The organism is Brevibacillus sp. FSL K6-6036, assembly GCF_037964015.1.
Lineage (GTDB): Bacteria > Bacillota > Bacilli > Brevibacillales > Brevibacillaceae > Brevibacillus > Brevibacillus borstelensis.
This window is the reverse complement of sequence record NZ_CP150173.1, coordinates 4540001-4597671: the sequence shown is the minus strand read 5'-3', so window position 1 is coordinate 4597671 and position 57671 is coordinate 4540001. Positions and strand designations below refer to the sequence as shown.

Here is a 57671-nt window from a genome sequence, read left to right as displayed (position 1 = left end):
GAACGCCTTGAAGGGTCTGGTCGAGACCATGGGCAAGCTGGATGCCCAATACGAGGATTTGCAGGTCATGCTGGAACTGATCATCGAAGAAGGCGACGATTCGATGATTCAGGATGTGTACGACAGCACCCAGGCGCTGAAAAAGGAATTTGAAAGCTTCGAGCTGGAGCTGCTGCTCAGCGACCAGTACGATAAAAACAACGCCATTCTCGAGCTTCATCCGGGTGCAGGCGGTACGGAATCCCAGGACTGGGCGTCCATGCTGCTGCGCATGTACACACGCTGGGGGGAATCCAAGGGCTTCAAGGTGGAGACGCTGGATTACCTGCCAGGGGATGAAGCGGGGGTTAAAAGCGTTACGCTCTTGATCAAGGGGCATAATGCATACGGCTACCTCAAATCGGAAAAAGGCGTCCATCGTCTGGTCCGAATCTCCCCGTTCGATTCGTCGGGGCGCCGTCACACCTCCTTTGTTTCCTGCAATGTCCTGCCTGAGATCGAGGATGACACAGAGGTGAACATCCGTACGGAAGATTTGAAGATCGACACCTACCGTTCCAGCGGTGCGGGAGGTCAGCACATCAACACGACCGACTCCGCTGTCCGGATCACGCACCTTCCGACCGGCATTGTCGTGACCTGCCAGACGGAGCGCTCCCAGATCAAAAACCGCGAGCGGGCGATGAAAATGCTGGCAGCCCGTCTGTTTGAAAAGAAGCGGGAAGAGCAGGAGAAAACACTGCAGGCGATTCAGGGGGAGCAAAAGGATATCGCCTGGGGCAGCCAGATTCGCTCCTACGTGTTTCACCCATACAGCCTGGTCAAGGATCACCGCACCAATGTGGAGGTTGGAAACGTGCAGGCTGTCATGGACGGGGACATCGATTCGTTTATCGATGCATATCTCCGTTCGCAAATCAACCGTCCGGAACAGGCATGACTCTTTTCGGACAGCAAGAAGCGGGGGAGGCTTCCATGAAGGGAAAGCCGTTGATTCTCGGTCATCGCGGGGCATCACATGATGCCCCGGAAAACACCTGTGCTGCCTTTTCCATGGCCATGGAGCAACAAGCAGACGGGGTAGAACTAGACGTCCAACTGACAACAGACGGGCGTCTTTGTGTTATTCACGATCACACTCTGGAGCGGACCACCAGCGGCTTTGGCCCCGTTGGCGAAAAGACAATGGCCGAGCTTTCCGCACTGTCGGCAGGAGCCTGGTTCAGTCCCGAGTTCTCGGAACAAAAGGTTCCGGAGCTGGCAGACGTGTTGGCGCTTCTGCCCGAGGGAGCCACTGTGAATGTAGAGATAAAAAACGGTCCTGCATGGTACGAAGGAATCGGCACCGCAGTGGCCGAACAATTATGCATGTGGAAAAACAAGCTCTCGTTGATCGTATCCTCCTTTGACCATCAGGTTCTGGAAGAGGTGCATCGGCGGGAGCCTGCCTTGTATCTGGGGCTGCTGTACGAAGCGAGGCTGTACGACCCGGTTGCCTACGTGCGGTCGCTGCCGTACCCGGTATATTCGCTGCATCTCTGGCATGGTCTGATTACAGCGGAAATCGCCCGGCAGGCACACGCGGCTGGCCTTCGCGTTTTTGCCTACACCGTCGACGAGCCGGAGGAAGTGGCCAGGCTGACGGCGTTCGGCATCGATGCGATCATGACCAACAAGCCTCGCGAGGTGCGGCAAATGAGCGGGCATCGGGTTTCACCTCGGATCTAATGCGCTTCCGCATGGAAAGAGACAAGCAAAAGGAAGAAGGAGAAAAAAATGCTCTACGTCGCTATGCTGTCCATCATCGATCAGGATTTGAACGCAAAAGTGCGTCCGGCCCACTTGGACTACATCAACGATTTGTACAAGCAGGGAAAAGTAGTGATGGCCGGCCCATTTACGGACAAGCAGGGAGGTCTGGTCATCTATAAAGCGGATACGCAGGAAGAAGCGCTTCGATTGGCTCAGGCTGATCCGGTGGTGAAGGAAGGAGCTCGTACGCTGGAATTGCGCGAATGGAGTCCTTTAAATTTTCCTCTGGGATAAGTTGACCAAATGGAGAATGAATAGAGCGCAGCAGAGGCATACTTAGCGAAGAAATATTCTTCAATAAGGAGGGAACAGCCATGAAGCGCTTCCCAATATCTGTCCTTACTGTTGCGCTTGTTCTATTTTTGAGTGCTTGTGGCGGAGGAGGCAACCAAGCCCAGCCGCCTGCCAATCAGCCAGCCGGAGAGACGACCCCAACCGCTCCTACTGGCGGGTACGATGCGGCGACGGCTGAAACGCTGTTTAAAAACAATTGCGCCAGCTGCCATGGACAGGATTTGTCCGGCTCAGTCGGTCCGAATTTGACCCAGGTTGGCGGCAAGTACACCAAGGAGCAGATTCTGGAGATCCTGAAAAACGGAAAAGGCGGCATGCCCGGCGGCCTAGTCAAGGATCAAGACGCCGAGACGGTGGCTGCTTGGCTCGCCGACAAGAAATAGCTGTCATATCAATCAGAACGTGCGCTTCACTCGGCACACGTTGTAGCGCTGCATGGCGGTAGTCGAACATATGCATCGCTCGGGACCTGCAAAAACATGCATGGAACAAAGCGTCCGATAAATTGTCGGGCGCTTTTTCTATGGCAAGGGTTGTTTTTTGGATGAATGTTTATTATTATTTTTGTATAAAAATACAGATAGGGAGAGGGACTATGATCCGGGTCGGAATTGTCGGGGCAACTGGTTACAGCGGTGTCGAGCTGATACGTCTTTTGGCCGGCCATCCTCACGTGAAGGTGGCCAATTTATATTCCAGCACGTCAGAAGGAGAATCGCTTGCAAGCGTGTTCCCCCACGTGCAGGCGCTTGAGCTTCCCGTCCTGGCAAAAATAGATGCCGGGCAAATGGGAGCGGACAACGATGTCATTTTTCTCGCTACCCCTGCGGGTGTCAGTGCTGAGCTTTCGCCAGAGCTGGTCAAGAACGGCGCGAAAGTGATTGACCTGTCCGGTGATTTCCGTTTGAAGGACGGTGCTGCCTATACGCAATGGTATAAGCGGCAGCCGGCGGCGGACGAATGGCTGCAGAAAGCAGTCTACGGCTTGTCCGAATGGAAAAAGGAAGAGATTGCGGGAGCAGAGCTGATCGCCAATCCGGGCTGCTATCCGACTGCTGCATTGCTGGGAATGATTCCGCTGGCAAAATCGGGCTGGGTCAACCCGAAAAGCTGGATCATCGACGCCAAATCAGGTGTTTCCGGGGCAGGACGGGGTGTTTCGCTCGGGGTTCACTACAGTGAAATCAATGAAAGCATCCATGCATACAAGGTCTCGTCCCACCAGCATACGCCCGAGATTGAGCAGGAGTTGACGGGGCAGGCAGAGCTGGAGCAGCTCATCCAGTTCACACCCCATCTCGTGCCGATGACGCGGGGAATCCTGGTGACGGCCTATGGACAACTGGAGAAGGCAGCCGCTCTTTCCGAGCTTCAGGAGCTTTACCAGTCCGCCTATGCGGGAAAGCCGTTTGTCCGCCTTCGTCAGCCGGGCAGTCATCCGCGCACCAAAGAGGTGTATGGTTCCAACTATTGCGACATCGCGCTGCATATAGATGATAGAACCGGCCGGGTCATTGTGCTTTCCGTAATCGATAACGTCGTCAAAGGAGCGGCAGGTCAGGCGGTGCAAAACATGAACATCATGCTTGGGCTGCCGGAGACAGCCGGTTTGCCGCTCGTACCGCTTTTCCCGTAGAGGAGGTATAAAATGCAGGGCATTGTCGTCATAAAATGCGGGGGCAGCACGATGGAGCAGCTACCCGGGAGCTTTTTTCAAACAATTGCACGGCTTCAGAAAATGGGGAAGCAGCTCGTGATCGTCCATGGAGGGGGACCCGCCATCAACAGCATGCTGGAGCGGCTGGCGATATCTTCCGTATTCGTGGACGGCCTCCGCGTGACCTGCGAGGATACACTGGAGGTTGTGGAAATGGTGCTCTGCGGCCAGATCAACAAATGGCTGGTCAGACGCCTGACAGAACACGGAGCGAGAGCGTGGGGCGTGAGCGGGATGGATGGAAGCATGCTCACGGCGGTACGGACGGAAAAGCCGCTGGGCTGGGTAGGCGAAGTGAAGGCGGTAGATGCCGCGATCCCGCGGACCATTCTCGGTCAGGGGTACGTGCCGGTGATAGCTCCGCTTGCCGCAGGAATTGACGGGGCAGAGAGGTACAATGTAAACGCCGATGTGTCGGCAGGAGCGATTGCCGCTGCATTGAGAGCCGAAAGCCTGATCATGGTGACGGACGTTCCGGGCATTTTAAAGCCGGAGGCGGATGGCACCAAAGCGCTTGTTTCCAAAACGGATGAGGCTGAAATCGGACGCATGATCAGCGAGGGAATGATCACAGGCGGAATGATCCCCAAGGTGCAGGCTGCGCTCGATGCGCTTTCCGCCGGGGTAGCGCAGGTCGTCATATGCCGCGGCACAGCGGAAGATTTGCTTAAGGTTTGTCAGGGTGAACCGGCCGGCACGGCAATCGTGGCTGCCGCAGCCGAAAAAAATCAAGCAGCACGTTGAGGAGGAGAAACCATGAGTACGACGACTGCTCCACTCCATTTGATGAATAACTATGCAAGATGGCCGATACACCTCGTAAAAGGGAAGGGAAACCGGGTCTGGGACGAGGCGGGCAAGGAATATTTGGACTTCATCTCGGGGATTGCCGTTACGTCCTTGGGACATGTGCCGACAAAAGTAGCCGGCAAGCTGCATGAACAGCTGGATATGCTCTGGCATTGCTCCAATCTGTTCCACGTTCCCGGCCAGGAGAAGCTGGCGGCAAAGCTGAGCGAGCTGTCGGGTCTTTCACGGACACTATTTTGCAACAGCGGCGCCGAGGCGAACGAAGGCCTGATCAAGCTGGCACGCCGCTATGCACAGAAGGTGAAAGGGACAGACCGCTACGAAATCATTACGTTTGGCCAGTCGTTTCACGGGAGGACGCTGGCGACCCTGACCGCCACAGGCCAGGAGAAGGTAAAAGACGGCTTCCTGCCGCTTCCCGAGGGATTCGTAACTATTCCCTACAATGATTTGGCGGCGGTGCATGAGGCCGTAAATGAAAAGACATGCGCGATCATGCTTGAGCTGGTGCAAGGGGAAGGCGGCGTGCATCCTGCATATGAGAAATTTGTCAAAGGGCTCCGCCAGATTTGCGACGAACACGGCCTGCTGCTTTTGATCGATGAGGTGCAGACCGGCATCGGACGGACCGGCACCTGGTTTGCTTTTCAGCAATACGGCATTTTGCCCGATGCGATTTCGCTTGCAAAGGGACTTGGCAGCGGATTCCCGATCGGCGCCGTTCTGGCTACCGAGGAAGCGGCTCAGGCATTTGCCCCCGGCACCCACGGGACGACCTTCGGCGGCAATCCGCTCGCTATGGCTGCAGGTTTGGCCACGCTGGAAACCATCGAGGAAGACGCAATGCTGGAGCGGGTGAACGAGCTGCATCAGCTGCTGGTAAGCAGCTTGCAGCAAATCAAGGCAGCCTTTCCGGACAAAGTGGTCGAAATCAGAGGCAAGGGCCTGCTTTTGGGGATGGAGCTTTCGATCCCGGCAGCTCCTGTACTGGATTACGCGCGGGAAAAAGGGCTGCTGCTGTTGCTCGCGGGACCTCAGGTCATACGGATGCTGCCGTCGTTTATTACAACGGAAAATGAAGTGGCACAGGCAGCAGCGGTGCTAAAGGAAGCGATCGCCCAAGCGTAGCTTTCAAATAGAGGGGACGGTGGGTAAGACGTGTACGCGTGCCAGTGAAGAGAAGCTTTATGGCCACGCAAAAGACAGCAGGAAAATAGTTGCAACGAGTAGGAAAAGATAAAAAACTCGTTGCATTTTTATAATCATAAATGTATATTAATACAGTAAGTTGCATAAATTTTCGCAAGTGAGTGCCCTTTGGAGAGGAGTGGCTTTCATAGATGGATAAAGAGAAACAGGGATTGGGACCAGGTTATTTGACGCTGGAGACAGGTGAAGTATTCGCCGGAACGCTGTATGGAGCGCCGCTGGAAGGAATCGGGGAAGTGGTTTTTCATACAGGAATGACAGGGTATCAGGAAGTGATGAGCGACCCGTCCTTCGCCGGTCAGATCGTCACGTTTACGTATCCGCTGATCGGCAATTACGGAGTCAACGACAACGATTACGAGGCAGCCAAGCCCGCTTTGGCCGGGATGGTCGTCAGTGAGCTGTGCATGGAGCCCAGCCACTATCAATCGGTTCGCACACTGGCGGAAACGGCAGAGGATTTCGGCTTTCCGATCCTGGCGGGTATCGATACGCGGACGATTACGAAGCGAGTGCGCCAGGACGGGCCGCTGTGGGGAGCCATTTCCGATCAACCCCTGGCAGCGGAAGAAGTAGCCGCACTCAAGACCAAACACATCAAAAAGTCGCTGGTCGCAGAAGTATCCTGCCAAGAGATAAAACGCTACCCGGGCTCGCAGGAGCATGTGGTGCTGGTCGATTTGGGGATGAAGCAATCGATTCTGGACGCGCTGCTGGAGCTTGGCTGCCGGGTGACGGTGGTGCCGTTCGACACGCCGTACGCCCAGATTCAAGCGCTGCAGCCGGACGGACTGCTCTTTTCCAATGGACCCGGCGATCCGGAAGATCTGCATGCCTATTGCAGTGAATGGAGAAAAGCGGCTGAGCAGTATCCGACGCTCGGTATCTGCCTTGGTCATCAGGTTCTCGCGCTGGCGTTCGGAGGAAAGACGGAGAAACTGAAATACGGCCACCGCGGAGGAAACCATCCGGTCAAGGAGCTTGCGACCGGCAAAGTATACATGACCTCGCAAAATCACGGCTATGTCGTAAAGGAAGAGTCGCTGGACAAACGGCTGCTCACGGTTACCTACCGCAATGTAAACGACGGATCGGTAGAGGGCATTCGCCATCAATTGCTGCCGGTCATGAGCGTCCAGTTCCATCCGGAAGCCCATCCGGGGCCAAGCGACACCTCACATATTTTTCAGCAATTCTTGCAGTCGATGCGTGTAGTGGGAGCGAAGAGATATGCCTAAATTGCCGCACATTCAAAAAGTGTTAGTCATCGGGTCGGGACCGATCGTGATCGGTCAGGCGGCGGAGTTTGATTATGCCGGAGCACAGGCCTGCCTTTCCCTGAAGGAAGCGGGGGTCAAGGTCGTGCTTGTGAACAACAACCCGGCCACGATCATGACAGATGAACAAGTTGCCGACAAAGTCTATTTGGAGCCGCTGACGGTAGAGTCCGTGACAGCAATTATCGCCAAGGAGCGTCCGGACGGCCTTTTGCCAACGCTGGGCGGTCAGACGGGATTGAACCTAGCCGTGTCCCTGGCGGAAGCGGGCGTATTGGAAAAGTACGATGTAGAGCTGCTGGGAACTCCTTTGGAAGCGATCCAAAATGGTGAAGACCGCGAGCTGTTCAAGAAGCTGATGCAAAAAATCGGCGAGCCTGTGCCGGAGAGCGCCACTGTCGAATCTGTCGAGGCTGCGGTCGCCTTTGCCGACTCCATCGGCTATCCCGTTATCGTCCGTCCTGCCTATACGCTGGGTGGAGCGGGCGGCGGCATCGCGGACAGCGAGCAATCCCTCCGGACAGTAGCGGCAAACGGAATCGCCGCAAGCCCGATCGGTCAGGTGCTGATCGAACGCAGCGTCAAAGGCTGGAAAGAAATCGAATACGAAGTGATGCGGGATGCGAGCGATACGTGCATCATCGTCTGCAACATGGAAAATCTGGACCCGGTGGGTATCCACACGGGAGACAGCATCGTTGTCGCGCCTTCCCAGACGCTGACCGACAGGCAGTACCAGATGCTCCGCAGTGTATCCACCAAGGTGATCCGCTCGCTGGGCGTGGTAGGCGGCTGCAATATCCAGTTCGCCCTCGACCCGAACTCGGACAGCTACTACCTGATCGAGGTCAACCCGAGAGTGAGCCGCTCCAGTGCGCTCGCATCCAAAGCGACCGGCTATCCGATCGCCCGGATCGCGGCCAAACTGGCGCTTGGCTACAATCTCGACGAAGTGTTGAATCCGATTACCGGCTATACGTATGCCAGCTTTGAGCCGACGCTGGACTATATTGTAGTGAAAATCCCGCGCTGGCCGTTTGACAAATTTCCGCTGGCGGACCGGCAGCTGGGGACCCAGATGAAAGCGACCGGTGAAGTGATGTCGATCGCCCGCAATCTGGAAGCGGGACTGCTCAAGGCTGTGCGCTCCCTGGAGCAGGGCTGCACGCATCTGAGCCGTCCCGATCTGGCAGCGTGTGATCGGGAGACATTGGTCCAGCTCGTTCAGGAAGCGACCGATGTGCGGCTGTTTGCACTAGCCGAAGCGATCCGAAAAGGCTTTACGGAAAGCGAGCTGCATGGATTGACAGGGATTGATCCGTTTTTCCTGCGAAGCCTCGCAAAGATCGTGTCGTTGGAAAAAGAGCTGGCTGCATGCGAAACGCTGACCCCCGAACTGCTGACGGAAGCGAAGCGACGCGGATTTGCCGACGAGACGATCGCCGGGCTGATCGGCTGCACGGCAGCGGAAGTAAAGCAGCTCAGAGTGCAGTACAACATCAAGCCGACGTATAAAATCGTCGATACCTGCGCCGCAGAGTTCGATGCGCAAACGCCGTACTACTATTCTGATTGGCAGGGTGCCGATGAGGTCGAGGAGCTGACCGGCAAAAAAGTGCTGGTGCTCGGCTCAGGGCCGATCCGGATCGGACAGGGGATTGAATTTGACTACTGCTCGGTACACGCCGCAAAAGCACTGCAGGCAAAGGGGATCGCGGCCATCGTCGTCAACAACAACCCGGAGACGGTGAGTACCGATTACGAGACAGCGAACCATCTCTACTTCGAGCCGCTTCACGCGGAAGACGTGCTGCACGTAGCGGAGCGGGAGCAGGTGGACGGAGTCATGGTGCAGTTCGGCGGACAAACGGCGATCAATCTGGCCGCCAAGCTGGAAGCAGCAGGTTTGACTGTGATGGGAACGAAGCTCGAAGCGATTGAGCGGGCAGAGGATCGCGAGCTCTTTTACGCCATGCTCAGAGGGCTGGATATTCCGCATATCCCGGGGCAGGGTGTATCCACGCTGGAGGAAGCGGCTGCAGCAGCGTCTACCGTAGGGTACCCGGTCCTGCTGCGTCCTTCCTACGTCATCGGCGGGCAGGGCATGGTCGTGGCACATGACATCGATGAGCTATCCGCCACGATTGAGGGATGGTTGAGCCAGCCAAACAGCCAGGACTTTTTCCCGCTTCTCGTCGACAAATACGTACCGGGCATGGAAGCGGAAGTAGATGCCGTCTGTGACGGCCAATCGGTATTGATCCCGGGCGTCTACCAGCACGTGGAGAAGGCCGGGATTCACTCAGGCGACAGCGTTGCCCTTTTCCCGGCACCGTACCTGACTGACGAAGTCAAAGCCACGATTGCACGCTACACCGAAGCCATTGCCCGCGAGATGGGAGCGGTAGGCCTGATCAACATTCAATTTGTCATCAGCGGCGATACGGTATACGTGCTGGAGGTAAACCCTCGCGCTTCCCGTACCGTGCCGATTACGAGCAAGGTGACGGGCGTTCCGATGGTCGAGCTGGCCGTCCGCGCCCAGTTGGGAGAGAAGCTGGCGGAGATGGGGTACAAAGCAGGTCTTTTGCCTGACATTCCGTTTGCCGTAGTGAAAGCGCCTGTTTTCTCGACCGTAAAGCTGACCGGTGTGGACCCTGCGCTCGGCCCGGAAATGAAGTCGACGGGAGAGGTGCTCGGTCTGGGCCATAGTTTCGCTGAAGCGGCAGGAAAGGCGTTTGCTTATAAAGACAGCATTTTTTCAAGCTGGCAAGCAGGACAGATTTGCCTGGTATCTTTGGCGGACGGAGACAAAACGGCAGAGGTGCTGCCTGCGCTGAAGCGATTGCAGGAGCAAGGCGGCGTATTGGCAGGAACGCCAGGAACGGCCGCATGGCTCAAGGAAAACGGCTTGAGCGTCGCTCACGTGATCGGGGATGAGCAGGAGCTTGTGGAGCTGGTTCAGACCGAGGGTGTGGCCTTTGCCCTGATTACGGCGACCAAAGGAAACAGTCGCGGGCGCAGCGGTTTTGCCCTCCGCAGCCGGGCCGTCCAACAAGGATTACCGTTGTTTACTTCCAGTGAGACATTCGCTTTGTATGTGCAAGCCATTTCGGAGAAAAGAGGTGACGGGCATGCAGCCTGTGAAGATATTGGATCGCTTTCCAAACGCACAGTGGGCCAAATATAAGGGGAAAGACCTTTTGCGGGTCGATGAATTCAGTGGAGAAGAGCTGATGCAGCTTTTGGAGCTGGCGGCTCACATCAAAAAGCTGCAGAAGAACGGTCAGCCATACCAGCCCCTGCAAGGGAAAACGCTGGGAATGATTTTTGACAAGTCATCCACCCGCACCCGCGTTTCCTTTGAAGTCGGCATGTACCAGCTCGGCGGCATGGCGATGTTTTTAAGCGGCAAAGAACTGCAGCTCGGACGGGGGGAGCCGATCAGCGATACGGCGAAAGTCATGTCGCGCTATGTTGACGCGATCATGATTCGGACGTTTTCCCATGCCGGTGTGGAGGAATTGGCGGAGCACGCCTCGATCCCGATCATCAACGGACTCACGGATGACTTCCACCCGTGTCAGGCATTGGCCGACATGCTCACGATCTGGGAGCACAAGGGCAAGCTGAAGGGGATCAAGCTGGCTTACGTAGGAGACGGAAACAACGTGGCCAATTCGCTCGTGCTGGCGGCTGTGCTGCTGGGTATGGACGTTCGCGTCGCCACGCCGCCGGGATATGAAATGAATGCGGCCATCGTCGAGCAGGCAAAAGGATATGCGCAGGCAAACGGTGGAAAGCTGCTCGTGACCCACGATCCCGTCGAGGCAGTCAAAGACGCTGATGCCGTGTACACCGATGTCTGGACCAGCATGGGCTTCGAGGCGGAAAACGAGCAGCGGCTGCAAGCGTTCGCTGCTTATCAGGTGAACGAAAACCTGGTCAGCCACGCCAGCCCGGAATACCTCTTCCTGCACTGCCTGCCTGCTCACAGAGGGGAAGAAGTATCTGCCGGCGTGATCGACGGTGCAAACTCCGTCGTCTTTGATCAGGCGGAAAACAGGCTGCATGCGCAGAAAGCAGTGTTGGCTGCTGTTGTGTGAATATAGTTCTAGGTACAAATTCCTATTTATAATTGAAGCTTATAGACTATGAATCTATTATTGCCGAATTTTGTCACTTATGTGTAAAATATAGGCATGAAAGCGCGAAGAAGTACAGACTGTATCTGGTCGCTTGGTCTGTATGGAGCCAGTAGCGAATCCGCCTTTTCCCTCGGGAAAAGGGAAGCTGTACAGGCTGTATTTGGTCGCTTGGCCTGTACGTTAGAGCTAAGTAGCGAAACTAGCTTTCTCCACTATTTATTTAAGGAGGGGAATGGCATGAAAAAATGGTTTGGAGCACTTCTGTTGGTAGCAGGTATCGTTGCTGCAACTTCTGCTAACTGGTACGTTGGCTAAAGGTAGGAAAACTAGAGAAACACCGCTTGTTCAAAGTGGTGTTTTTCATTGCTTTTTCGGAGGTAACGAAACATGCTGCTTGACGTGATAGCCTTCTCGTTTTTAATCGCTTTCCTCAGGGGCGGACGGGTAAAGAGCATTCCTACCTTTAACGGATTGGCCTTTCTGGTGATTTGTATTTTGCTCCAGATTACATCAGGCTTTTTCCCGTCGATTGGTGGAATATTTGTATCCGTTGCCTATCTGGCACTGCTGCTCTTTTTTTACTTTAACAGAGAGCATGAAGACATCAGGATTTTTATGATCGGGTGGTTTTTGAACGCGCTGGTCATCTGGCTGAATGGAGGGCGCATGCCTGTCGATATCGAGCAGGCAAAACAGCTTCCTTACCCGATAGAGCCTTTGTTGAATGGCACGGATTTCAAGCACTCGCTTTTGACGGATCAAACGGTGTTCCCTTTCCTTGCAGATATTATGCATATGCCGTTCCCTATTCCGAGGCTGATCAGTATTGGCGACCTGTTTATTATGTTGGGGACGTTCCTTCTTGTTCAGCGCATTACAAACAAGCCTATCTCTTTAATACGATTGCGCGAAGGTAAAAATTATGCAGAAAAATATTGACCTCACCCGTTTTTTCAAACATCTGTTTATTCAGTTTTTTCTCCCTCTTGCAGCGATCGCCGTATTTGTTTCGGTGCTGCCGGATTGGGAGCCACGCAATCACTGGAGCGTCTTGTTCATCTTTACGCTTTTGACCATCGTAGGGGCTTTTGCCCCTATTAGCACATTTAACGCGAGACTGACTGTCAATAATGCATTGTTTTTTTCGGGAATTCTCTTGTATGGCACATGGGTTGCGGTCTGGGCCGCAGTCGTTGAATTATTGATTGTGACCGTACTGAGCCGTTCTTCCTTGAAGAAGGCCATGTTTAACTGCGGGCAAATCCTGCTGACTCTCTGGCTGGTAGGATTTTTACATCATGCCGCCGACTCGGCCGGTATCCCGTGGATGTTTTCGGACCTGTTGCTGATTCTTGTTTATTGGTTTGTCAACACGTCACTGGTGGCTTCGGGAATCTCCTATTTCTTTCATGTAAAGTGGCTGGACACCTTTGCGAGCATGGTCAAAGGTGGGTCAAACACGTACATTATGCTCATGATTATCGGCGGTATTGGAGCCAGGCTGGTAGCACAATACGGATGGCTTTCGCTCATTCCGTTGCTGGCTGCGTTTATCTCCTTGAATATTGTATTCCGCCAATATTTTCGCAACATTAACAAGCTCCAACAAAAAATGGACGAAATCCAAACCTTTAACCACAGCTTTCTGACGACAATGGCAGCTTCGATCGATGCCCGTGACCACTACACGAGCGGCCATTCGCAGCGTGTGGCCCACTGGGGACGGGAAATTGCGCGTGCTATCGGGATGCCACCGGATAAAGTGGATGAAGTCTATTTTGGCGGCATCTTGCATGACATCGGAAAAATCGGTATCGAGGATCACATTCTCAATAAAAAAGGAAAATTAACACCGGAAGAGTACGACAAGATCAAGCAGCATACGGTGATTGGATATGAAATTATCTTGCAGGCAGGGATGTTTCACGAACTGCTGCCCGCCATTCGCTCCCACCACGAACGGATCGACGGGAAGGGCTACCCGGATGGCTTGAAGGGGGACGAGATCCCGCTGATGGCCCGTATTTTGGCCATCTCCGACGCATTTGACGCCATGGTTGCGGATCGTCCCTACCGGAAAGGACTCCCGGTCGAAGACGCACTTCAGGAGATCAGGAAAGGGGCAGGGACACAGTTTGATGCAGAACTGGCCTACCAATTCATTCGCGTGGTCAGTCAGTTGTCCCGGGAAGAGCTTGAAAAAATAATCCAGCAAGATAACCAAACGCAGTTACAGGAGGTGCTTCAGTAAGAACACCTCGCTGTAACTGTTTTTATTTTCCCGCGTTGCCATCCGGTAACGGTCAGCCGGCAAGCTCGTTCCAGATTCGTTTGATCGTCCACACGCCTTCCTGGCAAGAAATCCGGTAGACGTCCGGGTTGGTCAGGGCTTCCCAGTCGGCAAAGCCGTATGTATCGTCGAGCTGCTTCAGGAGGAGGGCCATCAGACAGCCATGGGTGACCAGTACGGTATGAGAGAAGGGAGCGGAAAGCGCATCACGGAGCAAGGATAACCCGCGATTCATGGCTTCCTGGCTGCTTTCACCGCCTTCGTAGCACAGCGTCAGATCAGAAAACGTGTCTCGCAGGCGCTCGTACCAGTCAGGCATCGAATATGCGGAAAGGACTCTCTCTTCGAGCCGGCTGTCAGTCTCGATCTCCAGTCCGAAATGCCGGGCAAGCGGCTCCGCAGTAGCTTGTGCACGCAAATAAGGACTTGCGATGATCCGTTCAACGGGTATGTCCGTAAAAAAGGCAGCCAGCGCGGCAGCTTGCTGGCAGCCCAAAGGCGTGAGTGCCGCGTCAGGGTCCTGGCCCTCTGCTTTACAGTGTCTGACGAGGTAAAAATGTTTCATAGAGAAACCTCCCGTTGCGAGTGAAGTGGACAAAAGCGCAAAGCCGAGTGTAAAAAAGCTTGGACAAGAACATGTGTTTTCTAGATAATAGTGGGAATGGAAAATTCTTTTCCCCGAATCCAAACAGGAGTGTGAAAGTTGATGATTCCTACCTACCAGGACGCCGACATTATTTTGAAGCTGTACCAGCAGTACGAATCGGAGCGAATGCAAGAAGCGAAAAAGTGGTTCTCCCATACGATCGCAAATAAAGAATGGAGCTACGATACGTTCATCGGGCGCTATCCCCGCGGGAGCGAGGAATTTGCCCGTTTTGTCACGCTGTACGGCTTTTTCGAGATGATCGGTGTTCTCCACAAAAATGGTCTCGTCCACCCCGATCTGCTGTTTGACATGTGGTATATCAACGGTTTTTATGTGCCGATGTACCCGATCATCGCAGGGTGGAGAGCGGAGGGCGATATTCACATAGCTGAAAATTTCGAGCGCCTGGCCGCAGCCGAGCTGGCATGGATCAGAGAGCACAAGGGAGAGGAATACGTCCCGCAGGTTCCATACAAAATTCATGCATAACGATGTTGAAACAATTAACCGGAATAGTCTGGACCAGTTGGCGGAACCTCCTCCAGGGTGTATTTGACCTCGGAAAAGTTGCGGATCGCCAGTTCTTCTCTGGTCCGCTTTCCGGTTTTTTTGTCGATCACGAGCCTCCAGATTTCATTGCGTCTGTAATTTTTTCCACCCCGGCGCATAAACTTGTGATTCCGCTCTTCGAGATGATAGGAGAGCGGCCACTCGCGATCTGTGTAAATCGCTCCCTTGAGATGCTTATCTGTCAGATTGACGCGCAATTGAAAGGTTTGCTTTGTCGGGTTGTAGAGGCGAAGATCGATATAGTTGTAAAAAACGCTGGCACCGCTGCCAAAAGGCAGGACGCGCTGATCGTCCGGAAAAGGATCAAACTGATGGTGGTGCCGTTCCGCAATCTCGAGCGGCGTGTGAAGCGCCATCCAGAAGAGCAGGTTGGCAAGCTGGCACAGGCCGCCGCCAACACCTGTTCGCACCTCTCCTTGTGACAAAAGCAGTCCTTCCACGTAGCCTTTTTCCTTTGTCGTCTTGCCTACCCGGTTCCAGAAGGAGAAGGTTTCCCCGGGCCTGATCAGCAGTCCGTCAATGGACGGAATCGCAATCCGCAAATTGATGATTTTGTTTTCCTGCAGATGTGGATCGGAGCTTCCCAGCTTTCTCCGAAGCAAGGACTGATGCTTTTTGCACGTGAATGAAAAAGAGGGGGCTTGCTGCTGGCGGGCAAAGCGAACCCCGGAAACGCGGTCAGACAGCATTCGGCCGATTCTCTTTTGGCTGACCCGCAGGTGATAGAACAAGGGATGAAGGCGAGACAGTGTCAGGGAAGTCACATCCTTTACTCAAGAGATAGTCAAAGCGAGAAGGCAGGAGAGCAGGTAAATCCATTGCCAGCTTCAAACAGGCACCGCTTAGCGGGGCGCGGCGGGAGAGGCATGCGTTCAAACATCGGAAGCCGGTCAATTCAGAATCGTCTGATATGATCATACACGAGTGATTCACATTTTAAAAATGAACAGATAAAAACGGGCTGTACCTGGTCTTGCCCCTTGGTACAACCCGTTTTTCAGCCTTTCGCACTACCGCGGCATTCGGCTAAGTCTATTGTTTCATGCCTGTATAGATGTGGATCGCGTCTCTCAAAAATTCGGCCATGCCTGGCTGATTCTGATCGTAGTACGCTTTGAACCGCTCGTCATCTACATACATTTGAGCAAGCCCTGCATGTGCCTCTTTGCTGTACTCGCTCCAGGAGTGCATCAGCCACTGCTTATGCAAATCCGCCGCTTTTTGGGCGAGAGCGCTTCCCGGATCGCCGGTTTTGAACGCCTCAGCCAATGTGGTGGCAACTTCACTCTCCAGGCGCTTTACTTCCCCAAGCTGCTCCTGTGTCATGTTCTTCAGCTTTTGATTGGATTTGTCTACAACGTCGTCTCCGTACTTTTTGCGAATTTCTTCTCCGTACGTTTTCTCGTTATCGTCAATCAGCTTTTGTTTAAACCCTTCGAACTTCTCTTGATCGGTCATGGTCATTCTCCCTTCCATAGAAGCGATTGTCTTTTCAACATTTTTGATCAGCAGATCGAGCTGCTTTCTTCTGTCGAGGAGCTGCTCACGATGTTCTTTTAGCGCCTGGGCCCGGCTGAAGGACGGGGAGGTCACGATCTCCTTGATCACGTCCAGCGTAATCCCCAATTCTCTGTAAAACAGAATTTGCTGCAACCGATCGACCTCCGCCTGACCGTAAATCCGGTACCCTGACGAGTTGATTCTCGCCGGCTTAAGAATCCCGATCTCGTCATAATACCGCAGCGTTCTCGTACTGACTCCCGCCAATTGGCCCAGCTTCTGCACCGTATATTCCATGTGCTCACCTCCTGACACCATCACTGTACACCTTTACGTATGCGTCAAAGTCAACGGGATTTGTAAAAAAAATTTCCGGAAAAGCTTGTCTGCTTCTCAAAAACGTCAGGGCGACCTCCGCTTGCCTTGATATGGCTAGGGAGAGAAGCGAAAGGACCAGGCTCTGACGAACACGGAGTATCTTCTCGGATCGGCAAACCCCAACGGCCTGTATGCATTTTCATGAAAGGAAAAAGCATATCTATGCAATTGGCGGATCATGTACCTGTTATGAACGGAGTAGGCTAAGGCGGGGTACACTTCTTTGCCTCTTCTTTATATTCATTACTTCCAACAGGTTGGCATGCGTCTGCTTTATCTATAGTCCTCTCATTTGTTGAAGACCTCGCCTGACCGTGGCAGCAGCTTTGACCGTTTGGCTTCGCGGATGATAGACTCCGCTTCACCGAAGGAATCAAAGCTGTGCAGGTCCAGGCAGCCCGTGCTCGATCGCTTGAAGGCTTCGGGGAAACCTCTGCCTAGGATCGAGGCTGCTGCTCTAGTTGTAACATGAAAAAAAGAAGGAGGAAACAAAAAAGGCGTTGTATTTTTATAAGTTAGTATGTATAATTACTCATAAATAATTTTTCTACACGGGGAGAGAAAGAACGATGGAAAAAGATAAAATTGTTTTGGCCTATTCAGGCGGTTTAGATACATCTGTAGCGATCAAATGGCTGCAAGACACATACAATTACGACGTCATTGCGGTAGCGCTGGACGTAGGAGAAGGAAAGGACCTTGATTTTGTCCAGAAAAAAGCGCTGCAGGTCGGTGCACTGAAGTCGATCGTCGTCGACGCGAAAGAAGCTTTTGCCCAGGAATACGTGCTTCCGGCGCTGCAGGCAAACGCCATGTACGAAGGCAAATATCCGCTCGTGTCCGCTTTGTCCCGCTACCTGATCTCTCGCGTTCTGGTAGAGATTGCTGAAAAAGAAGGCGCTGTCGCTGTCGCGCACGGCTGCACAGGCAAAGGAAACGACCAGGTTCGCTTTGACGTTTCCTTTACGGCTCTGAATCCGAATCTCAAAATCGTAGCGCCTGTCCGTGAGTGGGGCTGGACGCGTGACGAAGAGATTGAATATGCGAAAAAGAACAACATCCCGATCCCGATCGATCTGGACAATCCATACAGCATCGACCAAAACCTGTGGGGCAGAAGCTGCGAGTGCGGCGTTCTGGAAGACCCTTGGGCGGCACCACCGGAAGGCGCCTACGATCTGACCAAATCCATCGCCGATGCGCCTGATCAGCCGGAGGAAATCGAGATCACCTTTGTCAAAGGGGTACCGACTGCGCTGAACGGCGAAGAGCTGCCACTCTCCGAGCTGATTCTGAAGCTGAACAAAATCGCCGGAAACCACGGCGTCGGCCGCATCGACCATGTGGAAAACCGTCTGGTCGGCATCAAGTCCCGGGAAGTGTATGAGACTCCTGCCGCGACGACATTGATCCTGGCGCACCGTGAGCTGGAGTTCCTGACCCAGCCGCGTGAGGTGGCCCAGTTCAAGCCGATCATCGAGCAAAAAGTAGCGCAGGTCATCTACGAAGGACTCTGGTATTCGCCGATCCGCAACGCCCTGCAAGCCTTCATCGAAGAAACGCAAAAATACGTTACCGGCGTGGTGCGCGTGAAGCTGCACAAGGGGCATGCCATCGTCGTCGGCCGAAAATCGGATTCGACCCTCTACAGTCACGAGCTGGCTACGTATGCGGCGGGTGACCAATTCGATCACAAAGCGGCGATCGGCTTTATCAAGCTGTGGGGCCTGCCGACCAAGGTATACGCTCAGGTGAACGAGGGCGTGCTGCATGAAAATATGAAAACGCCGATCAAGATTTTGGACGAAAAGGATGCGATTGTGCAATGAAACTGTGGGGAGGACGCTTCACGAAGCCGACGAATCAGCTTGTAGAAGAATATACAGCTTCCATCTCTTTCGACCAGCAGATGTGGCGGCAAGATATCGTCGGCAGCCTGGCTCACGTGGCGATGCTGGGCAAGTGCGGCATCCTGCCGATGGATGAGGTCAGGCAGATTATTGCCGGCCTGAAGAAGGTAAAGGAAAAAATCGAACGGGGCCAGGTGCAATTTCTCGTGGCCCACGAAGATGTGCATATGAACATAGAAAAGATGCTGATCGAAGAGATCGGTCCGGTCGGCGGCAAGCTGCACACGGGACGGAGCCGCAATGATCAGGTAGCTCTCGATATGCACTTGTATTTGCGGGAAAAGCTGATGGAGATCATCCAGCTTTCCATGTATCTGCAAGAGGCGCTGTTGGAGCAGGCGAGCAGCCACCTGGATACGGTGATGCCGGGCTACACACATCTGCAGCGGGCCCAGCCGGTCCTCTTCGGCTACCATATGATGGCGTATGTGTCCATGCTGCAGCGCGACATCGAGCGGATGCGCGACTGCTGGAAACGGGTAAACGTGCTGCCGCTCGGGGCGGGTGCGCTGGCTGGCACCACATTCCCGATCGACCGCGCTTTCGTCGCCGAGCTGCTGCAGTTTGACGGCATTTACCTGAACAGCATGGACGCCGTGAGCGATCGCGACTTCATCGTGGAGTTCCTGGCAAGCGCCTCCCTTTTGATGGCGCATCTCTCCCGCTTGTGCGAGGAGCTGGTGATCTGGAGCAGCCAGGAATTTTCCTTTGTGGAGCTGGACGATGCATTCTGCACCGGCTCCAGCATCATGCCGCAGAAGAAGAACCCGGATGTGGCGGAGCTGGTCCGCGGAAAGACGGGGCGGGTGTACGGCAACCTGTTTGGTCTTTTGACCGTGCTGAAAGGACTGCCGCTCGCGTACAACAAAGACATGCAGGAAGACAAGGAAGGCATGTTCGATACGGTTGCGACTTTGCATGGTGCGCTGGCTCTGCTCACGCCGATGATCCAGACGATGCAGGTCAAGACGGACCGGATGCGCCAGGCCGTGACGCAGGACTTTTCCAACGCCACGGACCTCGCCGACTATTTGGTTCGCAAGGAAATGCCGTTCCGCCAGGCGCATGAAGTGGTGGGACGCGCCGTGCTCTACTGCATCGAGCAGCAGAAATACTTGTTGGACCTGTCGCTCGACGAGTTTCGGATGTTCTCCGCTGACATTGACAGCGACGTGTATGAAGCACTGGCAGTGGAGACTGTCGTCAATGCCCGCAATGTTCTCGGGGGAACAGCGCGTGGCCAGGTGGAAGCGCAAATCTCCGCATACCGCGAGCTGCTCAAGGAGACACACGCTTGGGTCGACAAGAACAGCCAAAAGGTTATGATCGAATCATTGATTGATGTAGGGTCGCCGGCGTAAGTCCGGATGAACAACCTCCAAGTCCGCTATTACAGTGGCACTTGGAGGTTTTTTGTCGTTTCCGTCAAGGCTTCCAACAGTTTTTCCGGATTGTCCGAGCTGACTACGGCCTGCTCTTGCAGCTTCCTATAAAATAGCAGGGAAGGATGCGTTATACAAATTGAAAAAAACACAAATTTTTTTTGAACCAAATTTGGTTGAGCGGTGAATATAGAGCAAAAGAACCTGCGAGGAGGACAAGTTGTGAAGGAAGCGGAGTTATCCGTCAAGTACCGAAAAGGCGATAGTGCCGGCTTCGAAGAGCTGGTACGGCCTCACTTGGCGATGGCATATCGTACAGCCTTGCTGATCATCCACGATCGGCAGCTGGCTCAGGATGCTGTACAGGAGGCCTTGTTTGAGCTGTATCAGTCTCTGGATCGCTTTGATCCCGACAGAGGCGTGTCGTTTCGGACCTGGTTTGCCAAAATCGTCACGCATCGGGCACTCAACGCCGTTCGCAGACACAAACCTGTCAGCGAATATCAGGAATGGGCCGATGAGTCGACCAATCCTCTGAATAGCGTGATCGAAAGAGAGGAGCAGCAGCAGATTTGGAAGGCCATTTGCGAGATGAAGGTAAAACACCGCACCGTCGTGATTTTGTACTACTACGGAGATTTCAGCGTTGCGGAGATTGCCGAGATGCTTGGCGTATTTGAGGGAACCGTGAAATCCCGGCTGCACCACGCCCGGAAGCTGATTGCCGCCAAACTGCAAGGGCGAGATGACGCACCCCATTTGTCAAAGATAGGAGTGAGTGCAAATGAGTAAGCACGATCAGGAGATTGCTGCCGTATTGCATCGCGTGGCTGAGCAGGAGAAGATTCCGGATTTTGTGATGCCGACAGCAGCGATCCGCCCCAGACCGCGCCAAAGCAAGCGGCATTGGTATCGCTGGGCCTCCATGTCAATCGCCACAGCGGGGGCGGTCTTGTTTGCAGCGGGAGTCGGCACGTATGTGTCACCGGATTTTTCCGCCCAGGTAAAGTCATTGATCGGACAGGGAGTTTCGAACAAGACGCATCCGGAGGGAGCTGCACAAGCGGCGCAAGAGAAGGTTCGAGCATTGTTTGGACAGGGAAGCCTGGACAAGGGTATCGAGAGGGCAACGATTGAGGGGCATGCCCGATCGGCCAATGCCTCTGTTACCGACCAAGGCATTACGATTGAAGTCCAGGCGATTATAGCTGATCCTACCCGGGTGTTCGTATCCTACCAAATCAAAAAGACGGACGGGACTCTGATCGATCCACAGGAGATTTGGAAGAACCTTGAGAAAGTCATCGCACTGACGGACGAGAAAAATCAGCGGCTGACCAGCGGAGTCGGTGGAGGAGGGGACAGGGAGAGACATCTCGGTTACCTCAGTTTTACCTTGGAGGATTTGGATAAGCGGCCGGTTCCTGATCAGATGAAGCTGCTCATCGATGTGCGGAAAATCGGAACAATAAAAGGCCACTGGAAGCTGGAGGTGCCGTTTTCCATGAAGGAAGCGATCGCCGCCACCCGCATTATTCCCGTCGATGGCCGGTACACAACGCCGCAAGGGCTGCAAATCTCGCTTCACACGGTAACAGAAGCTCCCTCGTCTACAGTGCTGGGGATTGAAACCAAATGGGATGAAGGAGCGAAAAAGAGGCTTTCACAATATGCCCGGGAGATGACGGGAAAAACGCAAAACCCGGATTACGCTCCTTATGTCCCGTATCAGCAGTATCGCCTGGAGTATCGGATACTGGACAAAAACGGCAATGACGTAACTGCCTATAAAAATGAAGGCCAGGGTCTCGAGCAGGGAATGCTGACGGAGGGACGGGGTTCCGGCGACCGATACGGACACTTTACGTGGAATACTGCCTACGTGCCATTTGGAGAAAGCGGTCCGTTTACGTTTGTGTTGGACGCCGTACATGTGACAGAACCGGCAGACCTGACGTTTTCATTCCAGCCGGAGAAGCTGGCGGCTGAGCCGAAGAGCGTCGAGTACAAGGGAAGTCTGTTTACGGTGAAAAGCTTGAAAGCGGAAGACCCTCGGGTCCGCGAAAACAGTACGGTTCTTACGGTGGAAGCAGCTCTCCGGGACATTTCCTCCATTGAGTATGTCTGGTGGGTAATTACGGATGAGAGCGGGAAGTCCTATCCGATTAACGGCGCTTCCTACGACAGCATCGGGAAAGATGCCCAAGGCAGAGAAATTATGAGGTTCGGTCTGGATGTGGGAGAGATGGAGCAAATCCCGAAACAGCTGACGATTTCCTTATCGGCCGTGACCAAAAGGTATGCGGATGTCGACTGGAGCGTCGAATTGCCGGTCAAGCAAACGAGCAAGACACCGGAGAAATGAGCCTTTTCTGACATGGGGGCATACGTCTTCCCGCAGCCCAAAAAAGCAAAAAAGGGATAGAAGCCCGTGTAATGGCTCCTATCCCCTTTTTTTGTTCCTGAATGCTTAGAGGCACATCCGCAAAATCTCGGCCACATCTTCGCTAGCCAGCTTTTTAAAGCGTCCAATCGGCCCGAACGGCGTTGCCTTCTCGGCCATCAGTTGAAGCTTTTCATCACCGATCTGATAGTCAGCCAGCCTGGTAGGCGCACCGATGCGGGCGAAGAATGCCTCTGTCGCCTCAATCCCGGCGAGGGCAATTTCGTCATCCGTTTTGCCTGCCGGATCGACGCCCCATACCTCTGTCGCGTAGCGCTTGAAGCGCTCCACATTTTCGCGGTAGACATAACGCATCCATTTCGGGAAAATAATCGCCAGACCGCCGCCATGCGGAATGTCGTAGACGGCGCTGACCGCGTGCTCGATGGAGTGGGTAGCCCAGTCGGTTTCCACTCCGACCGGCAGTGTGCCGTTTAATGCCATCGTTCCGCAGTAGAGGATGTTGGCGCGGGCGTCGTAATCTTCCGGATTGGCCAGCACGCGCTCGGCATTTTCGATGACTGTCTTCAGGATGGCTTCCGCAAAGCGCGTTTGCAGCGGGATTTCCGGGGTGTGGCTGAAATACTGTTCAAATACGTGGGACATGATGTCGCACATGCCGTAGATCGTCTGGTCCCGTGGTACGGAGAAGGTATTCTCCGGATCGAGGATCGAGAAGGTCGGGAACGTGGTAGTGCCGCCAAACTTCTCTTGCGTCTCCCAGTTCGTCACCACGCTGCCGCGGTTCATTTCGGAGCCCGTTGCGGCGAGTGTCAGAACGGTGCCGAGCGGGAGCGCTTTTTGCGGTGTAGCCTTGCGGGTGTAGAAATCCCAGACGTCCCCTTGGTACGGTACGCCGACAGCGATTGCTTTGGATGCGTCGATCACGCTTCCGCCGCCGACAGCCAAAATCCAATTGACACCCTGCTCTCGGCAAATGCCGATGCCTTTTTTTACAGTCGACAGGCGAGGGTTCGGCTCTACGCCTGCTAGCTCATGAACCTGGCAGCCTGCCTCCTGAAGCAGGGAGATAATTTTGTCGTACAGACCGGTGCGCTTGATGCTGCCGCCTCCGTAAACGAGCAGGACGGAAGCTCCGAGCTTGGCGGCCTTATCCTTCAAATGAGACAATTGTCCCTTTCCGAAAATCAATTCGGTCGGGTTATGGTAAATAAAATTATTCAACGCAAAAAGCCTCCTTTACGAGTCGTACTCTTTTATTGTAGCCAAGGGAAATCAAACAAACCAGGTGACGATGGGCAGCAAAGTGCAGGGAAAAACCGCAAATCCAGCCGAAGGAAACCGATCAAAAACAAAAAGAGATATCGATTCGACAAGAAATGAGAGATTTAGTGGATACCATCCTCGAAACACGGTGGTATAATAGAACGGATGGCTATATGCGCTGTCGTATTTTACCATCTCGCGGCAGCATAAGACGGATGGATGCAAGCTTTGTCGGATAAGGACGGTTATTCATTTATTTGCGTGTGTACATAAAAACGAGGATCTAGAGAGCATAGACATATGGATCTGACAATGTAGGATGTGATTTGCTTGATCGAGATGTTTGACGTCTGGAAAACCTATCCCAATGGCACGAATGCCTTGAAAGGGATCAATATTCGCATCGAAAAGGGCGAATTCGTGTATGTAGTAGGACCGAGCGGTGCGGGAAAATCGACCTTCATCAAGCTGATGTACCGCGAGGAAAAGCCGACGAAGGGGCAGATTTTTCTCGGGGGATTCAATGTTAGCCGGATCAAGGAGCGCCAAATTCCGATGGTGCGGCGCAGTATCGGCGTCGTATTCCAGGATTTCAAGCTGCTCCCGACCTTGAGCGTTTTCGAAAACGTGGCCTTCGCCATGGAAGTCATCGAAGCTTCGCCGAAACAGATCAAGCCGCGCGTCATGGATGTACTGGGGCTTGTCAAGCTGAAGCACAAGGCAAAAATGCTGCCGAGCGAGCTGTCCGGCGGCGAACAGCAGCGTGTCGCGTTGGCCCGGGCGCTGGTAAACAACCCGGGGATCATCATCGCGGACGAACCGACGGGCAACCTGGACCCGGAAACCTCGTGGGAGATCATGAAGCTGTTTGAAGAGATCAACCAGCGGGGAACGACGGTCGTCATGGCTACGCATAACCGGGAGATTGTAAACACCATGAGAAAGCGGGTAGTTGCCATCGAGGCGGGACAAATTGCCCGCGACGAGCAGAGAGGGGAATACGGTTATGAAGATTAGAACGCTGGGACGCCACGCCCGTGAAGGGGTTAAAAACCTCGTCAGAAACGGCTGGATGACCTTCGCTTCCATCAGCGCCGTGACCATTACCCTGCTGATTTTGGGCGTGTTTCTGATTTTGGCGATGAACGTCAACTTCTTCGCCCAAAACGTCGAAAAGCAAGTCGAGATTCGCGTATTTATCGACACCCTTGCGACAAAAGACAACATCGCCTCGCTGGAACAAAATATTAAGTCGATTCCCAAAGTGGCGTCCGTTCAGTTTATTCCGAAAGACGAGGGACTGAAGCAACTGAGGGAGAGCATGGGCGAAAAGGCGTACCTGTTCGAGGGAATGGACAAGGAGAATCCTTTGCCTGACGCCTTTGTCGTCAAGACCAAGCTGCCGCAGGAAACGGCCGCTGTCGCGAGCGAGCTCAAGAAGCTGGAGTTCGTCAGCAGCATCAACTACGGCGAAGGAACGGTGGAAAAGCTGTTTGCCGCCACCGGGGCCGTCCGCAACGTGGGGATCGGCTTCATCATCGGCCTGGGCTTCACCGCGATGTTCCTGATCGCCAATACGATCAAGCTGACGATTGTAGCTCGTCGCAGGGAGATCGAGATCATGAAGCTGGTCGGTGCGACCAACTGGTTTATCCGTTGGCCGTTCTTTGTCGAAGGACTTCTGATGGGCATCATGGGCGCCCTGATTCCGATCGTCATTCTGATTATCAGCTATCACTATCTGGTAGACGCGATCAATGGAAGCCTGATCGCATCGCAAATGTTCCAACTGCTGCCGCTGTTCCCGCTCGTCTATCAAGTGGCATTGGCGCTGCTGGCCATCGGGGCCTTCATCGGCATTTGGGGCAGTCTGGTGTCCGTACGCCGCTTTTTGCGGGTGTAATCACTTACTAGGGAGGAGAACTATGAGGAAGAAGATACTGCTATCCATACTGGTGACAGGCCTTCTGGCTGTCTCCGCCGCACCTTCAACCGTCAGTTGGGCAGCAAGCAAGTCATCCCTAGACAAAATCAATCAGGAATTGAAAGCTATTCAACAAAAAACGAGAGCACAGAAAAAGAAGGTAGAGGCGACCAAGCAACAAATCGCTTCGGTCCAGAAGCAGACAAAAGACCTGGAAACCGAGCTGATGGCGATTGACCTTCGCCGCAACGAAACCCAGAAAAAGCTGGACAAGCTCGAAAACGAGATGGAAGTGACCAAGGTAAAGGCAGCAGAAGCACAGGACCAGCTCGACGAGGCCATCGACCGGGTCGCCAAGCGGGATGCCCTGCTGAAGACGCGTGTCAAGGTTATGTATGAGCGCGGCAACGTCTCTTATCTGGACGTATTGCTGGGCGCGTCCGATTTTGGCGATTTTCTGACCCGCATGCAGGGATTGAAGCTGATTTTGGAGCAGGATACCAAAATTCTCGAAGACAACAAGCGGGACAAAGACACGATTGAAAAGAAGAAAAAAGAGATCGACCACCAGCTCACCGTGTACGCAGGAATGTACGAAGAGGCGGAAGATTTGAAAGCCGAATTGGACAAGCAGTACAAGCGGAGCGTTGTCGTGAAGGCCGAACTGCAAAAGCAAGAAGAGCAGCTGAATGAGAGCCTGGAAGAATACGGCCAGCAATTATTGGCCCTTGTAAAACAGGAAGAGGCAAAGTACGCTGAAAGAGTACGTGCGCTCAGCTCCAGCAGCAACGGCTACAAGGGCGGGCAGCTTGGACTGCCGATCGACGATGGGCTGTTCCGCTGGTCCTCCGGCTTCGGAGTGCGCAGAGACCCGTTTACCGGCCGCTCTGCTGGGCATAATGGAGTAGATATGGCAGCCCCGAAAGGAACTCCGATCAAGGCAGCTGCTCCGGGCATTGTCGTCTTCGCCGGCTACTACGGAGGCTTCGGCAACGCGGTGATGATCAAGCACAGTCCCGAGATTACCACGCTTTACGGGCACATCCGTGAGGGCGGCATCAAGGTGTCGGTGGGACAAAAAGTAGATAAAGGCCAGAAAATTGCCGAGGTCGGATCGACCGGCCGTTCTACAGGCAACCATTTGCATTTCACCGTGTACAAAAACGAAGTGGCTGTCGATCCGATGCCGTACCTTCGCTAGCGCGTTCCGGAGACGTTCAGGCAAATATTGCCTGACAGATTTGCATACACTAGCTGCATACCTTTTCCACCGGGGAGCACAAAGGATGGTGTCGTGACGATGAAATGGAATGGACGTTCCGTGTTTGCCCTCGTGATCGTCACCATGGTCGCGAGCAGCTTTTTGACCATGGGTTTGATGAAGACGTCCGCCGGTTCGAGTAACGCTACGGCTGTTACCGCAGCGGCAGGCTCTCTGTTCACCGGGAGCCAGGAATACCCGAAAGAATTCAAAAAGCTGCTTGATGCGTTTTCGGCCATCAAGCAGGAGTACATTCAGGATGTGACGACGGATCAATTGGTTGAAGGGGCTATCGGCGGCATGGTCGGTTCCCTGAAAGATCCGTACAGCGATTACATGGACCCGACATCGGCGGAAGAATTCAACTCTACGCTGCATTCGACGTTCCAGGGAATCGGTACGGAGGTGACGATGCAGAACGGACGTGTGACCGTGGTATCGCCCTTTAAGGGCTCCCCGGCCGAACGTGCGGGCTTGCGTCCCAACGACCAGATTCTCAGCGTAAACGGCGAGTCGCTCGAAGGGCTTGATCTCCATCAGGCCGTTACCAAAATCCGCGGTCCGAAAGGTACGAAAGCGGTCCTGAAGATCGCCCGTCCGGGAGTAGCAGAGCCGCTCACGGTCGTCTGCGTCCGCGACGATATTCCGATTGAGACAGTGACGAGTCAAATCATGGAGAAGAACGGAGTCAAGGTGGGAGTCATCAGCCTGACGCAATTCTCCTCCGACACATCCAAGCATTTTACGGATCAGTTGACTGATCTGGAGAAAAAGGGAATCGGCGGTTTGATCATTGACGTCCGCGGAAATCCTGGCGGCTATTTGCTGGCTGTGAAGGAAATCGGCGAAACGTTGATACCAAACAAGGGCAAGATCGTCGAAATTGAATACGGTTCTGCCAACAAACAGCGCGAAGAGTATTTTTCCAAGACAGACGCTGCCAAGCCGTACCCGATCGCGGTCCTGATCAACGGCGGCAGCGCGAGCGCGTCGGAGATTCTTGCCGGAGCGATGAGCGAAAGCGGAGGCTACAAGCTCGTCGGGGAGAAATCCTTTGGCAAAGGAACCGTCCAAAGTACGATGGAAATGGCCGACAAGAGCCAGTTGAAGCTGACCATCGCCAAGTGGCTGACGCCAAAAGGCAATTGGATTCACGAAAAAGGCATCGAACCTGACGTGAAAGTAGAGCAGCCTGCGTACTTCAACGCGACTCAATTGCCGACAGACAAAGTGCTTTCTAGGGACATGGCGGGCAGCGATGTCAAGAACCTGCAGTTGATCCTGACCGGGCTGAAGCTCTCTCCGGGCCGTGACGACGGTTACTTTGACGAGAAGACGGAGCAGGCCGTGAAGAAATTCCAGACTGCCCACAAGCTGCCGGCGACCGGAAAGGTTGATCAGGCGACGCGGACAGCGATGGAAGACAGTCTGCGTGAAGAAATACGCAAACCGGAAAATGACCTTCAACTGCAAAAGGCGCTCGAAGTAGTTGCTCAGCAGAACAAGGCAAAATAATCCAGGCGGAAAAGGCAGGGAATCTCCTGCCTTCCGTAGAAATGGTTACCACGGCTATGAATGGCCGTGGTTTCTTTTTTGACTGAAGCTGACAAGAAGAGTGCTGCGATGACGTTGCCAATAGCTTGGCACCGTCACGTTTTCGAAAGCTGTTTATGCGAGGTGAGGCATATGGCGTTGCAAGGTGATGTTCTATCGGTGCTGGCCGGGTTTGGCGGTTTTCTTTTTAACCCTGTTTTTTACGTGTTTCTGCTGTTTATTTATTTGCACTACCGGCGCCAGATGCTGCTGGAAAGACAACTGTTTGCCGTTCGCATTCAATTCCCCCTCCAGCAGACGATTCGCTCTCTCGGCATGGGCATCGTGGGAGGATTGCTGATTTCTCTTTTGGCGGCCGTACTTGGGGTTGCCGTACAAATACAGGATCTCTGGCTGCTGTGGGGCTTTGCGGCAGTTTTGGCCCTAATCCGGCTGCGCTTTCTCTGTTTTGCCTATGGTGCAGGGCTGTTGACGCTTTTTCACGCAGTTGCCAAGGTCTTTCCAGACGTCTCTTCCGTACCCGGGATCGGGCTGCTCTGGGGCATGCTCGTCCAGGCTAAGCCGGTGCCGCTTTTGGCGCTCGTAGCCATCATGCACTTGATTGAGGCCTTTCTGGTCCGTTGGAACAGGGGGCGGGATGCGTCGCCGTTATTCGTGGAGGGACAGCGTGGACGGATTGTCGGGGCTTATCTGCTGCACTCGTTTTGGGTGACGCCGCTTGCGCTGTTCGTGCCTGTAGAGGCGGGAAGCTTTAGCGGATCGCTGTATCCGGGCTGGCCGTTTTTTGCCCCCGGCGCTGCATCCTTTGCGTTGCTGCTGCTCCCTTCGGTCACCGGTTTTTCTGCTTTGACGCAGACGGAGACGCCAGCTCAGCGGGCGGGGCAAATATCCAGGCAATTGGCGCTGTATGCGGTTGTGCTGCTCGGATTGACTGCGCTGGCAGCATTGTGGATGCCGCTGATCCTTCTGGCTGCAGTGTTTGCACTCATCGGCCACGAAGGTCTATTCTGGCTGAGCCAGTGGCAGGAGCGGCAAAAGGCTCCATATTTTATCCAATCCACGCGGGGAATCAAGGTAATGGCAGTTCTTCCGGGGACTCCCGCAGAGGAGATCGGGATCAGGCCGGGAGAAATTATCGTCAAGGTAAATGGCGTATCCGTGCGAAACAAAGAGGATTTGTACCCTGCCTTGCAAGTCAATCCCGCCTTCTGCAAGATGGAAGTGCTCACCCTGGATGGCGAGGTCAAATTCGTCCAGTGCGCCGTATACGCCGGCAACCACCATCAGTTGGGGATTATCGTGGTGCCGGATGCAAATACGAGAGTGTTTGTCGATATGCAGCAAGCAAGCGTTGTTCAACTAGTGAAGCAGAAGCTGGAAAAGATCAATCTCGGAGCGTAAAGGCAGCTTCCAAGGGAAGGCTTATTATCCAACAAAAAAAGCGCGGGAAAAGGCTCTGCGCTTTTTCTATTGGGAGAAAGCAAAAGTGAGCAGACTTCCCGGTTTTTTTATACACTCGCTTTGTAACAAGACAGCCCCTTCACGCGTCTTTTTAGAATAGTGGATAAAGGGGGATACAATCTGCATGAACCGATATAGAAAACATGCGCTGCGCTTATGCGCCGGAACTGTCATAACAGCCAGTCTGCTTTCATTCCCGTTCGCCTCTCCAGGCCAAGCGTCAGCAGCAAAAGCGGCGGCAGCGGTCACTCCTGTACCGGTAGCGATATCCAAGGGGATTCAAAATGTAACCCGGCTGATTCCTGAGCTGCGAAACGGCTCAGTCGTTTACGATGGTCCGGTTGATGGTCCCGGTGTCAGCGGCGATCGAGTCTCGTTTATCATGGCAGGAAATAAAGATGGGGAGCCGCAAGATCAGGCGATATTTGACAGTCAATCAGGAAATCTGCTGGTGCTGGAGCTGAAGCCGTCGGGTGCTTCAACCCACCAAACAGGGCTGCTGACCGAGGAGGTCGTCAGGTCGAGGGCTGCCGCCTTTCTGTATGGCCTTCATCCTTTTGGAAAATCATACGAAGCACGAGACGTCACCCGTCAGGACGGAACTCGCCAAGGCGGAATTCGCCAAGACGAAATGGATCAAGACGGTACGTTTACGGTTCGGTTTGTCCGCAAGCATAACCAAGTAGCGCTGAATGATGCGTACGACTGTTTGGTCACGGTCGATGCGACAGGGCGGATCATTGGCTTTCGCACGCTCAACGGTGCCCTTTATGAACCGATCGATCACAAGGAAATGCCGTCGCCGCAGCGCGTGCTGTCAATGACCACGGCTCACCAGCGCTTTGCAGAAAGCAAGCCGCTGGAGCTGATGTACATGCTGCCGGACCAAGCTGCGCCAGTGTCAGAAGCAGAAGCTCGCCAACCTCAGGCTAGGCTGGTTTATGCCATCAAGGGAGGAATCGTGGAAGGCCCGCATACCGGCAGTGCCATCGATGCCTTTACGGGAAAACGAATGCAGGCCCCTCAGAAAAAGCCGCAAATGGTCTCCTTAGCAGGAAAAGGCAGCTACGCCGCTTTGAAGACTGAGGCGGAGGTAAAAGCATTCGCCAAGGAAATCGCCCGCGCAGACGTAGATAAATGGCCGTTGTCGGTTATTTCAAAGAACATGGAAAACGGAGAACAGCACCGTATCTATATCTGGGGGATGTTTGCCAAAGATGTCGCTGATCAGGAGAAGCCGTACCACCTGGGGAATTTTCCGGACGATGCAAAGGGAGAGAACAGATATCATCTGCTCGTAGAGGTTGAGGCCAAGACGGGCAAGCTGATCAGCATGAAACAAAACGATGGGACGTCTCCCCGGAAAAAAACAGACAAGAGCAGAGATCTCAAATCAGCTCTCTCCTTGATCGAAAAGCTGCTGCCAGCAGGAACTCGGCAGTTCCGGGTTGTTGATGCGGGGAACGAAGAACGGAGCATTTGGCTGGCAGATCCGGTGGTTGGGGGACTGCCTGTGGCAAAAAGCGGGCAAACCGCAGAAGAAGGAGCATACGTCGTTGAGGTCAATCCTTTGGACGGCTCCATCCGCGAGCTGAGAACAGAACCTTACGATCAGGTGAAATTTCCCGAGCGGACCCAAGCCATCTCCGAACAGGCAGCTTTAAATGCCCTGCTGCAAGCATATCCGCTGGAGCTTGTGTATGTGAAGCAGCAGTCAAAGCGGGAGGACAAACCGGAGTGGAAGCTGGTGTATGATCTGTCGTTCCGACAATCGCGTGCCCACTGCTTCTGTGGACCGGACCTCCGGGTGGATACGACCGTATACGTTGACGCTTTGACCGGAAAAGTAATCGTGGATGAATAAAAGCAGGGTGCACAAAAGGAAAAGCCGTTCGGAAATGGAATCCGAACGGCTTTTGGCTTGTTGCTTGCAACGGTTCGCTGATGCGTTTGCTAGCATCCACAGTTTGCTTGCATCCACACAATAATCTGTTTACGCATATGCCTGCGCTTCGTACCCGATGATTTGGTTCAGCTTTACCTTCTTGTCGTCGTCGAGAACGAATTCGATCAGGCCATTTTTCATGCTGACCGCTTTGATCACACCTGTGAGCTCGCTGGTCGATGCCGTTCCGTCTGGTTGGGTGGACGAGTCCGTATAGGTGATTGTATAGCCGATCATCTGGGCATATTGGAGGGTATTGTCCATTCGCGCATTGTCCGGCTTGACCGACATGCCCTTGATGTTTTCCAGCTTGATCGAGGTTCCGTTGTCCAGCTGGAATTGCACGGCATTGTCCTTCATCGTGAATCCGACAATGACTCCGTTTTTGACTTCATCGACGGAAGTGACGTCGTCCGTGGTGTCAGGGTTTCCATCCTTGTCCACCTGCTTCGACTCCGTATAGGACACTTCTTTTCCGATCATCTCGGCGTACTTCAGGCTGTTGTCCAGACTGTTTCCGGACAAGCCTTTCGATTCCAGACCCTCGATCCATTCGCGGGGGACTGGCGTTTGTTCGCCCTGGATGCGGAAGTAGATTTTTCCTTGATCGAGGTATACGGCGTCGATGACTCCCGATTTTTTCTCATGGGTCACTTCGCCCGTCATTTCGTCCTTTTTCTGCATGTCGTAGCTGGCTGTTCTGCCGACCAGCGCTTCGTATTCCCGCAGGGTCAGCATGCTGTTGTTGGACTGCTCCATCAGGCTGGCCATCTTGGTCAGCTTCTCAACCATGGTCATCATGCTCGTTTGCTGCAGGAATTGCGAATTGTCCATCGGAGAGAGCGGGTCCTGCTGTTTCAACTGCTCCAGCATCAGCTTCATAAAGGCATTCTGGTCCAGCTCGGTGGAAAACTCCTTTTTGCCTTTATAGCTCAAATGGGGCTGTATGTGAGTGCTGTTATTGACGGTGTTTGTATCTGACATGGCTGTCCTCCCTGTCTCTGACGGGTACTTCAGTACGTTCACATTCTTCTTTACAATGTATCGGTAAAATCTGCTTGAGAGTAAAGACAAACATTTGTTCGAATTTGCGGCTTATTTTTTGAATGATTGTGTTATAATGGAAATGAGATGTGACAAGGAGATGAACGAGGGAATGGACCGTTTTGAATTGGTATCGGAGTTTCAGCCGTCCGGAGACCAGCCGACAGCCATTGCCGGACTGGTGGAGGGTGTGCTCGCCGGAAAGCGGCACCAGACATTGCTGGGCGCGACCGGTACGGGAAAGACCTTTACGATTGCTCAGGTAATTGCCCAGGTAAACAAGCCGACGCTGGTAATGGCCCACAACAAGACGTTGGCTGCCCAGCTTTGTGCCGAGTTCAAGGAGTTTTTCCCGAACAACGCGGTGGAATACTTCGTCAGCTACTACGATTACTATCAACCGGAAGCGTACATTCCCCAATCGGATACGTATATCGAAAAAGATTCCAGCATCAACGACGAGATCGACAAGTTGCGCCACTCCGCGACCAGCGCGTTGTTTGAGCGGCGTGACGTGATTATCGTGGCGTCGGTGTCGTGCATTTACGGCTTGGGTTCGCCCGAGGAATACAGAGAGCTGCTGCTGTCGCTTCGGGTCGGGATGGAAAAAAGCCGCGACGAAATCCTTCATCGCCTGGTGGACATCCAGTACGACCGCAACGATATCAACTTCGTTCGCGGGACGTTCCGCGTACGGGGAGACGTCGTGGAAATCTTCCCGGCTTCGCAAAGCGAGCAGGCGATCCGCGTCGAGTTTTTCGGCGATGAAATCGAACGGATCACAGAGATTGATGTCCTGACCGGGGAAATCCTCGGGCAGCGCGATCATGTAGCGATTTTCCCAGCTTCCCACTACGTAACGCGCGAAGAAAAAATGAAGCGCGCCGTCCAAAGCATCGAGATGGAGCTGGAGGCGAGGCTCGCGGAGTTTCGCGCGGCAGGCAAGCTGCTGGAAGCGCAGCGTCTGGAGCAGCGCACCCGCTACGACATCGAGATGATGATGGAGATGGGCTTCTGCTCCGGGATTGAAAACTACTCCCGCCATCTGACCGGCTTGCCGGAAGGACACGCGCCGTATACACTGATCGATTATTTTCCCGACGACTTTCTCGTCGTTATGGACGAGTCGCATATGACCCTGCCCCAGGTACGTGCCATGTACAACGGTGACCGGGCACGCAAGGATGTTCTCGTAGAGCACGGCTTCCGTCTGCCGTCAGCGAGAGACAACAGACCGCTGAAATTCGAGGAATTCGAAGCGAAGCTGAAGCAGGCGATCTACATTTCCGCGACCCCGGGTCCCTACGAGCTTGAGCACTGTCCGGAAGTCGTCCAACAGGTTATTCGCCCGACGGGTCTGGTGGACCCGACTGTGACCGTCCGCCCGATCAAGGGGCAAATCGACGATCTGATCGGCGAGATTCAGGCCACCATCGCCAAGGACGAACGGGTTTTGGTGACGACCTTGACGAAAAAGATGGCGGAAGATCTGACCGATTACCTGAAGGATATCGGCATCAAGGTTCGCTATTTGCACTCCGACATCAAGACGATCGAGCGGATGCAAATTTTGCGTTCCTTGCGTCTGGGGGAATTTGACGTGCTGATCGGGATCAACCTGCTGCGGGAGGGGCTCGACTTGCCGGAAGTTTCGCTCGTCGCCATCCTCGACGCGGACAAAGAGGGCTTCCTGCGCAACGAGCGCTCCCTGATCCAGACGATCGGACGCGCTGCCCGGAACGCCGAGGGACGCGTCATCATGTACGCCGACCGAATAACCGATTCGATGAAGGCGGCGATCAGCGAGACGGAACGGCGCCGCAAAATCCAGACAGAATACAACGAAAAGAACGGAATTACCCCGCAAACGGTCAAGAAGGCTGTCCGCGAAGTCATCGAAGCGACCAAGGTAGCGGAAGAGAAGGCAGATTACCTGCCGCATGCCGACTTTAAAAAGATGCCGAAGAAGGATCGCATCCAGGTGATTGAGCGAATGGAAGAAGAAATGAAGGAAGCGGCGCGCAACCTCATGTTTGAGCGAGCAGCCGAATTGCGTGATTTGATTCTTGAGCTGAAGTCAGAGCTCTAAGGAGAGGGAATTGCATGCCATTGGAACATATTGTGGTGAAAGGTGCCCGTGCCCACAACCTGAAAAACGTCGATGTCGTCATTCCTCGCGACAAGTTTGTCGTGCTGACGGGGTTGTCGGGATCAGGGAAGTCATCGCTTGCATTTGATACGATTTACGCCGAAGGACAGCGGCGGTATGTGGAGTCGCTGTCCGCCTATGCCCGTCAATTTCTCGGGCAGATGGACAAGCCGGACGTCGACTCCATCGAAGGCTTGTCCCCTGCCATTTCGATCGACCAGAAGACGACGAGCCGCAACCCGCGATCTACAGTAGGGACTGTTACCGAGATTTACGATTACCTGCGCCTTTTGTACGCGCGCATCGGGAGAGCGATCTGTCCCGAACACGGCATCGAGATTCAGTCCCAGACGGTTGAGCAGATGGTCGACCGCGTGATGGAGTACCCTGAGCGTACCCGGCTGCAAATCTTGGCCCCGATGGTTCAGGGACGCAAAGGAGAGCACGTCAAGCTCCTGGAGGACATCCGCAAGCAGGGCTTTGTCCGCGTGCGGGTAGATGGCGAGATTCGCGATTTGTCCGAGGAGATCAAGCTGGAGAAAAACAAAAAGCACAGCATTGAGGTCGTCGTGGACCGGATTGTCGTCAAGCCGGACGTTCAGGCGCGGCTGGCCGATTCGCTGGAGACCGCGCTTCGTCTGGCCGATGGAAAGGTGATCGTCGATGTCATGGAGCAGGAAGAGCTGTTGTTCAGTGAAAAGCACTCCTGCCCGATCTGCGGATTTTCCATCGGCGAGCTGGAGCCGCGCATGTTTTCGTTCAACAGCCCATTCGGCGCCTGCCCGGAGTGCGATGGTCTGGGCGTCAAACTGGAAGTGGACCCGGACATGGTTGTACCCGACGTCACCAAGTCGCTTGCCGACGGTGCCATCGGAGCCTGGGAGCCGAAGTCCTCGACGTACTATCAGCAGCTTCTGGAGTCCGCTTGCCGTCATTTTGACATTCGGATGGACATTCCGTACGAGGAGCTTCCAGAGGAGCACAAGCAAATCCTGATGTACGGCAGCCAGGGAGAAAAAATCCAGTTCCGCTACGAAAACGAGTTTGGCCAGGTCAGAGAGGCGACCGTTCCTTTCGAGGGAGTCGTGATCAATTTGCAGCGCCGCCATCTGGAGACCAGCTCCGACTATATTCGCGAACAAATCGAAGGCTTCATGAGCCAGAAGCATTGTCCTGTCTGCAAAGGACATCGCCTTCGTCAGGAAAGTCTGGCCGTCCGGGTGGGCGGTCGCAGCATTTCCGAACTGACCGATTTGTCCATCACCGACGCGTACGAGTTTATCGACACACTGGATCTGACTGAGAAGGAAATGAAGATCGCCAACCTGATCGTCAAGGAAATCAAGGCGCGCCTCAACTTCCTGATCGACGTCGGACTGGACTACCTGACGCTGAGCCGTGCGGCGGGAACCCTTTCCGGAGGGGAGGCGCAGCGCATCCGGCTTGCTACCCAGATCGGTTCCAGTCTGATGGGCGTTCTCTATATCCTGGACGAGCCGAGCATCGGTCTCCATCAGCGCGACAACGCCCGCCTGATCAAGACGCTGGAGCATATGACCAAGCTGGGCAATACGCTGATCGTCGTAGAGCACGACGAGGATACGATGATGGCTTGCGACTACATCATCGACATTGGACCAGGTGCCGGTATTCACGGCGGCAAAGTCATCGCTGCAGGTACACCGCAGGAAGTGATGGAGAACCCCGATTCTTTGACGGGCGCTTACTTGAGCGGACGCAAGTTCATTCCGGTTCCGATGGAGCGCCGCAAGCCAAACGGCAAATGGCTAACCATCGAGGGAGCAAAGGAAAACAACCTGAAAAACGTCACCGTGAAAATTCCGCTCGGCCTGTTTGTCGCTGTCACAGGCGTTTCCGGTTCTGGAAAGAGCACGTTGATCAACGAGATTTTGCACAAGGCGCTGGCACGCGAGCTCAACCGGGCCAAGGCAAAGCCGGGCGAGCACCGTCGGATCACGGGTCTGGAGCACCTCGACAAGGTGATCGATATCGACCAGTCGCCGATCGGACGCACGCCGCGATCCAACCCTGCCACGTATACCGGCGTGTTTGACGATATCCGCGACCTGTTTGCCTCGACCAACGAAGCGAAGGTCCGCGGCTACAAAAAGGGCCGCTTCAGCTTCAACGTAAAGGGCGGCCGCTGCGAAGCGTGCAGCGGTGACGGGATCATCAAGATTGAAATGCATTTCCTGCCCGACGTCTACGTACCCTGCGAGGTTTGCCACGGCAAGCGCTACAATCGGGAGACGCTGGAAGTGAAGTACAAAGGGAAAAGCATTGCCGACGTCCTGGAAATGACGATTGAGGATTCGCTGGAGTACTTCCGCAACCTGCCGAGGATCGAGCGGAAGCTGCAAACCTTGCTCGACGTGGGGCTGGGCTACATGAAGCTGGGACAGCCGGCCACTACGCTCTCGGGCGGGGAAGCGCAGCGCGTCAAGCTGGCGTCGGAGCTTTACCGCCGCAGCTCCGGCCGTACCCTTTATATCCTGGATGAACCGACGACCGGGCTGCACACTGACGATATTGACCGCTTGCTGAAAGTGCTTCAGCGGTTGGTGGAAAACGGGGATACGGTGCTGGTAATCGAGCACAACCTGGACGTTATCAAGACAGTGGATCACATCATCGATTTGGGACCTGAAGGCGGTACCCGCGGCGGACAAATCGTAGGGACGGGAACGCCTGAGGAGTTGGCGGAGGTACAGGGCTCTTACACGGGCCAGTTCCTGAAGCCTATCCTGGAACGCGACCGCGCTCGTACAGTCGCAAGATGGGAGGAGCTCGTCTCCAAGTAAGCGCAACTGACATGAGCGGGAGTGCTTGTGAGTATAATGGACTATAGGTGCGTCATCCAAATTTGCACAAAGATATCAACAAAATGTGTTTATATTTCCAAGCAGGCACATACAGGCGAAAACGAAATAAGAACGCTCTTCAAGAGATGCACGATACAGCCCGGAGTAATCGCTCCGGGTTTTCTTTCCGATGAAGTAAAGAGGATTCCATTCAAATGATCGATTGTTTTGTCACTGGTCAAAACACTCAACCAGTTGATGGATGTAAAGGGAGAGTGCAAAGAGATGGAGCTCGTGAAAGAAGCGCTGGCTTCCTTGCCAGAGGGCCTGGTAAAAAAAGCGGAGCGATTTTTCGACGGCCAGGACCCGGCCCATGATTGGCAGCATAACTTGCGCGTCATCGGGCTTTGTGAGCGGATCGGACGCGAGGAAGGCGCAGATATGCAAATTCTTCGGCTGGCTGCCTTGCTCCACGACATTGGACGTGCGGAAGAGAGGCGGACGGGAGAGTGCCATGCGGAAATCAGCGCACGCCTCGTGCCGGAGCTGCTGACTGAGTACGGTTATTCCGAAGAACAAGCAGCGCTTGTCCAGCAGGTGATTCTTGCACACCGTTTTCGCAAGGAGCGGCCTCCGACTTCGCTAGAGGACAAGATCTTATTCGATGCCGACAAACTGGACTCAATCGGCGCGATCGGGATTGCCCGTGCCTTCGCCTACTCGGGAGTAATCGGACAGCCGATTGTCTCCGATGACCCTTCCGTGCACACTCCAGCCAGGGAGTACGAGTGGAAGCTCAGCCGCATACAAGAACGACTGATGACGAGCACGGCTCGTCGTATAGCAGAAGAGCGACACACCTTTATGGAGCTTTTTTTTGCACAATGGAAGAAAGAACTGCATGGGATGCTTTAGGGACAAATTTGCCAGCTTCTGAATCAAGAGGGAAGGAGGGGAGACGGATGATTCGGTGGATAGTCAAGCTTTTGTTAAACGGTGCAGCCCTGCTGCTGATTAGCCAGTGGTTTGAGGCGATTACCCTCTCCAGTTTTGGTGTAGCGGTGTGGGCAGCTTTCATTTTGGGATTGGTCAACACGTTTATCAGGCCGATCCTGGTTTTCTTTTCCTTGCCGCTCCACTTTTTGACGCTGGGGCTGTTTTGGTTTGTGATAAATACGCTCACCTTTGCGCTGACGGCCTATTTGATCGATGGCTTTGAGGTGGGGAACTGGCCGGGATCATTCTGGACGGTTCTGATGGCAGCGGTGCTGATGAGCTTGTTTGGATGGATCATTGAAGGTGTCCTCAGCAAAAAGAAGTAGGCAGCGTTGAAAGAGAGGACACGACGGCTTATCGCCAGTTGACTGGAAAAACCGGAAGACTGGCTGAACGATATCAGGAAAAAGAAAGCGGCTGTCTTCATTTGAAAGTCTTTCCGAAGAGACAGCCGCTTTTTCATGTGAAAAAGGGGCCCCGCTTGCTTCGGGAACACCCTCTTGCATTTTTAAGATCGTAATAAAATCGTAAGAGACTACTGCTGTTTTTCCCGCTGAGAAGGAGGAATCGGTTCGTAGAGGAACCCCCCCTTTAATACACCGGCAACATGCAAGGCAGACAAGGATGCAAAGAAATCTGACGTCAGTTTACGCAATTTCTTCATAACATACCACCCTTTCTTAACATTTGTTCCAGGCCGGCCACCATACGATACGAAACCGGATGGAGGTGCAGCGACTGCAGAAAAACAGCAAGCGAATATATCAATGCTATTTTCTGGTAATATACTACCAGAAAAAGTATGAAAGTGCAACCTATCGTAATCAGAAATAGGATCACTTTTTTGCTGATTTGTCTGACTCTTTCATTGGTAGGCAAATAAGTGTGGGCGGCAGGAGCATATTTCACATTGATCAGAAAGGCTGCCCCCATAGAAATGACAATCCAGAAATAGGCCAAAGATGTGGTAAGTACGGGGAGATGAGCCATCACATATCCTGCTCCTGACAAAGTTGCTGTCCCGACGATGAGACAAGACCCGGGTGTGCTCATGTGAACACCCCCGGTAAAGAGACGATGCAGAAAGTAGATAGTGGTTAGGAGAAAAACTTCCCCGACGATGCCAAGAAGGATTGAGACAAGGAACAGAAACATCACGTTTAATAGATTTAGAAGAAAGATTTCAATTCCGTGTGACAGCTCCTCCTCTGTATGAATCGTATCTTCAGACATGATTTTTCTTGCGATCCGCTTCGATGTCTTTTCCATCCATCCCATGGAAACACTCCTTTTTACAAGCCAAAGGAAATTCGAAAGCTGGTGACGCCTTGTTCCGATTGAACCTGAATCTTGCCGCCATATCGTTCGGTCACGGATTTGACGACAGCGAGCCCGACCCCTCCTTCTCCATTGGTTTTCGTTGTATATCCCAGTTGGAAAATAGCCTGCAGCTTCTCTTTTGGAATCGTAGGTCCGCTATTTTCGATATAAAGGTATTGCTCACCCTCGGAATAACCCCATTCCAGCTTTATGTAACGGTTCTCCTCGAGCTCGTAGGAGGAGGCTCGGATAGCATTGTCGAAAAGGTTGCCGATAATCTTGATCAGGTCATACGTTCGAATGAAAGAAAACTGATGAGTCCCGAAGATTTTGATGTCGCACGATATTCGTTCGGCGATGCAAATAGCCATTTTGGATTGAAACAGAGCAGAGATGGCCGGGTTTTGAATGCCTTCCAAAACTTGGACACTGTTTTCTACTGCTTGCTCGATGGACACCGTTTCCTGCAGAAGCTGCTGCACGTATTCTTTGCCCATATCATGCATGCCTTCCTTCAGGAAGCCATTGATAGCCGTGTAGTGGTTGAGAGAATCGTGCTTGATGGACCGGATCGCGGTCAAAAGGTCGTTGATGCTTTGCAGATAAGGAGTCTCCGTTTCGGTCTCAACGCGGTTAATCGTCAGGTTGACGTAAATTCGGAACAGGTAGACGATCACAATAAACAAGAACAGAATGACAAGTTGAAAGAATAGCTGATATTGTGTCGTGTAGAATTGAAGCAATGGAGAATTGTTTCCCCTGATAAAAAATGAAGTATTCATAAACAAGATCAACAAAAATTCAATGCTACCAATCAAAATCAGCATGAACAGGTAACGGTTATGACGGTTTTGCGGAACCATCCTGCGCAAATCGATCTTGAGCATTCGCAGAAAAAAGGCCAAAAGAGCCAAGACAAATAAATAAAGAAATCCTGCAAAATGCTGTAGAAATGATGTGGTAAGAATGTCAAATCCGTAAATCTGCTGGCTGTTTAACAGCATCAAAATTACGAATTCTGCGAGGATCATGCTACCAATTGAGGCAATCGTCATGGAAACCGCCATAAATATCTTTGCTCTAAAGAGAAAAAGAATAAACAGATAGGTAAAAAGAAGCATCGTGACAATTTTTGGTTGATAGGGGACGTTGAGAAAGCTGAGCGACTCCCCTGCAATAGCGAACAGCATACAAAAAACGACAGTTTTCTTCAGATGGGCAACCGGAGATTGATTGAATATGGCAAAACCGATTGTCAGAAGCAAGAAGGCTTCAGGTACATCTATTAGGAAGAAACGGAGCAGGAAATCCAATTGCCTTGCCTCCTCTCAATCTGTAACACACATACGAAAAACGGGGGCAATTATGTAACTATAGTATAGCAGAGAGTATGTAACAAAGATGAAACACTAATTCTATCTTATGAAATAAGTCGATTAATGTAAATGATGTTAGAAGAGTTTGAATAGTCCGATGTTGAGAGCTGCCGGCTCTTTCGATACAATGAGGATACAAAATCGGGACGAGCGCAATAGACTTGGAGGGGAAGACGAGTGAGAAAAACAAAAGTAAGTCACCTGATGGATCATTTCAACATGAAGCTGCTAAGCGGTGAAGAAGGACTGGGAAGAGAGATAACGGTAACAGACCTAAGCCGTCCTGGTCTTCAGCTAGCTGGCTATTACTCGTATTACGCCGCAGAACGCATTCAACTGTTCGGGTTGACCGAAATTAACTTTTTCGAGACGCTCACCAGGGAAGAACGGCTGGAACGCATGCGATTTCTCATGCAAGAGGAAACCCCTTGTTTCTGTGTGACCCGCAACCTGCAGGTGCCGGAAGAAATACTGGAGATATCCAATGAACGCGGTCTTCCTGTCCTCCAATCCTCGCTCGCGACCACTACGTTGGTAGGCAAAGTCACCAATTACCTGGAGAACCGGCTGGCTCCGACGACCACCATTCACGGTGTATTGACGGACATCTACGGGGTAGGCGTACTGATTATGGGTTCGAGCGGGATTGGAAAAAGCGAGGCCGCCCTGGAGCTGGTAAAGCGGGGGCATCGTCTCGTGGCTGATGACGCGGTGGAAATTCGCCAGACTCAGGGTGAACAGTTGGTCGGAAGCGCTCCTGAACTGATTCAGCATTTGCTTGAAATCCGCGGCGTGGGCATTATCAATGTGATGACGATGTTTGGAGCGGGTGCTGTACGGAATGTAAAAAATATCGCCATGGTGGTCCAACTGGAGCTGTGGGAGCCGCATAAGCAATACGAACGACTCGGACTGGACGAAGAGACGATCAAGATTATGGACACGGAAATCCCGATCATCACGGTGCCTGTCCGCCCTGGCCGCAACTTGGCGGTCATCATCGAAGTGGCCGCGATGAACTTCAGGCTGAAGCGGATGGGGTACAACGCCGCGGTCCATTTTTCCAAAAAGCAGTCCGATATGATTTTGGAGGACACCGATTCCGACTTGTAAGAGAGCTTGTGCGAGAGACTTTTTTCAAACATCTTGTGGAAGGCACACGCGAAAGGGACGAGCAGATGAGCAGAAAGACCAAACGATTTCCCGTCCACGGGGCGAATCCGTTGTGGCAGTTGTACCAAACCGTTAGCTTTTGGAAAGTGGTCAAGAGTTTTGTCGTCATCCAGATTGCCCGATACACGCCGTTTCTCTCCTGGAAAAACTGGCTCTACCGGACTTTTCTGCGTATGGAAATCGGAGAAAAGACAGCAGTAGCCTTGATGGTCATGATGGATATTATGTTTCCGGAGCTGATCAAGATCGGCCGCAATTGTGTGATCGGCTACAATACGACCATTCTTGCTCACGAGTACCTGGTAGATGAGTACCGCTTGGGAGAGGTCCGAATCGAAGACCGAGTGCTGATCGGAGCGAACAGCACCATTTTGCCGGGAGTGACCATCGGCGAAGGGGCGATCGTGGCTGCCGGTACGGTCGTTCACAAGGATGTTCCTCCCGGAGCGTTTGTGGGCGGCAATCCGATGCAGATCATTCGGGAAGGGATTGAGCAGCAAACCGTGGAGCAGACAACAACATAGCAGAGCTGTAAGCATTCGAACCGCCGGGTAATCGGCGGTTTTGTTTTGTTTGTAATCGTCACTTGTTATTAAAGCGGGGCTTTCGTTTGCACTTCGTTGCGGGTTTTATGTTGGCGGTTGGACAGGCTGTAGTGGAAGAGATGAAAAAGGAGAAAACCGCTCAAGGTTCGGTGGGACACTGCGAGGGGGCTGGACTGGCCGGCTCCATTCCAAAAGCAAAACCGCGTCCAAAAGCAGCCTGTTCGAGGGGGCGTCTCAGAGTTGGACGCTAAAAGCGTGTTTTGCTTTTTCCATTCCGCCTGGGAGGTGTCCCAAAGACCTTCGCGGTTTTCTCCTTTTTCATCTCTACACTGTTGGTTTTCTTTACGAAAACCAGTTCGGACATTAGCCCGAACTGGTTTAAGAGGTTGGTTTGAAAGAGCTTTGTTGGAAAAGAGCTTCGTTTGAAAAGAGTTTCCGTCTAAAAGAGCCCCCGTCAGCTTACCTGGATCAGGTTTGTTGTGAGCCTAAGACAATCTGAAGGTACACCAACTGAGAAAGCATTCGATGAACCTTAAACAACAACCTGAACGATCCCGCATGCTTTTCAAAGCTCGGGGAAGCAGTTCTGCTCGCTGGAGAAGCCTGTTTCCAGTCGGAGCGACTAGCGAAGTCCAGCCCAGTGGAGCAATGGTCCCGAGGAAACAGAATCGCAACCTATGAATTCACTCTGCAGCTACGCGTCGTTTTGCGATTCCCTCGTGACCATTGCGGAGCGGACAGTCATAGCTTCCCTGCGGGACGTAGACCGGAGCGCAGAATGGAAACAGGCTTCTCTTTGCCACAGCCGCTTTAGAGGAAGCCGTACACACAAAGCAATAAGGGAGGGACTGTTGATTCAGATTAAGTCTGCCAACAACAAACGGAATATTCAGACTATAACTATCGCAGTTGACCGACAGATGGCAACATGTTAATCTTCTACTAATACTTTAGTTTGCTACCATATTAGCAGAGTAAAGCGAATGGATTCGGAGGGACATGCGATGACAAAGCCGTTGGGATTTGAAAAGCCTTTGGGCATGCGGGACATATTGCCGGAATCACTGGCCAAACAACGGCATTTGGAGCGCGAGCTGCGGGATTGCATCGAGCGCTGGGGGTACAGAGAGATCATGACCCCGTCACTGGAGTACTACGATACGGTAGGTGCCGCAAGTGTTACGCTCACTGACAGAATGTTTCGGCTGTTGGATAAACAGGGGCATACGGTTGTGCTCCGCCCCGATATGACATCGCCTATAGCGCGGGTCGTTTCGTCCTTATATAAAGACGTTCCACTGCCGATTCGGCTGTTTTACCAGACCAATGTTTTTCGGGCCCAGGAAAAAGAGGCGGGGCGCAATGCTGAATTTTTCCAGACGGGAATCGAACTGATCGGCGATGCTTCCGTAGATGCTGACGCCGAGGCGATTGCGTTGGCAGTCTTTTGCTTGCAGGCGTCAGGGGTTGAAACGTTTCGGATCGCGATCGGCCATGTTGACTTTGTGGAAGGTCTTCTGGAGGAGACGGTCGCTGACGAGGAAGACCGGTCCCAATTCCGCCGCTTTCTGTACGAGCGGGATTTCGTCGGCTTTCGTCAGTTGACGGAGCGTCTTAACCTTTCAGCAGAGGAAAAGAAACGGCTGGATGCGCTTTTACGTCTGCGCGGGGGCAAAGGGAAGATCGAAGAGGCCCGCCAGCTGACGGTAAACGGAAGGGCTCGCCGGGCCGTTGAGACGGTTGCTTCGCTTTGGGCTGCACTGGAGGCATACGGAGTAACAGAGGCGCTGCTGCTTGATTTCAACCTGATCAGCAACATGAATTACTACACGGGTGTCGTGTTTGAAGGATATGCGGCCGACCTGGGCTCGCCGCTGCTGGGGGGCGGCAGATACGACCGGCTGCTTGAACAGTTTGGGCGTCCTGCGCCAGCGACCGGATTCGCAATCAAAATGGATCGGCTGTTGCAGGTGACGCCTGCGTTGGCCTCGCCGGAAAAACAGCATGTGCTATTGTTCTATACGGATGAATACCGGGCCAAGGCTTTCGCAGAAGCTCAGCGAATGCGCCGGGAGGGGCAGATCGTAGAGACGAGACGGGTAAAGGACCGGACAGAAGCATTGGTGTGGAGCGAGCATGCGGAATACAGCGTGATCAGCCTGACGGAACAGGAGGAATGAGAGATGAGTCTGTCTGACAACGAGCGCAAACTGACGATTGCCATGCCGAAGGGCAGGATTTTTGAAGAAGCGGTTGCCTTTTTGCAGCAGGCGGGCATGGAGGTGACAGCCGAGCTGCAGGATTCGCGAAAATTGATTATCCCTGTGAAGAACACGAGTCTGGAGTTTATTCTCGCAAAGCCGACAGACGTGCCTACCTATGTGGAGTACGGGGTGGCAGACGTCGGCGTCGTGGGCAAGGACGTCCTGCTGGAAGAGGAGCGTGACGTCTACGAGCTGTTGAATTTGCAGATCGGCTACTGCCGGATGGTGGTCGCGGGGCTTGAGGACTGGACACCCACTGAGGCGCCGCGGGTAGCGACCAAGTACCCGCGGATCGCATCCCGGTATTTCCGTGAGCAGGGGCAGCAGGTAGAAGTAATCAAGCTGAACGGTTCCGTCGAGCTCGCCCCGTTGATCGGCCTGGCCGACCGGATCGTCGATATTGTCTCTACCGGCCGGACCTTGAAGGAAAACGGGCTGGTCGAGCTGGAGCATATATGCGAGATTACGACGCGGTTGATCGCCAATCGGGCGAGCTACCGGATGAAAAGTGAAGCCGTTGACGACATTGCCCAAAAATTTCTGGAAGTGATCCCCCGGTAATGATGCGGGAAAGGGAGAGGGGAGCAAAATGATTCGAATCGTGCGAGCAGACAAATACGATGCCAGGCGTTCCGTCGAAGCAGGGACCGAGGAACAGCGGCAAGCCGTCCAATCCATTCTGGCGGAGGTACGGAAAAAGGGCGACGAAGCTGTCCGCGCTTATACAGAGCGTTTTGACAAAGTACGATTGGAGCAGTTTCGCGTCAGCGAGTCGGAGTTGCGGGAAGCGGAGGAGCTGGTCTGTGCCGAAGTGAAAGCGGCACTGGAAGAAGCGGCGGAAAACATTCGCGACTACCACCAGCGGCAGGTCCGCCAATCCTGGTTTGCCATGAGGGACAGCGGAACGCTTCTGGGTCAGATCGTGCGGCCGTTGCAGCGAGTCGGGCTTTACGTTCCGGGCGGTACGGCTGCCTACCCTTCCAGCGTACTGATGAATGCAGTCCCGGCCAAAATCGCCGGTGTGCCCGAAGTCGTTATCACCACCCCTCCGGGTGCGGATGGAAAAGTAAATCCGGCGATTCTCGTAGCGGCGCGCATTGCCGGTGTCAACGAAATCTACAAGGTGGGCGGTGCCCAGGCCATTGCCGCCCTCACCTACGGGACGGAGCAAATCAAGCCGGCAGATAAAATTGTCGGTCCGGGCAACATTTATGTTGCACTCGCGAAGCGGGAAGTCTTTGGTCTCGTCAGCATTGACATGGTTGCCGGCCCGAGCGAGATTGTGGTACTCGCTGACGATACGGCCAATCCTCGCTATGTTGCGGCTGACCTGCTGTCACAGGCGGAGCACGATCCGATGTCGGCGGCCGTGCTGGTTACCCCGTCGCCGTCGCTGGCAGAGGCCACGGCCCGCGAATTGGAGCGGCAGCTGGAAGATCTGCCCCGCCGTTCCATCGCGGAAGCGGCGTTGCGGGACTTTGGCGCGATTTTGCTCGTGCAGGACTTGGATGAAGGCTTTGCCGTCGTCAACCGATTGGCCCCCGAGCATTTGGAGCTGATGGTGGAAAACCCGTTTGACCAGTTGGGCAGGGTGGAGAACGCCGGAGCGATTTTTCTCGGGCCTTACTCATCGGAGCCGGTCGGCGATTATTTTGCAGGCACGAATCACGTCATCCCGACCAATGGTACGGCCCGCTTTTCCTCGCCGCTGTCCGTGGATGACTTTATCAAAAAATCGAGCGTCGTTTCCTACAGCAGACAGGATTTGCAGGCAAACGGCCGCAAAATCGTCGCGCTGGCTTGGCAGGAGGGCTTGCATGCCCACGGACGTGCGATCCAGGAGCGGCTTTATGATTTCGCCAAAGAAGACGGGGAGCGTGAACAGTCATGATCGAGATAATCAAGCGAAACGCGCAGATCGCGCGGACAACCAACGAAACCGATATTGCGCTGGCATTTGCGGTCGACGGGAGCGGAGAGAGCAAACAGGATTCCGGCGTGCCGTTCCTCGACCATATGCTGGACTTGTTTGCCCGGCACGGCCATTTTGACCTCACCGTCAAGGCGAAGGGAGACATCGAGATCGACTACCACCATACCGTAGAAGATATCGGCATTTGTCTCGGGCAAGCACTGCGGGAAGCGCTTGGCGACAAAAAGGGGATCAAGCGCTACGGCAACGCCTTTGTCCCGATGGACGACGCTTTGGCGCAGGTGGTCATCGATATCAGCAACCGTCCCCATCTGGAATACCGGGCTGCATATCCGTCTCCTGTCGTGGGGCAATTCCCGACGGAGCTAGTGCATGAATTTCTTTGGAAGTTTGCCCTGGAAGCCCGGATCAATCTGCACGTCATCCTGCATTATGGCCACAATACCCACCACATGATCGAAGCGATTTTCAAAGCGCTGGCGCGAGCATTGGATGAAGCGACGAGTATCGACCCGCGGGTCAAAGGAGTCCCGTCTACAAAAGGAGTTTTGTAAGATGATCGGAATCATCGACTACGGCATGGGCAATTTGTACAGCTTGGGAAAAGCGCTGGAAAGGCTCGGCTGCTCCTATGAATTTGTCTCCAGACCGGAGCGGCTAGAAGGCCTTTCGGGAGCCATCCTTCCAGGAGTCGGGGCCTTCGGGGATGCCATGAAAAACATTCGTGAGCTGGAGCTGGAAGAGGGCATTCGCTCGTACGCGGCTTCCGGACGTCCGATCCTGGGAATTTGCCTTGGCATGCAGCTTTTGTTCGAACAAAGCACAGAACACGGAGTCGCAGCAGGACTGGGACTGATTGGCGGAGAGGCCGTACGCTTTGAAGGAGACTACAAGGTGCCGCATATGGGCTGGAACCAGCTTCATATGCGAGCGGAGCATCCACTGCTCAGCGGAGTGAAAAGCGGCGATTACGTCTACTTCGTCCACTCCTACCATGTCCGGGTAAGCGATGAGAAGGTCCTGCTGGCAACGACGGAGTACCATCAGCAGGTGACAGCCATCGTCGGGCAAGATCAGGTGTACGGCATGCAATTCCACCCGGAAAAGAGCGGCGAGACGGGGATGAGGCTGCTGGCCAATTTTGCTGAACTGTGTAAGGGGGAAAAGGCATGAGTACGAGCTTTACGATCTATCCGGCTATCGATATTCGCGGCGGCAAATGCGTCCGTCTGTTTCAGGGAGACTACGCGCAGGAGACCGTTTATGCCGACTCGCCTCTGGAAATGGCCAGGGAGTGGGTGGCCCAAGGCGCTTCCTGGATTCACCTGGTTGACCTCGATGGAGCCAAGGAAGGGCTGCCGGTCAATGGAGAGCTGATCAAAACAATCGCCCGGTCTGTGAGTGTTCCTGTGCAGGTAGGCGGAGGGATTCGCACGGAAGAACAGATCAATGACTATCTGGAGGCAGGAGTTTCCCGCGTCATCCTCGGGACAGCGGCGATCGAAGACGAGCCATTTACCGAGAGGATTCTCCGACGTTACAGAGAAAAGATCGCCATCGGGCTTGACTGCAGGGGCGGCATGGTGGCGACGCGAGGCTGGCTGACGACGACCGACGTGAGTGCTACTGAACTGGCAAACCGGCTCGCCCAATACGGAGCGGAGACCTTTATTTACACGGATATCGCCCGCGATGGCACCCTCACAGGCCCGAATGTGGAGGAGATTTTCGCACTGGCCCGTGCCACTGGAAAAACAGTGATCGCCTCCGGCGGGGTGAGCGTGCTCGATGATTTGACTGCCCTGCATCGTTATGCCGGGGAAGGTGTCGGCGGGGCTATCGTCGGCAAGGCCCTGTATACGAAAGCCTTTACGCTGACCGAGGCTGTATCTTGGCTGAGGGAGTGTGAATAGCATGCTGGCCAAGCGAATCATTCCCTGCCTCGACGTCAAGGACGGACGGGTCGTCAAAGGTATACAGTTTCTCGGGCTGCGCGACGCCGGAGATCCGGTGGAGCTGGCCAAAAAGTACAGCGAGGAAGGAGCCGACGAGCTCGTTTTCCTGGACATTTCGGCCTCCCATGAAGGGCGCAAAACGATGGTGGACGTAATCGAACAGACGGCAGCCAACATTACGATCCCTTTCACGGTCGGCGGCGGGATCAACAGTGTGGACGACATGAGGCGCATTCTGCGGGCAGGAGCCGATAAAATTTCGTTGAATACGGCAGCGGTGCTGCGTCCGGAGCTGATCCGCGAGGGGGCACAGGTCTTTGGCACCCAGTGTGTGGTCGTCGCTATCGACGCACGGCAGGTCGGAGAGAACAAGTGGGAAGTGTACACCCACGGCGGACGAAATGCTGCAGGCAAGGATTTGATCGAGTGGGCGCAGGAAGCCGAGGCTCTGGGAGCGGGCGAAATTCTCTTGACCAGCATGGATGCCGACGGAGAAAAGAAAGGCTTTGACATCGAGCTGAACCGGCTTGTATCGGAAGCGGTAGGGATTCCCGTTATAGCTTCTGGAGGCGCCGGTAGTCGGGAGCATTTTTTGGAGGTGCTGACTGCAGGTAAGGCTGATGCTGCTCTGGCCGCCTCCATTTTCCACTATGAGGAGACCTCGATCCAGGCGGTAAAAGAGTATCTGCTCGCGAAAGGAGTCGACATACGACCATGACATTGACTGTAAACATCGAGGCGCTCCGTTTTGACGAAAACGGCCTGATCCCCGCCATTGTACAGGATGCCGTGAGCAAGGAAGTGCTGACGCTCGCCTACATGAACAAAGAGTCTTTGGCCAAGTCGCTGGAAACAAAGGAGACGTGGTTTTGGAGCCGTTCCCGGCAGGAGCTGTGGCACAAAGGAGCGACCTCCGGCCACACGCAGCGAATTGTTTCGATCAAATACGATTGCGATAAAGACGCCCTAGTCGTGCTGGTTGTTCCACAAGGACCGGCTTGCCACACCGGGTCGTACAGTTGTTTTGCCGGACAGTTGACAACCGTCGGAATCACGGCAAGCGATGAAGCGAGTGCCGCAACTGAAGCGAACGCAAGCACTGCAACTGAAACGGACGCAAGAGCAGCGGCTGGTTCTGGCATTGCTGCGGCAACTGAATCTAGCATTTTAGCGAAAGAAAAAATACCATCGGCTGTCTCTTCCGACCGTTTCTCCATTTTGAACGAGCTGGAGCAGTTGATCGCCTCACGCGAAGCGGAGCGCCCGGAAGGCGCCTACACCACCTATCTGTTTGAAAAAGGCGTAGACAAGATTTTGAAAAAGGTCGGCGAGGAAGCGGCCGAAGTGATCATCGCGGCGAAGAATCGCAGTCATGACGAGCTCCGTTACGAAGCGGCTGATCTCCTGTATCACCTGCTTGTGCTGCTGCGGGAACAAAAGCTTCCGCTCGACGACGTGCTGGCAGAACTGCAAAAGCGGCGGTAACGGCAGTCGGGATGGTATAATGCCGATAGATTTTCGCCATTCTCATCCTAGCTAGATCGCACATTGCATGCTGTTAATTTGACGCCAGCCCTCCTATCATTGTGGTATTATTATCCAAATAGAATGCGAGGAGGAAGCTGTTTGGAAATCATTCGCAAAAACCCTGAAAATGTAGCACCTCCAATAGGCTCCTATTCACATCTGACCATTGTGCCAAGAGAGGCAGACATACTTGTGCTATCAGGGCAAGTAGGAACAGATCGGGATGGAAACCTGCCCGAAGGAGTCGAAGAACAACTTAGAAACGCTCTAAACAATGTAACCAGCATTTTGAGCAGTGAAGGCGTTACGTCAGAAGGTATACTAAAAATAAACATCTGGTTAACAGAGATGATCAATCGGGATCAGTTTACTGCCATTTGGAAAGAATTCCACGGTGGCAACCCCCCCTCTACAACGATGGCTTATGTTTCTGCTTTGGCGCAGCCCAAACTGAAGGTTGAAGTAGAGGCCTGGGCAGCCAGATGTTAAAGTGGCGGCTTATAGCCGCTTTTTTGTTTTGGGATGGATTAGCCGCTACTGTTTAAAGAAAAGGGGTGAGAGGAAATGAAAGCGTTGCTAATTTTCGTCACTACCTATCTCATCATCAGCTTGCCTGATTTTTTCGGGTTTTCCTTTGCCGTTCAATGGGTACCCGGAGTTTCCGATTTATACAAAGCGTGGACCTATTTTTCAATGGGCTTGTCTGAAAAAGCTTTTCTCAAATTGATCGTTTCTGCGGCCTCAAGCGTGTTTTTCGCAGTCATCTTGAAAAGGAGATCCTGTTTGAGCAAGTGACGGTGTTTTTCCAAGCCACGCGTAATATAATCGAGATGACTATTATTTGGCATGATTGATCCGCTATAATGTAGAGGGAAAATTGCCAATCGCGGAAAAATGTAATTGTAATTAGGGTTCGTTGTGTGAAGAGTATTAGGCGGCAATGAAGAGAAAGCCCCCGGACAGACAATCAGAAATAAAAGACCAGCAGACTGACAGACCGAAGACGACAGCGCCTTGCCGTCAGTTGCAAGATAATTGAGGCTCCTGTCCAGGCAGGGGCTTTTTCCATGCTGATCCAGCCGGAAAAGCATGCGGCAAACAAACGAGAGGGAGGGGACAGTGTGAGGAATCACTGCTTGTGGGCAGCCGTTTTGTTTATGTGCTTATCGTTGTTTCCTGAACCGGCGGGTGCCAGTGACAAGGTGCTTCGCGTCGCCTTCGACAAGGAGCTCCCTCCTTTTGCGTATATGGACGAAAACGGCAATGCCAGCGGATTCAACATTGATCTGATAAAGGCCATTGCCGAAGAGAACGGCTATGAGCTGGAGTATGTGCCGCTGGAATGGGAGGACGCCCTTTCCTATCTGAAGGACGGAAAGGTGGATGTGCTTCTCGGCATCAAGTATACGAACCGCTACGATCTTGTCTTCGACTTTAGCGAATCGTTTTTTACCATGTCCGAGGTGCTTTTGGTTCCCAAGCAGGACAGTGAGATTTTTACCCTGAATCAATTGCGGGAAAAAGTCGTTGCTGTACAGCGTGGCAATGTCGGCATGGACTTGCTGGAAAGTGTCCGAAGAGTCAAAATGCTCGTATCCTTCAACCAGCGGGATGCCCTGGACAATTTGATAAGGGGAAGAGCCGATGCGTTTATCGGAAATCGCTGGACAGCGGAGTACCTTCTGGAGAAGGCGAACAAACAAGACGAGTTCGTGATGCGCTCCGGTCTGATCAATCCGACCGATTACGCCTTTGCCGTTCGGGAAGGCAATTATGAACTGCTCGACAAGATTAACGAAGAGTTGAACAAGCTCTATCGGGACGGAACCTATACCCGGCTGTACAGCCATTACTTTGAACCGTACGCAACGCATGCGACGGACCGGTATCGCAAAGTAGTGATCGGCCTTTTGGTCGTCATGGCACTCGTGTCGATTACCTTGGTGACGATCTTTTTCTGGAACAAACGGCTAAAAGCAGAGGTGAGACGCCAGACGGCTGCACTGGCCGACGTGATGGCGTTCCAAAGGCAGGTTCTGGACAATACGGAGAGCGCGATCCTCTCCCTGGACGTTTTCGGACATATTACGCTGGTCAACCAGGTGACGCGGCGGCTGCTTTTGACAGACGATGATGCGATCGGACGGCATATCAGTGCCCTGCTTCCGCAACTGCCTGTGGAACAAGCTCTCGCGGCGGACAAGCCTTCCTTTTATGAAGGAGAGTTTCAGTTGGAACAATCTTCTGTCCGCGTCTTTCACTACTATATGGCTCCCTTTGGCAACGCTGTCTCCGAGCATGTCGGGTGGATCGTCAGCCTGCAGGATAGGACCGAGCAAAAGCGGCTGCAGGCGAGGCTGATTTCGCAGGAAAAAATGCATGCACTCGGCCAATTGGCAGCAGGGATGGCTCACGAACTGAGAAACCCGCTCACAGCGATCAAAACCTTTATCGATATGCTGCCAAAGAAGCTGGATGACGAGCGTTTTCGCTCCGAGCTGCTGCATTATGTACCGGAAGAAATGGAGCGAATGAATCGAATCCTGGAGGACCTGCTGGACTACTCCCGTTCCAAGCCGTTGGAAATAGAGGAGACGGACCTCAAAATGCTGGTGGATTCTGTCCTGGGGCTGTTTGCAAAACGGGCGGTAAACGAGCAAGTCGAAATGCATATTGAAGTGCCTCAGGGAATCAAGGTATGCCTCGACCGCAGAAGGCTGAAACAAGTGCTGATCAACTTGATGATAAATGCGCTGGAAGCCATGTCGACAAGTTCCGTAAAACGGCTTCATATCAAGGCTCGGGAAAGTGCGGACGGCGTGGAGCTGACGGTCAGCGATACGGGAGAAGGGATGAGCGCGGAACAGCTGCCCCATTTGTTTGAACCCTTTTTTACGACCAAGACGCAAGGGATCGGTCTGGGACTGTATGTCAGCGACAAAATCATGCGGGAACACGGAGGCCGGATTGATGTCAGCAGTACAAAAGGAGAGGGCACGACGTTCACCCTGTTTTTTCAGTAGGGAATAGAAGGAGGACAGCCATGACACGCTTGCTGATTGTGGACGACGAACCGGCAATCTGCGCCTCTCTGTCGTTTGCGTTAGAGGATGATTTCGATGTATTTACAGCCAAGGACGAGCAGACGGCACTCGCTGTCCTTGAGCAAGAGGAGATCGACTGTGTGCTGCTCGATCTCAATCTCGGCTCTACCAGCGGACTGGAGCTGCTTCCGAAGCTAAAAAAACTGCGTCCGGACCTGACGGTTATCATGATGACTGCCTTTGGAACGATTGAATCGTCTGTAGCGGCGATGAAAGCGGGGGCGTACCACTACCTGACCAAGCCGCTTCATCTGGACGAGGTGAAGCTCTTGATAAACAAAGCGCTGGAATTTCAAAAGCTGCACAAGAGGGTAAAGGTATTGAGCGCCGCTGTCAAGCAGCAGCAGTCCTACGCCGGGATGATCGGGAAGAGCCAGCAAATGCAGCGAATTTATCAGTTGATTGAAAAGGTCAAGGACATTCCCTCAAATATCCTGATCACAGGAGAAAGCGGGACGGGCAAAGAGCTGGTTGCCAGGGCCATTCACTATCAGGGGGTTCGGAGCCAAGCTGCGTTCTCCGTAATAAACTGCGCCGCGATACCCGAGACTTTGCTGGAGAGCGAGTTATTCGGGTATGCAAAAGGGGCGTTTACCGGGGCTGTGCAGCAAAAAACCGGGCTGTTTGAGCGTTCGCACGGAGGCACGGTCTTTCTCGATGAGATCGGGGAGATGCCGCTTGCTCTGCAAGCCAAGCTGCTGCGGGTCATTCAGGAGCGCACCGTGACTCCCTTGGGCAGTTATTCTACAAAAGAGATAGATATCCGTCTCATCGCGGCGACCAATCGGAATTTGGAAGAGGAAGTGGCCAAGGGTACCTTTCGCGAGGATTTGTACTACCGTCTGAATGTGATTCCAATCCGTACCCCTGCGTTGCGTGAACGGCCGGAGGATGTGCCTCTCCTGGTTGACTATTTTCTCGATCTTTATGCAGCCAACATGGGCAGGGAAAAGAAAGAATGCAGCCCGGATGTAAAAAAGAAGCTGTTCGCCTATTCATTTCCGGGCAACGTGAGGGAACTGGCCAATATTATCGAATATGCGATAGCCCTCTCCGCGGGAGAGATCCTTACCATGGAAGACTTGCCCGCTTCCCTGGTCAGCCAGCCGACAGGAAAACGCCTTTTTCCGAAGAGTCAGGAGGGCGTATTCGTGCCGGCGAATGCGACACTGGAGGAGGCCGAGCGGCTGGTAATTCTGCACACCCTGGAAAAGAACGGCGGACATCGCAAAAAGACAGCCGATCAGCTGGGGATTAGTGAGCGGGGATTGCGTCAAAAACTCAAGCAATATCTCGAGTCGTAAATAATCGCTGGCCCCATAACCGGAAAAAAATTCCGCCCGATTCGGACATTTTTTCCGGTTTTTCTCTTTTGTCGCCGAAGCGGAACGGCAAAAAGCGTCATTTTTCGTGTAATCATGATGTGGCACGGCTCTTGCTTTATTTTGTTGTAAACGGTTTCAAAAAAGAAAAGGGGGAATCACAATGTTGAAGAAAATGCTCACGATCTTATCATCCACGCTGCTTGTCCTTACTGTCGCAGCTTGTGGAAACCAATCCGCGCCTTCGACCGGATCTGGCGGAGAAGCTTCAGGAGGAGGCGGTGGGGGAGCCGAGCAGAAGTTCCTGACAATCGCTACCGGCGGAAGCTCGGGGCCTTACTACACCATTGGCGGCGCCATGTCGAAAATCTACAAGGAGAAGCTGGGCTACAATGCGTCCGTCCAATCTACCGGCGCCTCTGTTGAAAACATCAATCTGTTGAAGACGAAAAAGGCCGATCTTGCCTTTGTCATGTCAGACGTTACTTCCTTTGCATACGAAGGACAAGAAAACTTCAAGGAAAGCGGCGCTATCAAGGACTTGAGAGCAATGGCCGGTCTGTACCTGAACTACGTGCAGGTCGTTACGTTGAAAGACCGCAATATTAAATCGATTGCCGACCTGAAAGGCAAACGCGTCGGTGTAGGGGCACCCAACTCCGGTGTCGAAGTGAACGCCCGCATGGTGCTGGCTGGTCACGGTATTACCTACAACGACATCAAGGCGGACTACCTGTCTTACGCCGAGGCGATCGAGCAGTTGAAAAACAACGCCATTGACGCAGCATTCGTAACGTCCGGACTGCCGAACTCTACCGTGATCGATCTGATGACGACCAAAGACGTGGAGATTGTCCCGATCAAAAAAGAAGATGTCGACAGGATGGCGGAAAAATTCCCGTTCTTCGTTTCTGCGGAAATCCCGGCAGGTCTCTATAAAAACGATCAGCCTGTCCAAACAGCCGCAATTCGCAACATCATGCTCGTTCGGAGCGACTTTTCCGATGAACAGGTGTACAAGCTGACCAAAGCCTTCTTTGAAAATATCGATGCATTAAAAGAGGCGCACAACGCAGCCAAGGACATTGACGTAAAAGAAGCGGGCAAGAACCTCGTGGTACCGCTCCATCCGGGTGCAGAAAAATACTATAAGGAAGTTGGCGCTATCAACTAATCGATGTAATCGCACGACCTGATAAAAAGGGAGGAGACATCATGAAGAAATGGATATTCAGGCTGCTTCTCCTCTTTGTGGGCCTCACGGCGCTGGGGCCCCAACCCTTTTTATTTCTAAACGATTTTCACCAGCAAGAGACAATCGGCGCAGTGCCTCTTGGAATGACCGATCAATTTGAAGTGGAGTGGGTGCATTCTGTCGAGCTTACTCCTTGGAGAGAGACGTACAGCGTGCATTGGCTGTATGGGATGGAGCTGGCAGAGACCTCCTTTCGTTCCTTCGGAGCAGGAGTTCCCACAGAGTTTGCAGATGCGAAAGTGACTGTTCAAGACGGCTGGATCAAGGTATCCGATCTGCATGATCGACGCGAGTCCATTCTCTATTTGATTACCCGGGACGATTACGTATTGCGAGTCAGTGGTCAACAGTGGAAATTATCCGATGTATTGCCATTGGGTACGTCGTTGGAGCTTTCCGTCAAGTGGTTTCCTTGGTGGTACCGGTTTGTATACAAGCTTGAAAAGAAAGGGAGTGACGAGTAGATGAGTGCTTCGAACCAGATGCTTACGGATGAAGAAGTGCGCCAAAATGAAAGCAAGGCGCAGGCTATCTTGCAGGAGTACGACAAGGAAGCGGGTTATCGGGTTTTTGACAAAAAGTGGATAGGCCTGCTCGTTTCTGTCATTGCCATCTGCTTTGCCCTCTATCATCTCTACGCTGCCTATGCCATCCCATTTGTAACGCTAAAGCACCGTTCTCTCCATGTGGCGGTTGTACTTTGCCTGATCTATCTGTTATATCCGGGGTGGAAGAAAGCGTCGCGCAAAAAGCTGTCTCTTTTGGATGTTGTGATGGCGCTAGCCTCACTGGGAACGGCAGGCTATATATTTATTTATTATCTCGATATCGTCAATCGAGGCGGCATCCCTTCGACGCTTGACGTGACTTTTGCGACCATCACCTGCCTGCTTGTCCTGGAGGCTTCGCGCCGAGTGGCAGGGTGGGAGCTTACAGCGATGGCCAGCATTTTTGTCGCGTATGCGTATCTGGGCCCGTATTTGCCGGGAGACTTTGCGCATCGAGGCTATACGTTTAGCGACATCTTCAACTATATGTATGTCACCACTGAAGGTATTTTTGGCGATGCTACGGCCGTTTCTGCTTCCTTCATTATCCTCTTTATTATTTTCGGCGCCTTCTTGT

50 protein-coding genes (2 of these 50 running past the window's edge) are annotated in these 57671 nt (G+C 53.4%); 43 read left to right on the top strand and 7 right to left on the bottom strand.

Going from position 1 to position 57671, the window contains the following annotated elements; genetic code table 11:
* The 12 genes from prfB to NST37_RS22540 form a co-directional block, all read left to right on the top strand.
* Positions 1-940, top strand: a protein-coding gene (prfB, locus tag NST37_RS22595; RefSeq protein ID WP_122958876.1) for a peptide chain release factor 2 (it extends 186 nt beyond the left edge of the window). Within the gene, positions 1-940 belong to an annotated coding region that runs on past the window's edge; the region does not span the whole gene.
* A gap of 35 nt (positions 941-975) precedes the next feature.
* On the top strand, positions 976-1728 hold the full coding sequence (locus tag NST37_RS22590) for a glycerophosphodiester phosphodiesterase family protein (RefSeq protein WP_003388290.1): 753 nt from the start codon (positions 976-978) through the stop codon (positions 1726-1728).
* Between the two features lie 48 nt (positions 1729-1776).
* Positions 1777-2046 carry a YciI family protein gene (locus NST37_RS22585; RefSeq protein ID WP_024984017.1) on the top strand — a complete coding sequence of 90 codons (270 nt, stop codon included), beginning with the start codon at positions 1777-1779 and terminating at the stop codon, positions 2044-2046.
* Between the two features lie 80 nt (positions 2047-2126).
* Positions 2127-2489, top strand: a complete 363-nt coding sequence (gene cccB / locus NST37_RS22580; RefSeq protein ID WP_003388288.1) for a cytochrome c551 — start codon at positions 2127-2129, stop codon at positions 2487-2489.
* A 212-nt stretch (positions 2490-2701) separates the two neighbouring features.
* Positions 2702-3742: an N-acetyl-gamma-glutamyl-phosphate reductase gene (gene argC / locus NST37_RS22575; RefSeq protein WP_339185864.1), complete on the top strand. Its 1041-nt coding sequence runs from the start codon at positions 2702-2704 to the stop codon at positions 3740-3742.
* A gap of 12 nt (positions 3743-3754) precedes the next feature.
* On the top strand, positions 3755-4567 hold the full coding sequence (argB, locus tag NST37_RS22570) for an acetylglutamate kinase (RefSeq protein ID WP_003388286.1): 813 nt from the start codon (positions 3755-3757) through the stop codon (positions 4565-4567).
* Between the two features lie 12 nt (positions 4568-4579).
* Entirely contained in the window at positions 4580-5761 is a 1182-nt protein-coding gene (locus NST37_RS22565) for an aspartate aminotransferase family protein (protein WP_003388285.1), read from the top strand.
* A gap of 212 nt (positions 5762-5973) precedes the next feature.
* Positions 5974-7080 carry a carbamoyl phosphate synthase small subunit gene (locus tag NST37_RS22560; RefSeq protein WP_031932640.1) on the top strand — a complete coding sequence of 369 codons (1107 nt, stop codon included), beginning with the start codon at positions 5974-5976 and terminating at the stop codon, positions 7078-7080.
* The gene (gene carB / locus NST37_RS22555; protein ID WP_122958880.1) at positions 7073-10309 is read left to right on the top strand and encodes a carbamoyl-phosphate synthase (glutamine-hydrolyzing) large subunit; all 3237 of its coding nucleotides are present in this window, start codon (positions 7073-7075) and stop codon (positions 10307-10309) included. The genes NST37_RS22560 and carB overlap by 8 nt, the downstream gene beginning before the upstream one ends.
* Positions 10254-11225, top strand: coding sequence for an ornithine carbamoyltransferase (gene argF, locus NST37_RS22550; RefSeq protein WP_171506925.1), 972 nt, complete (start codon positions 10254-10256; stop codon positions 11223-11225). Before carB ends, argF begins: the two co-directional genes overlap by 56 nt.
* A gap of 429 nt (positions 11226-11654) precedes the next feature.
* Positions 11655-12206: a DUF5317 domain-containing protein gene (locus NST37_RS22545; RefSeq protein ID WP_003388280.1), complete on the top strand. Its 552-nt coding sequence runs from the start codon at positions 11655-11657 to the stop codon at positions 12204-12206.
* On the top strand, positions 12190-13518 hold the full coding sequence (locus tag NST37_RS22540) for an HD-GYP domain-containing protein (protein ID WP_003388278.1): 1329 nt from the start codon (positions 12190-12192) through the stop codon (positions 13516-13518). Before NST37_RS22545 ends, NST37_RS22540 begins: the two co-directional genes overlap by 17 nt.
* Positions 13519-13570: 52 nt before the next feature.
* Here the strand turns inward: NST37_RS22540 and NST37_RS22535 are convergent, their stop codons facing one another.
* Complete coding sequence (locus NST37_RS22535; RefSeq protein ID WP_122958881.1) at positions 13571-14122, bottom strand: histidine phosphatase family protein; 552 nt, start codon at positions 14120-14122, stop codon at positions 13571-13573.
* Between the two features lie 141 nt (positions 14123-14263).
* Between NST37_RS22535 and NST37_RS22530 the strand changes: the two genes are divergently transcribed.
* A complete protein-coding gene (locus NST37_RS22530) occupies positions 14264-14695 on the top strand; it encodes a hypothetical protein (protein ID WP_003388275.1) in 432 nt (143 codons plus the stop codon).
* Between the two features lie 14 nt (positions 14696-14709).
* Here NST37_RS22530 and NST37_RS22525 read toward each other — a convergent pair whose 3' ends face one another.
* A complete protein-coding gene (locus NST37_RS22525) occupies positions 14710-15540 on the bottom strand; it encodes a VanW family protein (protein ID WP_322630260.1) in 831 nt (276 codons plus the stop codon).
* Between the two features lie 268 nt (positions 15541-15808).
* Positions 15809-16573, bottom strand: a complete 765-nt coding sequence (locus NST37_RS22520) for a MerR family transcriptional regulator (RefSeq protein ID WP_039070245.1) — start codon at positions 16571-16573, stop codon at positions 15809-15811.
* 650 nt (positions 16574-17223) lie between these two features.
* On the opposite strand from NST37_RS22520, the gene NST37_RS22515 reads away from it, so the two are divergent.
* The 4 genes from NST37_RS22515 to NST37_RS22500 all read left to right on the top strand — a co-directional run bounded on the left by NST37_RS22515 (position 17224) and on the right by NST37_RS22500 (position 22311).
* Entirely contained in the window at positions 17224-18483 is a 1260-nt protein-coding gene (locus tag NST37_RS22515; RefSeq protein ID WP_339185860.1) for an argininosuccinate synthase, read from the top strand.
* A complete protein-coding gene (gene argH / locus NST37_RS22510) occupies positions 18480-19925 on the top strand; it encodes an argininosuccinate lyase (protein WP_172920878.1) in 1446 nt (481 codons plus the stop codon). The genes NST37_RS22515 and argH overlap by 4 nt, the downstream gene beginning before the upstream one ends.
* Before the next feature lie 243 nt (positions 19926-20168).
* Positions 20169-20738 carry an RNA polymerase sigma factor gene (locus NST37_RS22505; protein ID WP_031932636.1) on the top strand — a complete coding sequence of 190 codons (570 nt, stop codon included), beginning with the start codon at positions 20169-20171 and terminating at the stop codon, positions 20736-20738.
* A complete protein-coding gene (locus tag NST37_RS22500) occupies positions 20731-22311 on the top strand; it encodes a DUF4179 domain-containing protein (protein ID WP_327955797.1) in 1581 nt (526 codons plus the stop codon). Before NST37_RS22505 ends, NST37_RS22500 begins: the two co-directional genes overlap by 8 nt.
* 105 nt (positions 22312-22416) lie before the next feature.
* On the opposite strand, the gene NST37_RS22495 is transcribed toward NST37_RS22500, so the two are convergent.
* Entirely contained in the window at positions 22417-23574 is a 1158-nt protein-coding gene (locus tag NST37_RS22495; protein WP_003388268.1) for an iron-containing alcohol dehydrogenase, read from the bottom strand.
* A 372-nt stretch (positions 23575-23946) separates the two neighbouring features.
* Here NST37_RS22495 and ftsE point away from each other — a divergent pair, with 372 nt between their 5' ends.
* The 6 genes from ftsE (at position 23947) to NST37_RS22465 (ending at position 31680) form a co-directional block, all read left to right on the top strand.
* Positions 23947-24633, top strand: coding sequence for a cell division ATP-binding protein FtsE (gene ftsE / locus NST37_RS22490; protein WP_003388266.1), 687 nt, complete (start codon positions 23947-23949; stop codon positions 24631-24633).
* On the top strand, positions 24623-25519 hold the full coding sequence (ftsX, locus tag NST37_RS22485; protein ID WP_003388264.1) for a permease-like cell division protein FtsX: 897 nt from the start codon (positions 24623-24625) through the stop codon (positions 25517-25519). Before ftsE ends, ftsX begins: the two co-directional genes overlap by 11 nt.
* A 22-nt stretch (positions 25520-25541) precedes the next feature.
* Positions 25542-26741 (top strand): peptidoglycan DD-metalloendopeptidase family protein, encoded by a 1200-nt coding sequence (locus NST37_RS22480; protein ID WP_003388263.1) that lies wholly within the window; start codon positions 25542-25544, stop codon positions 26739-26741.
* Between the two features lie 99 nt (positions 26742-26840).
* The gene (locus NST37_RS22475; protein WP_003388262.1) at positions 26841-28316 is read left to right on the top strand and encodes a S41 family peptidase; all 1476 of its coding nucleotides are present in this window, start codon (positions 26841-26843) and stop codon (positions 28314-28316) included.
* 171 nt (positions 28317-28487) lie between these two features.
* Positions 28488-29756, top strand: coding sequence for a PDZ domain-containing protein (locus tag NST37_RS22470; protein ID WP_003388261.1), 1269 nt, complete (start codon positions 28488-28490; stop codon positions 29754-29756).
* 184 nt (positions 29757-29940) lie between these two features.
* Positions 29941-31680 carry a hypothetical protein gene (locus NST37_RS22465; RefSeq protein WP_339185857.1) on the top strand — a complete coding sequence of 580 codons (1740 nt, stop codon included), beginning with the start codon at positions 29941-29943 and terminating at the stop codon, positions 31678-31680.
* 129 nt (positions 31681-31809) lie between these two features.
* Here NST37_RS22465 and NST37_RS22460 read toward each other — a convergent pair whose 3' ends face one another.
* Positions 31810-32745, bottom strand: a complete 936-nt coding sequence (locus NST37_RS22460) for a flagellar hook capping FlgD N-terminal domain-containing protein (RefSeq protein ID WP_024985326.1) — start codon at positions 32743-32745, stop codon at positions 31810-31812.
* 172 nt (positions 32746-32917) lie between these two features.
* Between NST37_RS22460 and uvrB the strand changes: the two genes are divergently transcribed.
* From uvrB to NST37_RS22440, 4 genes are all read left to right on the top strand, one after another.
* A complete protein-coding gene (gene uvrB, locus NST37_RS22455) occupies positions 32918-34894 on the top strand; it encodes an excinuclease ABC subunit UvrB (protein WP_338463172.1) in 1977 nt (658 codons plus the stop codon).
* 14 nt (positions 34895-34908) lie between these two features.
* Positions 34909-37776, top strand: a complete 2868-nt coding sequence (gene uvrA, locus NST37_RS22450) for an excinuclease ABC subunit UvrA (protein ID WP_003388257.1) — start codon at positions 34909-34911, stop codon at positions 37774-37776.
* Between the two features lie 285 nt (positions 37777-38061).
* Positions 38062-38691 carry an HD domain-containing protein gene (locus NST37_RS22445; protein ID WP_031932632.1) on the top strand — a complete coding sequence of 210 codons (630 nt, stop codon included), beginning with the start codon at positions 38062-38064 and terminating at the stop codon, positions 38689-38691.
* 47 nt (positions 38692-38738) lie between these two features.
* Positions 38739-39098, top strand: a complete 360-nt coding sequence (locus tag NST37_RS22440) for a phage holin family protein (RefSeq protein ID WP_003388254.1) — start codon at positions 38739-38741, stop codon at positions 39096-39098.
* A 334-nt stretch (positions 39099-39432) separates the two neighbouring features.
* Here NST37_RS22440 and NST37_RS22435 read toward each other — a convergent pair whose 3' ends face one another.
* Both NST37_RS22435 and NST37_RS22430 read right to left on the bottom strand, forming a co-directional pair.
* Positions 39433-40050 (bottom strand): accessory gene regulator B family protein, encoded by a 618-nt coding sequence (locus NST37_RS22435; RefSeq protein ID WP_243014467.1) that lies wholly within the window; start codon positions 40048-40050, stop codon positions 39433-39435.
* Between the two features lie 14 nt (positions 40051-40064).
* Entirely contained in the window at positions 40065-41405 is a 1341-nt protein-coding gene (locus NST37_RS22430) for an ATP-binding protein (protein WP_031932631.1), read from the bottom strand.
* A 240-nt stretch (positions 41406-41645) separates the two neighbouring features.
* Between NST37_RS22430 and hprK the strand changes: the two genes are divergently transcribed.
* The 16 genes from hprK to NST37_RS22350 form a co-directional block, all read left to right on the top strand.
* Positions 41646-42581 carry an HPr(Ser) kinase/phosphatase gene (gene hprK, locus NST37_RS22425; RefSeq protein ID WP_024985330.1) on the top strand — a complete coding sequence of 312 codons (936 nt, stop codon included), beginning with the start codon at positions 41646-41648 and terminating at the stop codon, positions 42579-42581.
* A 65-nt stretch (positions 42582-42646) separates the two neighbouring features.
* Positions 42647-43165 (top strand): acyltransferase, encoded by a 519-nt coding sequence (locus tag NST37_RS22420; protein WP_031932630.1) that lies wholly within the window; start codon positions 42647-42649, stop codon positions 43163-43165.
* A gap of 1025 nt (positions 43166-44190) precedes the next feature.
* Positions 44191-45366 carry an ATP phosphoribosyltransferase regulatory subunit gene (locus NST37_RS22415; protein WP_003388248.1) on the top strand — a complete coding sequence of 392 codons (1176 nt, stop codon included), beginning with the start codon at positions 44191-44193 and terminating at the stop codon, positions 45364-45366.
* 3 nt (positions 45367-45369) lie between these two features.
* Entirely contained in the window at positions 45370-46011 is a 642-nt protein-coding gene (hisG, locus tag NST37_RS22410; protein ID WP_122958888.1) for an ATP phosphoribosyltransferase, read from the top strand.
* 28 nt (positions 46012-46039) lie between these two features.
* Positions 46040-47341, top strand: coding sequence for a histidinol dehydrogenase (gene hisD / locus NST37_RS22405; RefSeq protein WP_171506916.1), 1302 nt, complete (start codon positions 46040-46042; stop codon positions 47339-47341).
* Positions 47338-47937, top strand: a complete 600-nt coding sequence (gene hisB, locus NST37_RS22400; protein WP_003388245.1) for an imidazoleglycerol-phosphate dehydratase HisB — start codon at positions 47338-47340, stop codon at positions 47935-47937. Before hisD ends, hisB begins: the two co-directional genes overlap by 4 nt.
* A gap of 1 nt (position 47938) precedes the next feature.
* Positions 47939-48556: an imidazole glycerol phosphate synthase subunit HisH gene (gene hisH, locus NST37_RS22395; protein WP_003388244.1), complete on the top strand. Its 618-nt coding sequence runs from the start codon at positions 47939-47941 to the stop codon at positions 48554-48556.
* Entirely contained in the window at positions 48553-49296 is a 744-nt protein-coding gene (hisA, locus tag NST37_RS22390) for a 1-(5-phosphoribosyl)-5-[(5-phosphoribosylamino)methylideneamino]imidazole-4-carboxamide isomerase (protein WP_003388242.1), read from the top strand. The genes hisH and hisA overlap by 4 nt, the downstream gene beginning before the upstream one ends.
* 1 nt (position 49297) lies before the next feature.
* Entirely contained in the window at positions 49298-50056 is a 759-nt protein-coding gene (gene hisF / locus NST37_RS22385) for an imidazole glycerol phosphate synthase subunit HisF (protein WP_003388240.1), read from the top strand.
* The gene (gene hisIE / locus NST37_RS22380; RefSeq protein WP_039070233.1) at positions 50053-50823 is read left to right on the top strand and encodes a bifunctional phosphoribosyl-AMP cyclohydrolase/phosphoribosyl-ATP diphosphatase HisIE; all 771 of its coding nucleotides are present in this window, start codon (positions 50053-50055) and stop codon (positions 50821-50823) included. Before hisF ends, hisIE begins: the two co-directional genes overlap by 4 nt.
* A gap of 141 nt (positions 50824-50964) precedes the next feature.
* Positions 50965-51354, top strand: a complete 390-nt coding sequence (locus tag NST37_RS22375) for a RidA family protein (RefSeq protein ID WP_003388238.1) — start codon at positions 50965-50967, stop codon at positions 51352-51354.
* A gap of 578 nt (positions 51355-51932) precedes the next feature.
* Positions 51933-53888 carry a transporter substrate-binding domain-containing protein gene (locus NST37_RS22370; RefSeq protein WP_339185853.1) on the top strand — a complete coding sequence of 652 codons (1956 nt, stop codon included), beginning with the start codon at positions 51933-51935 and terminating at the stop codon, positions 53886-53888.
* A 20-nt stretch (positions 53889-53908) separates the two neighbouring features.
* Entirely contained in the window at positions 53909-55273 is a 1365-nt protein-coding gene (locus tag NST37_RS22365) for a sigma-54 dependent transcriptional regulator (RefSeq protein ID WP_122958892.1), read from the top strand.
* A gap of 181 nt (positions 55274-55454) precedes the next feature.
* Positions 55455-56465 (top strand): TAXI family TRAP transporter solute-binding subunit, encoded by a 1011-nt coding sequence (locus tag NST37_RS22360; RefSeq protein WP_339166707.1) that lies wholly within the window; start codon positions 55455-55457, stop codon positions 56463-56465.
* A gap of 41 nt (positions 56466-56506) precedes the next feature.
* Positions 56507-57010 carry a DUF1850 domain-containing protein gene (locus NST37_RS22355; protein ID WP_003388233.1) on the top strand — a complete coding sequence of 168 codons (504 nt, stop codon included), beginning with the start codon at positions 56507-56509 and terminating at the stop codon, positions 57008-57010.
* Positions 57011-57671: the start of a TRAP transporter permease gene (locus NST37_RS22350; RefSeq protein WP_251238129.1), read on the top strand. 1310 nt of this gene lie beyond the right edge of the window; 661 of the gene's 1971 nt are visible here — the first part of the coding sequence; its start codon is at positions 57011-57013; its stop codon lies off the right edge, out of view.

Bases quoted from the DNA above. Each gene is read 5' to 3' on its own strand.
- NST37_RS22470 (WP_003388261.1), top strand. From the start codon at position 28,488: ATGGCGTTGCAAGGTGATGTTCTATCGGTGCTGGCCGGGTTTGGCGGT.
- hisG (WP_122958888.1), top strand. From the start codon at position 45,370: ATGAGTCTGTCTGACAACGAGCGCAAACTGACGATTGCCATGCCGAAG.
- ftsX (WP_003388264.1), top strand. From the start codon at position 24,623: ATGAAGATTAGAACGCTGGGACGCCACGCCCGTGAAGGGGTTAAAAAC.
- hisIE (WP_039070233.1), top strand. From the start codon at position 50,053: ATGACATTGACTGTAAACATCGAGGCGCTCCGTTTTGACGAAAACGGC.
- NST37_RS22465 (WP_339185857.1), top strand. From the start codon at position 29,941: ATGAACCGATATAGAAAACATGCGCTGCGCTTATGCGCCGGAACTGTC.
- NST37_RS22360 (WP_339166707.1), top strand. From the start codon at position 55,455: ATGTTGAAGAAAATGCTCACGATCTTATCATCCACGCTGCTTGTCCTT.
- NST37_RS22590 (WP_003388290.1), top strand. From the start codon at position 976: ATGAAGGGAAAGCCGTTGATTCTCGGTCATCGCGGGGCATCACATGAT.
- NST37_RS22440 (WP_003388254.1), top strand. From the start codon at position 38,739: ATGATTCGGTGGATAGTCAAGCTTTTGTTAAACGGTGCAGCCCTGCTG.
- argB (WP_003388286.1), top strand. From the start codon at position 3,755: ATGCAGGGCATTGTCGTCATAAAATGCGGGGGCAGCACGATGGAGCAG.
- NST37_RS22370 (WP_339185853.1), top strand. From the start codon at position 51,933: ATGCTGATCCAGCCGGAAAAGCATGCGGCAAACAAACGAGAGGGAGGG.
- uvrB (WP_338463172.1), top strand. From the start codon at position 32,918: ATGGACCGTTTTGAATTGGTATCGGAGTTTCAGCCGTCCGGAGACCAG.
- NST37_RS22435 (WP_243014467.1), bottom strand. From the start codon at position 40,050: ATGGGATGGATGGAAAAGACATCGAAGCGGATCGCAAGAAAAATCATG.
- argH (WP_172920878.1), top strand. From the start codon at position 18,480: ATGAAACTGTGGGGAGGACGCTTCACGAAGCCGACGAATCAGCTTGTA.
- hisF (WP_003388240.1), top strand. From the start codon at position 49,298: ATGCTGGCCAAGCGAATCATTCCCTGCCTCGACGTCAAGGACGGACGG.
- NST37_RS22500 (WP_327955797.1), top strand. From the start codon at position 20,731: ATGAGTAAGCACGATCAGGAGATTGCTGCCGTATTGCATCGCGTGGCT.
- NST37_RS22420 (WP_031932630.1), top strand. From the start codon at position 42,647: ATGAGCAGAAAGACCAAACGATTTCCCGTCCACGGGGCGAATCCGTTG.
- NST37_RS22460 (WP_024985326.1), bottom strand. From the start codon at position 32,745: ATGTCAGATACAAACACCGTCAATAACAGCACTCACATACAGCCCCAT.
- NST37_RS22475 (WP_003388262.1), top strand. From the start codon at position 26,841: ATGAAATGGAATGGACGTTCCGTGTTTGCCCTCGTGATCGTCACCATG.
- carB (WP_122958880.1), top strand. From the start codon at position 7,073: ATGCCTAAATTGCCGCACATTCAAAAAGTGTTAGTCATCGGGTCGGGA.
- argF (WP_171506925.1), top strand. From the start codon at position 10,254: ATGCAGCCTGTGAAGATATTGGATCGCTTTCCAAACGCACAGTGGGCC.
- NST37_RS22585 (WP_024984017.1), top strand. From the start codon at position 1,777: ATGCTCTACGTCGCTATGCTGTCCATCATCGATCAGGATTTGAACGCA.
- uvrA (WP_003388257.1), top strand. From the start codon at position 34,909: ATGCCATTGGAACATATTGTGGTGAAAGGTGCCCGTGCCCACAACCTG.
- NST37_RS22365 (WP_122958892.1), top strand. From the start codon at position 53,909: ATGACACGCTTGCTGATTGTGGACGACGAACCGGCAATCTGCGCCTCT.
- NST37_RS22565 (WP_003388285.1), top strand. From the start codon at position 4,580: ATGAGTACGACGACTGCTCCACTCCATTTGATGAATAACTATGCAAGA.
- NST37_RS22415 (WP_003388248.1), top strand. From the start codon at position 44,191: ATGACAAAGCCGTTGGGATTTGAAAAGCCTTTGGGCATGCGGGACATA.
- NST37_RS22560 (WP_031932640.1), top strand. From the start codon at position 5,974: ATGGATAAAGAGAAACAGGGATTGGGACCAGGTTATTTGACGCTGGAG.
- NST37_RS22545 (WP_003388280.1), top strand. From the start codon at position 11,655: ATGCTGCTTGACGTGATAGCCTTCTCGTTTTTAATCGCTTTCCTCAGG.
- NST37_RS22530 (WP_003388275.1), top strand. From the start codon at position 14,264: ATGATTCCTACCTACCAGGACGCCGACATTATTTTGAAGCTGTACCAG.
- hisH (WP_003388244.1), top strand. From the start codon at position 47,939: ATGATCGGAATCATCGACTACGGCATGGGCAATTTGTACAGCTTGGGA.
- NST37_RS22480 (WP_003388263.1), top strand. From the start codon at position 25,542: ATGAGGAAGAAGATACTGCTATCCATACTGGTGACAGGCCTTCTGGCT.
- NST37_RS22540 (WP_003388278.1), top strand. From the start codon at position 12,190: ATGCAGAAAAATATTGACCTCACCCGTTTTTTCAAACATCTGTTTATT.
- hisD (WP_171506916.1), top strand. From the start codon at position 46,040: ATGATTCGAATCGTGCGAGCAGACAAATACGATGCCAGGCGTTCCGTC.
- NST37_RS22535 (WP_122958881.1), bottom strand. From the start codon at position 14,122: ATGAAACATTTTTACCTCGTCAGACACTGTAAAGCAGAGGGCCAGGAC.
- NST37_RS22445 (WP_031932632.1), top strand. From the start codon at position 38,062: ATGGAGCTCGTGAAAGAAGCGCTGGCTTCCTTGCCAGAGGGCCTGGTA.
- NST37_RS22355 (WP_003388233.1), top strand. From the start codon at position 56,507: ATGAAGAAATGGATATTCAGGCTGCTTCTCCTCTTTGTGGGCCTCACG.
- NST37_RS22515 (WP_339185860.1), top strand. From the start codon at position 17,224: ATGGAAAAAGATAAAATTGTTTTGGCCTATTCAGGCGGTTTAGATACA.
- hisA (WP_003388242.1), top strand. From the start codon at position 48,553: ATGAGTACGAGCTTTACGATCTATCCGGCTATCGATATTCGCGGCGGC.
- cccB (WP_003388288.1), top strand. From the start codon at position 2,127: ATGAAGCGCTTCCCAATATCTGTCCTTACTGTTGCGCTTGTTCTATTT.
- NST37_RS22520 (WP_039070245.1), bottom strand. From the start codon at position 16,573: ATGGAATATACGGTGCAGAAGCTGGGCCAATTGGCGGGAGTCAGTACG.
- hisB (WP_003388245.1), top strand. From the start codon at position 47,338: ATGATCGAGATAATCAAGCGAAACGCGCAGATCGCGCGGACAACCAAC.
- argC (WP_339185864.1), top strand. From the start codon at position 2,702: ATGATCCGGGTCGGAATTGTCGGGGCAACTGGTTACAGCGGTGTCGAG.